This window comes from Kribbella sp. NPDC050281, assembly GCF_040655855.1.
GTDB lineage: Bacteria > Actinomycetota > Actinomycetes > Propionibacteriales > Kribbellaceae > Kribbella.
Map to the genome: position 1 here is coordinate 164,973 of NZ_JBFAKS010000006.1, position 55,665 is coordinate 220,637.

Annotated in this window: 58 protein-coding genes and 2 tRNA genes (2 of these 60 running past the window's edge); 24 read left to right on the top strand and 36 right to left on the bottom strand. The window is 68.1% G+C overall.

Annotated elements, in window-relative coordinates; all coding sequences use genetic code 11:
• Both AB0I34_RS09185 and AB0I34_RS09190 read left to right on the top strand, forming a co-directional pair.
• Positions 1-174, top strand: partial view of an excisionase family DNA-binding protein gene (locus AB0I34_RS09185; RefSeq protein WP_360441993.1) — the 3' portion only. 12 nt of this gene lie to the left of the window's left edge; the window shows 174 of its 186 coding nt (coding positions 13-186); its start codon lies off the left edge, out of view; it ends in the stop codon at positions 172-174.
• A 350-nt stretch (positions 175-524) separates the two neighbouring features.
• Entirely contained in the window at positions 525-1,427 is a 903-nt protein-coding gene (locus AB0I34_RS09190) for a site-specific integrase (protein WP_360441996.1), read from the top strand.
• Positions 1,428-1,520: 93 nt separating this feature from the next.
• Here AB0I34_RS09190 and AB0I34_RS09195 read toward each other — a convergent pair.
• The 3 genes from AB0I34_RS09195 to AB0I34_RS09205 form a co-directional block, all read right to left on the bottom strand.
• Positions 1,521-1,603: transfer RNA gene (locus tag AB0I34_RS09195), tRNA-Leu, on the bottom strand.
• A 24-nt stretch (positions 1,604-1,627) separates the two neighbouring features.
• Positions 1,628-2,194 (bottom strand): peptide deformylase, encoded by a 567-nt coding sequence (locus AB0I34_RS09200; RefSeq protein WP_360441999.1) that lies wholly within the window; start codon positions 2,192-2,194, stop codon positions 1,628-1,630.
• Complete coding sequence (locus tag AB0I34_RS09205) at positions 2,191-2,697, bottom strand: ACT domain-containing protein (protein ID WP_360442002.1); 507 nt, start codon at positions 2,695-2,697, stop codon at positions 2,191-2,193. The genes AB0I34_RS09200 and AB0I34_RS09205 overlap by 4 nt, the downstream gene beginning before the upstream one ends.
• Positions 2,698-2,801: 104 nt before the next feature.
• On the opposite strand from AB0I34_RS09205, the gene AB0I34_RS09210 reads away from it, so the two are divergent.
• Together AB0I34_RS09210 and AB0I34_RS09215 are read left to right on the top strand one after the other, a co-directional pair.
• A complete protein-coding gene (locus tag AB0I34_RS09210) occupies positions 2,802-3,923 on the top strand; it encodes a histidine kinase (protein WP_360442005.1) in 1,122 nt (373 codons plus the stop codon).
• Entirely contained in the window at positions 3,920-4,579 is a 660-nt protein-coding gene (locus tag AB0I34_RS09215; RefSeq protein ID WP_360442008.1) for a response regulator transcription factor, read from the top strand. Before AB0I34_RS09210 ends, AB0I34_RS09215 begins: the two co-directional genes overlap by 4 nt.
• Here AB0I34_RS09215 and AB0I34_RS09220 read toward each other — a convergent pair whose 3' ends face one another.
• On the bottom strand, positions 4,580-5,887 hold the full coding sequence (locus AB0I34_RS09220; RefSeq protein ID WP_360442011.1) for an NAD(P)/FAD-dependent oxidoreductase: 1,308 nt from the start codon (positions 5,885-5,887) through the stop codon (positions 4,580-4,582).
• A 297-nt stretch (positions 5,888-6,184) separates the two neighbouring features.
• Here AB0I34_RS09220 and AB0I34_RS09225 point away from each other — a divergent pair, with 297 nt between their 5' ends.
• Complete coding sequence (locus tag AB0I34_RS09225; protein ID WP_360442014.1) at positions 6,185-6,574, top strand: ester cyclase; 390 nt, start codon at positions 6,185-6,187, stop codon at positions 6,572-6,574.
• A gap of 103 nt (positions 6,575-6,677) precedes the next feature.
• Positions 6,678-7,796: a serine hydrolase domain-containing protein gene (locus AB0I34_RS09230; RefSeq protein ID WP_360442017.1), complete on the top strand. Its 1,119-nt coding sequence runs from the start codon at positions 6,678-6,680 to the stop codon at positions 7,794-7,796.
• On the opposite strand, the gene AB0I34_RS09235 is transcribed toward AB0I34_RS09230, so the two are convergent.
• From AB0I34_RS09235 to AB0I34_RS09250, 4 genes are all read right to left on the bottom strand, one after another.
• Positions 7,797-8,099, bottom strand: coding sequence for an antibiotic biosynthesis monooxygenase family protein (locus tag AB0I34_RS09235; RefSeq protein WP_360442020.1), 303 nt, complete (start codon positions 8,097-8,099; stop codon positions 7,797-7,799). It lies immediately after the preceding gene.
• A gap of 19 nt (positions 8,100-8,118) precedes the next feature.
• Positions 8,119-8,448, bottom strand: coding sequence for a nucleoside triphosphate pyrophosphohydrolase family protein (locus AB0I34_RS09240; RefSeq protein ID WP_360442023.1), 330 nt, complete (start codon positions 8,446-8,448; stop codon positions 8,119-8,121).
• A 19-nt stretch (positions 8,449-8,467) separates the two neighbouring features.
• Positions 8,468-9,298 (bottom strand): uracil-DNA glycosylase, encoded by an 831-nt coding sequence (locus AB0I34_RS09245; RefSeq protein ID WP_360442026.1) that lies wholly within the window; start codon positions 9,296-9,298, stop codon positions 8,468-8,470.
• Between the two features lie 105 nt (positions 9,299-9,403).
• Positions 9,404-10,825 (bottom strand): MFS transporter, encoded by a 1,422-nt coding sequence (locus AB0I34_RS09250; protein ID WP_360442029.1) that lies wholly within the window; start codon positions 10,823-10,825, stop codon positions 9,404-9,406.
• Between the two features lie 145 nt (positions 10,826-10,970).
• Between AB0I34_RS09250 and AB0I34_RS09255 the strand changes: the two genes are divergently transcribed.
• Positions 10,971-11,552: a helix-turn-helix domain-containing protein gene (locus AB0I34_RS09255; protein WP_360442032.1), complete on the top strand. Its 582-nt coding sequence runs from the start codon at positions 10,971-10,973 to the stop codon at positions 11,550-11,552.
• Here AB0I34_RS09255 and AB0I34_RS09260 read toward each other — a convergent pair.
• The 6 genes from AB0I34_RS09260 to AB0I34_RS09285 are packed head-to-tail and all read right to left on the bottom strand — an operon-like array spanning position 11,549 to position 16,269.
• Positions 11,549-12,466: a Ppx/GppA phosphatase family protein gene (locus AB0I34_RS09260; protein ID WP_360442035.1), complete on the bottom strand. Its 918-nt coding sequence runs from the start codon at positions 12,464-12,466 to the stop codon at positions 11,549-11,551. The two genes, AB0I34_RS09255 and AB0I34_RS09260, sit on opposite strands and share 4 nt — an antisense overlap.
• Positions 12,459-12,941, bottom strand: a complete 483-nt coding sequence (locus AB0I34_RS09265) for a DUF501 domain-containing protein (protein WP_360442038.1) — start codon at positions 12,939-12,941, stop codon at positions 12,459-12,461. Before AB0I34_RS09265 ends, AB0I34_RS09260 begins: the two co-directional genes overlap by 8 nt.
• Entirely contained in the window at positions 12,938-13,543 is a 606-nt protein-coding gene (locus AB0I34_RS09270; protein ID WP_360442041.1) for a septum formation initiator family protein, read from the bottom strand. Before AB0I34_RS09270 ends, AB0I34_RS09265 begins: the two co-directional genes overlap by 4 nt.
• A 21-nt stretch (positions 13,544-13,564) precedes the next feature.
• Positions 13,565-14,845, bottom strand: a complete 1,281-nt coding sequence (gene eno / locus AB0I34_RS09275) for a phosphopyruvate hydratase (RefSeq protein WP_360442043.1) — start codon at positions 14,843-14,845, stop codon at positions 13,565-13,567.
• A gap of 39 nt (positions 14,846-14,884) precedes the next feature.
• Positions 14,885-15,430, bottom strand: coding sequence for a tRNA 2'-phosphotransferase (locus tag AB0I34_RS09280; protein WP_360442046.1), 546 nt, complete (start codon positions 15,428-15,430; stop codon positions 14,885-14,887).
• Positions 15,427-16,269: a LysR family transcriptional regulator gene (locus tag AB0I34_RS09285; RefSeq protein ID WP_360442049.1), complete on the bottom strand. Its 843-nt coding sequence runs from the start codon at positions 16,267-16,269 to the stop codon at positions 15,427-15,429. Before AB0I34_RS09285 ends, AB0I34_RS09280 begins: the two co-directional genes overlap by 4 nt.
• Positions 16,270-16,339: 70 nt before the next feature.
• Here AB0I34_RS09285 and AB0I34_RS09290 point away from each other — a divergent pair, with 70 nt between their 5' ends.
• Positions 16,340-16,786: a hypothetical protein gene (locus tag AB0I34_RS09290; protein ID WP_360442052.1), complete on the top strand. Its 447-nt coding sequence runs from the start codon at positions 16,340-16,342 to the stop codon at positions 16,784-16,786.
• Here AB0I34_RS09290 and AB0I34_RS09295 read toward each other — a convergent pair.
• The 10 genes from AB0I34_RS09295 to AB0I34_RS09340 form a co-directional block, all read right to left on the bottom strand.
• Positions 16,772-17,281, bottom strand: coding sequence for an NUDIX domain-containing protein (locus tag AB0I34_RS09295; protein ID WP_360442055.1), 510 nt, complete (start codon positions 17,279-17,281; stop codon positions 16,772-16,774). The two genes, AB0I34_RS09290 and AB0I34_RS09295, sit on opposite strands and share 15 nt — an antisense overlap.
• Positions 17,282-17,283: 2 nt before the next feature.
• Entirely contained in the window at positions 17,284-18,138 is an 855-nt protein-coding gene (locus AB0I34_RS09300; RefSeq protein WP_360442058.1) for a phosphotransferase, read from the bottom strand.
• Positions 18,139-18,180: 42 nt separating this feature from the next.
• On the bottom strand, positions 18,181-19,164 hold the full coding sequence (locus AB0I34_RS09305; protein ID WP_360442061.1) for a MazG family protein: 984 nt from the start codon (positions 19,162-19,164) through the stop codon (positions 18,181-18,183).
• A 9-nt stretch (positions 19,165-19,173) separates the two neighbouring features.
• Positions 19,174-19,803, bottom strand: a complete 630-nt coding sequence (locus AB0I34_RS09310; RefSeq protein WP_360442064.1) for a hypothetical protein — start codon at positions 19,801-19,803, stop codon at positions 19,174-19,176.
• A 28-nt stretch (positions 19,804-19,831) separates the two neighbouring features.
• Positions 19,832-23,470, bottom strand: coding sequence for a transcription-repair coupling factor (gene mfd, locus AB0I34_RS09315; RefSeq protein WP_360442067.1), 3,639 nt, complete (start codon positions 23,468-23,470; stop codon positions 19,832-19,834).
• On the bottom strand, positions 23,467-24,042 hold the full coding sequence (gene pth / locus AB0I34_RS09320; protein WP_360442070.1) for an aminoacyl-tRNA hydrolase: 576 nt from the start codon (positions 24,040-24,042) through the stop codon (positions 23,467-23,469). The genes mfd and pth overlap by 4 nt, the downstream gene beginning before the upstream one ends.
• Positions 24,043-24,084: 42 nt before the next feature.
• Entirely contained in the window at positions 24,085-24,732 is a 648-nt protein-coding gene (locus AB0I34_RS09325) for a 50S ribosomal protein L25/general stress protein Ctc (RefSeq protein ID WP_360442073.1), read from the bottom strand.
• A gap of 268 nt (positions 24,733-25,000) precedes the next feature.
• Positions 25,001-25,762, bottom strand: coding sequence for an NAD(P)-binding domain-containing protein (locus tag AB0I34_RS09330; protein ID WP_360442076.1), 762 nt, complete (start codon positions 25,760-25,762; stop codon positions 25,001-25,003).
• 23 nt (positions 25,763-25,785) lie between these two features.
• A complete protein-coding gene (locus AB0I34_RS09335) occupies positions 25,786-26,427 on the bottom strand; it encodes a response regulator transcription factor (protein ID WP_131363012.1) in 642 nt (213 codons plus the stop codon).
• A complete protein-coding gene (locus AB0I34_RS09340) occupies positions 26,415-28,382 on the bottom strand; it encodes a histidine kinase (RefSeq protein ID WP_360442079.1) in 1,968 nt (655 codons plus the stop codon). The genes AB0I34_RS09335 and AB0I34_RS09340 overlap by 13 nt, the downstream gene beginning before the upstream one ends.
• A 136-nt stretch (positions 28,383-28,518) precedes the next feature.
• Here AB0I34_RS09340 and AB0I34_RS09345 point away from each other — a divergent pair, with 136 nt between their 5' ends.
• Together AB0I34_RS09345 and AB0I34_RS09350 are read left to right on the top strand one after the other, a co-directional pair.
• Positions 28,519-29,178, top strand: coding sequence for a hypothetical protein (locus tag AB0I34_RS09345; protein WP_360442082.1), 660 nt, complete (start codon positions 28,519-28,521; stop codon positions 29,176-29,178).
• Between the two features lie 112 nt (positions 29,179-29,290).
• The gene (locus tag AB0I34_RS09350; protein WP_360442085.1) at positions 29,291-29,767 is read left to right on the top strand and encodes a hypothetical protein; all 477 of its coding nucleotides are present in this window, start codon (positions 29,291-29,293) and stop codon (positions 29,765-29,767) included.
• 3 nt (positions 29,768-29,770) lie between these two features.
• Here AB0I34_RS09350 and AB0I34_RS09355 read toward each other — a convergent pair whose 3' ends face one another.
• The 3 genes from AB0I34_RS09355 to AB0I34_RS09365 form a co-directional block, all read right to left on the bottom strand.
• On the bottom strand, positions 29,771-30,751 hold the full coding sequence (locus AB0I34_RS09355) for a ribose-phosphate diphosphokinase (protein WP_360442088.1): 981 nt from the start codon (positions 30,749-30,751) through the stop codon (positions 29,771-29,773).
• Positions 30,752-30,765: 14 nt separating this feature from the next.
• Complete coding sequence (glmU, locus tag AB0I34_RS09360) at positions 30,766-32,253, bottom strand: bifunctional UDP-N-acetylglucosamine diphosphorylase/glucosamine-1-phosphate N-acetyltransferase GlmU (RefSeq protein ID WP_360442091.1); 1,488 nt, start codon at positions 32,251-32,253, stop codon at positions 30,766-30,768.
• 253 nt (positions 32,254-32,506) lie between these two features.
• A complete protein-coding gene (locus AB0I34_RS09365; protein WP_360442094.1) occupies positions 32,507-33,460 on the bottom strand; it encodes a hypothetical protein in 954 nt (317 codons plus the stop codon).
• Positions 33,461-33,861: 401 nt separating this feature from the next.
• Between AB0I34_RS09365 and AB0I34_RS09370 the strand changes: the two genes are divergently transcribed.
• From AB0I34_RS09370 to AB0I34_RS09390, 5 genes are all read left to right on the top strand, one after another.
• The gene (locus tag AB0I34_RS09370; protein ID WP_360442097.1) at positions 33,862-34,302 is read left to right on the top strand and encodes a DUF664 domain-containing protein; all 441 of its coding nucleotides are present in this window, start codon (positions 33,862-33,864) and stop codon (positions 34,300-34,302) included.
• Positions 34,303-34,315: 13 nt separating this feature from the next.
• On the top strand, positions 34,316-34,648 hold the full coding sequence (locus AB0I34_RS09375; RefSeq protein ID WP_360442100.1) for a VOC family protein: 333 nt from the start codon (positions 34,316-34,318) through the stop codon (positions 34,646-34,648).
• A 349-nt stretch (positions 34,649-34,997) separates the two neighbouring features.
• The gene (locus tag AB0I34_RS09380; RefSeq protein ID WP_360442103.1) at positions 34,998-35,363 is read left to right on the top strand and encodes a YciI family protein; all 366 of its coding nucleotides are present in this window, start codon (positions 34,998-35,000) and stop codon (positions 35,361-35,363) included.
• The gene (locus AB0I34_RS09385; protein ID WP_360442106.1) at positions 35,360-36,583 is read left to right on the top strand and encodes a DUF6596 domain-containing protein; all 1,224 of its coding nucleotides are present in this window, start codon (positions 35,360-35,362) and stop codon (positions 36,581-36,583) included. The genes AB0I34_RS09380 and AB0I34_RS09385 overlap by 4 nt, the downstream gene beginning before the upstream one ends.
• 20 nt (positions 36,584-36,603) lie before the next feature.
• Complete coding sequence (locus AB0I34_RS09390; protein ID WP_360442109.1) at positions 36,604-37,443, top strand: alpha/beta hydrolase; 840 nt, start codon at positions 36,604-36,606, stop codon at positions 37,441-37,443.
• Between the two features lie 6 nt (positions 37,444-37,449).
• Here AB0I34_RS09390 and AB0I34_RS09395 read toward each other — a convergent pair whose 3' ends face one another.
• The 5 genes from AB0I34_RS09395 to AB0I34_RS09415 all read right to left on the bottom strand — a co-directional run bounded on the left by AB0I34_RS09395 (position 37,450) and on the right by AB0I34_RS09415 (position 41,079).
• Positions 37,450-38,124, bottom strand: coding sequence for a hypothetical protein (locus tag AB0I34_RS09395; protein ID WP_360442112.1), 675 nt, complete (start codon positions 38,122-38,124; stop codon positions 37,450-37,452).
• On the bottom strand, positions 38,121-38,525 hold the full coding sequence (locus AB0I34_RS09400) for a GNAT family N-acetyltransferase (protein ID WP_360442115.1): 405 nt from the start codon (positions 38,523-38,525) through the stop codon (positions 38,121-38,123). The genes AB0I34_RS09395 and AB0I34_RS09400 overlap by 4 nt, the downstream gene beginning before the upstream one ends.
• A 469-nt stretch (positions 38,526-38,994) precedes the next feature.
• Positions 38,995-39,924 carry a phosphotransferase gene (locus AB0I34_RS09405; RefSeq protein WP_360442118.1) on the bottom strand — a complete coding sequence of 310 codons (930 nt, stop codon included), beginning with the start codon at positions 39,922-39,924 and terminating at the stop codon, positions 38,995-38,997.
• A 229-nt stretch (positions 39,925-40,153) separates the two neighbouring features.
• Positions 40,154-40,591, bottom strand: a complete 438-nt coding sequence (locus AB0I34_RS09410; RefSeq protein WP_360442121.1) for a hypothetical protein — start codon at positions 40,589-40,591, stop codon at positions 40,154-40,156.
• Between the two features lie 416 nt (positions 40,592-41,007).
• A tRNA-Gln gene (locus AB0I34_RS09415) sits at positions 41,008-41,079 on the bottom strand.
• Positions 41,080-41,202: 123 nt separating this feature from the next.
• Between AB0I34_RS09415 and AB0I34_RS09420 the strand changes: the two genes are divergently transcribed.
• The 6 genes from AB0I34_RS09420 to AB0I34_RS09445 all read left to right on the top strand — a co-directional run bounded on the left by AB0I34_RS09420 (position 41,203) and on the right by AB0I34_RS09445 (position 48,185).
• Complete coding sequence (locus tag AB0I34_RS09420; protein ID WP_360442124.1) at positions 41,203-42,210, top strand: acyl-CoA desaturase; 1,008 nt, start codon at positions 41,203-41,205, stop codon at positions 42,208-42,210.
• Between the two features lie 65 nt (positions 42,211-42,275).
• Positions 42,276-42,917, top strand: a complete 642-nt coding sequence (locus tag AB0I34_RS09425) for a TetR/AcrR family transcriptional regulator (RefSeq protein WP_131362973.1) — start codon at positions 42,276-42,278, stop codon at positions 42,915-42,917.
• A 74-nt stretch (positions 42,918-42,991) separates the two neighbouring features.
• Positions 42,992-44,176, top strand: a complete 1,185-nt coding sequence (locus tag AB0I34_RS09430; protein ID WP_360442127.1) for a sensor histidine kinase — start codon at positions 42,992-42,994, stop codon at positions 44,174-44,176.
• On the top strand, positions 44,173-44,841 hold the full coding sequence (locus AB0I34_RS09435; RefSeq protein WP_360442130.1) for a response regulator transcription factor: 669 nt from the start codon (positions 44,173-44,175) through the stop codon (positions 44,839-44,841). Before AB0I34_RS09430 ends, AB0I34_RS09435 begins: the two co-directional genes overlap by 4 nt.
• Before the next feature lie 103 nt (positions 44,842-44,944).
• Positions 44,945-45,724, top strand: coding sequence for an ABC transporter ATP-binding protein (locus AB0I34_RS09440; protein ID WP_360442133.1), 780 nt, complete (start codon positions 44,945-44,947; stop codon positions 45,722-45,724).
• A gap of 1 nt (position 45,725) precedes the next feature.
• Positions 45,726-48,185 carry an FtsX-like permease family protein gene (locus tag AB0I34_RS09445; RefSeq protein WP_360442136.1) on the top strand — a complete coding sequence of 820 codons (2,460 nt, stop codon included), beginning with the start codon at positions 45,726-45,728 and terminating at the stop codon, positions 48,183-48,185.
• Here AB0I34_RS09445 and AB0I34_RS09450 read toward each other — a convergent pair whose 3' ends face one another.
• The gene (locus AB0I34_RS09450) at positions 48,186-48,533 is read right to left on the bottom strand and encodes a VOC family protein (protein ID WP_360442139.1); all 348 of its coding nucleotides are present in this window, start codon (positions 48,531-48,533) and stop codon (positions 48,186-48,188) included.
• A gap of 2 nt (positions 48,534-48,535) precedes the next feature.
• Entirely contained in the window at positions 48,536-49,324 is a 789-nt protein-coding gene (locus tag AB0I34_RS09455) for a methyltransferase domain-containing protein (protein WP_360442142.1), read from the bottom strand.
• Positions 49,325-49,421: 97 nt separating this feature from the next.
• Between AB0I34_RS09455 and AB0I34_RS09460 the strand changes: the two genes are divergently transcribed.
• On the top strand, positions 49,422-49,919 hold the full coding sequence (locus AB0I34_RS09460) for a MarR family transcriptional regulator (protein ID WP_131519133.1): 498 nt from the start codon (positions 49,422-49,424) through the stop codon (positions 49,917-49,919).
• Between the two features lie 442 nt (positions 49,920-50,361).
• On the opposite strand, the gene AB0I34_RS09465 is transcribed toward AB0I34_RS09460, so the two are convergent.
• Positions 50,362-52,164: an ABC-F family ATP-binding cassette domain-containing protein gene (locus AB0I34_RS09465; protein ID WP_360442147.1), complete on the bottom strand. Its 1,803-nt coding sequence runs from the start codon at positions 52,162-52,164 to the stop codon at positions 50,362-50,364.
• Between the two features lie 49 nt (positions 52,165-52,213).
• Between AB0I34_RS09465 and AB0I34_RS09470 the strand changes: the two genes are divergently transcribed.
• Positions 52,214-53,056, top strand: coding sequence for a fructosamine kinase family protein (locus AB0I34_RS09470; RefSeq protein WP_360442150.1), 843 nt, complete (start codon positions 52,214-52,216; stop codon positions 53,054-53,056).
• Positions 53,057-53,058: 2 nt separating this feature from the next.
• Here AB0I34_RS09470 and AB0I34_RS09475 read toward each other — a convergent pair whose 3' ends face one another.
• Positions 53,059-54,957, bottom strand: coding sequence for a translation factor GTPase family protein (locus AB0I34_RS09475; protein ID WP_360442153.1), 1,899 nt, complete (start codon positions 54,955-54,957; stop codon positions 53,059-53,061).
• A 295-nt stretch (positions 54,958-55,252) separates the two neighbouring features.
• On the opposite strand from AB0I34_RS09475, the gene AB0I34_RS09480 reads away from it, so the two are divergent.
• Positions 55,253-55,665: the beginning of a hypothetical protein gene (locus tag AB0I34_RS09480; RefSeq protein WP_360442156.1), read on the top strand. The gene runs 913 nt beyond the window's last position; 413 of the gene's 1,326 nt are visible here — the first part of the coding sequence; the start codon lies at positions 55,253-55,255; its stop codon lies beyond the right edge, outside the window.

Consider the following 55,665-nt stretch of genomic DNA (forward strand, 5'->3'; position numbering starts at 1 on the left):
CAGATCCTGATGACTGTCGAGGAAGCCGCGAACACCCTGCGGATTGGTCGAACTCGCATGTTCGCGCTGATCGCGAGCGGCGATATCAAATCGGTGTTGATCGGGCGATCTCGCCGAATCTCGATTGATGCTCTACACGAGTACGCCCGGCGATTGCCACAAGACGCTGCCTGAAAGGAGCTCCTGCATGTCTAAGTCTGCAAACCAGCGATCGTCGATCTACGAGGGCACTGACGGATACTGGCACGGCTGGTAACCGTCGGAGTCAAGGCGAACGGGAAGCCTGATCGTCGTCACCGAATGGCGAAGACCCAAGCCGCGGTCACTGAGAAGGTCCAGGAGCTTGAGCGCAAGCGCGATGCCGGCCAACTCAGCAAGGCATCCCGTAAGAAGATGACCGTCGCTGGATGGGCCGAGATCTGGCTGACTGAGGTCGCGCCACGTACCGCAAGTGAGTCAACGATCGAGTCCGTCTACAGGCCTCGCCTGTCAACTGGGTGCTGCCACGTATTGAGCGTCACAAGTTGGAGAGACTCGATCCCGAACACCTAGACGCGCTGTACCTTGAGATTGCGCGTGAGGGCCTGTCTGAGAAGTCGGTCTTGATGATTCACCAGATCATCAAGCAAATGCTGAAGATGGCGCTTCGTCGTGGCCTCGTCGGAAGGAACGTCGCGGACCTGGTCGATTCACCGAGCCATGATGAGTCGGACTTCGACGCGTTGGAGCAAGTCGAGGCGAAGGCGATCCTCGATCGGGCTGTGAACACACGTAATGGCGCTCGATGGTCCGTTGCGTTCGCACTGGGGCTGCGACAGGCTGAGGCACTCGGCATGCGTTGGAGATGCGTCGACCTGGATTCCGGGAGGGTTCAAGTGTGGCAGTTGAACCGCACGCGGTTCAGGCATGGCTGTGATGATGTGGAGGCGTGCACGAAGAACCGTCATCATGATGGCTGCCAGTCGGAATACATCAAGCACGCAAGGTACTGCCCGGAGCGCGCCGGTGGCGACTGGGTGTTCCGAAAGCCCAAGGGCAAGAAGGTGCGTTGGGTTCCCATCCCTGCTCAACTGGTCGAGCAACTTCGCTCCCAACGCGCCACTCAGGCTGCCGAGCGGCTCGCGGCCGGCAGTTCCTGGGACGACTGGGACCTCGTCTTCGCAGATCAGCGCGGCAGGCCGATCAACCCACGACGTGACTGGGCTGAGTTCAAATCCATGCTCTCACTGAGCGGCATCCGAGACGCGCGGCCTCACGATGCCCGGCACACCGCCGCGACCCTGCTCCCCGAGCAGGGCGTTGACATCCGAGTCGTTCAGGAGATCCTCGGGCACTTTTCGCTTGCGGTGACGAAGCCGTATACCCATGTACGGGACAAGCTGATTCGAGACGCGGCTGAGCGGTTGGGGAAAGCGCTGTGGTCCTGATGGTGGTTGCAACTAGGGGGTGCAACTGTCGCGGCTGTAGCTAAGTCGCCGCTTATATCACAGTCTGTGATATCCGCTGGTCAGAACGAGAAGTGCCCGGGACGGGATTTGAACCCGTATGCCTGTGAAGGCCGCGAGGTTTAAGCTCGCTGCGTCTGCCGTTCCGCCACCCGGGCAGGGCGTGGGACTGAGGTTACAAGTTACTGGTAGACCTTTCGCGGGTAGACGGCGTGGGCGCCGGCGACCCGGTCGAGGAAGAGTTGGCCGTTGCAGTGGTCGATCTCGTGCTGGAGGGCGCGGGCCTCGAAGGCGTCGGTGGAGATCGTGACGTGGTCCGTCGTACCGGGGAGGACGCCGGTGACGGTCAGCCTGGTGGCGCGTTTGACGTCGCCGGTGAAGTCGGGGACGGACATGCAGCCCTCGCGGCCCTTCTCCTGGCGGCTGGACTCGACCACGACCGCGTTGCACAGCACAAAGACACCGTGACACGTCCGCGTCTTGGGATGCCCGATCACGTCCAGCGCGAACATCTGCGCCGCGATCCCGACCTGCTGAGCCGCCAGCCCGACACAGCCGGGCGAGACCCGCATGGTTGCGACCAGATCGGCAGCAAGAGCGACCATCACGGGGTCGAGCGGGTCCACGGTCGCGCCTTCGGTGGCGAGGACCGGGTGAGGCGCCCGTATCACCTCCAGAGTGTCGCCGATGATCCCGAGCTGGGCGGGGCTCCAGCTGGCGAGGGTCTGGTTCAGGTGTGCCACGCTCACAGGTCGTCGCTCTCCGTGGGCCGTAGCGTGACGCCGACCCCGAGCTCCTCCGCGGTGATCTCCAGCGCCCGGTCCAGCCAGGCCAGCTCGGCGGTCGGCGGGATCTCGACCTCGGCGGTCAGCACGTACAGCTCCCCGCTGAGCCGCGTCGCCAGGTCCGTGATCGTCCCACCGGCGGACGCGATCATCCGGGTGACCGCCGCGACGATCCCCGGCCGGTCCGCGCCGTGCACGCTCAGCAGGTACGACGGCCCGATCGGTGCGTGCTCGTGTTCGGGTCCCATGATGCGCACCGTGATCACCAGCTCGCCTCGCAGCGGCTCGAGCGCGGTCTTGACCTCGTCGAACGGCCCCGAGCACACGATCATCATGGCGAAGTGGCCGCGCAGCAGCGTCATCGTGGAGTCCTCGAGGTTGACCCCGGTACCGACGAGGGCCTCGGTGACGTCCGCGATGATGCCCGGGCGGTCCGGGCCGATGACGGTGACGGCGAGCTGACTCATGCCCGGCAACCTACCGTCGACCTAAGTAGGCGATCACACCGACTTCGGTATCCGGACAGCCGTCATCGGCCCGGAGAACGCTTACGCACCGCTACATTCGTGTCATGCCCGCGTCCGCGAACCATCGCCGCAGTACGCGCGACTGGATCGTGGACAGCATCGTCTTCGTCATCGCGGTCCTGCTCGGCCTGGTCCTGTTCGACCAGAGTCAGAAGGAAGGGGTCAGCTCCACCCTGCTGGCGGTGGACTTCTGTGCGGGGATGGCGCTGTGCCTGACCCTGTGGTTCCGCAGGCGCTGGCCGGTTCAGCTGGCGCTTATCGCGGCGGTGGTCTCGATCTTCTCCGACACAGCCAGCGCGGCGACGCTGATCCTGATCCTGTCGGTCGCCGTGTACAAGCCGTGGCGAGCCACGCTGCTGGTGTTCGCGGTGAACTCGATCTCCCTGTTCGCCTACATCCAGGTCAAGAACCAGAACGACGACGCCGCGATCGTCATCGCGGCGACGTCGATCTACGTCGCCGTCGCCGGCTGGGGTCTCTACATCCGGTCCCGCCGCCAGTTGCTCCAGACGCTCCGCGACCGGGCCGATCGCGCCGAGACCGTCGCCAAGCTGCAGGCCGAGCAGGGCCAGATGCGTGCCCGGGAAGAGATCGCCCGCGAGATGCACGACGTACTGGGCCACCGTCTCTCGCTTCTGAGCGTGCACGCCGGTGCCCTCGCGTATCGCCCCGACGCGTCCACCGAGGAGGTCGCAGGCGCCGCCGAGATCATCCGGGCCAGTGCTCATCAGGCATTGCAGGACCTCCGCGAGGTGATCGGCGTACTGCGGGCGCCCGTCGGAGAGCTCCCGCAGCCGACGTTCACCGATCTCCCCCAACTGGTCGAAGCGTCCCGTACGGCGGGAGTCCCCATCGACCTCACCCTGGATGCTCCCGGCGCGTTGCCTGACCACGTCGGACGGACGGCGTACCGGATCGTCCAGGAAGGTCTCACCAACGCGATGAAGCACGCGCCAGGTGAGAAGCTGACCATCACCGTGACCGGTGCCCCAGGCAACGGTCTGTCGGTGGAGGTGCGCAACCCCGCGCCGCACCGCAGACGAGGAGATGGGCAGGGTTTGATCGGACTGACCGAACGGGCGGCACTGGTCGAGGGACGGCTCGAGCACGGTCGCACCCCCGATGGCGAGTTCCGCCTCTTCGCCTGGTTACCGTGGCCGGCATGAGTATCCGGGTCCTCATTGTCGACGATGACCCGCTGCTGCGTGCCGGGCTGAAGCTGATGCTCGGCGGCGCTCCCGACATCCGTGTGGTCGGTGAGGCCAGCGACGGCAGCGGTGTACAGGGCCTGATCGATCGGCTGGCTCCGGACGTCGTACTGATGGACATCCGGATGCCAGGCACCGACGGTCTGACCGCGACGGAAGCGGTACGACGCCGCCCGGGTGCGCCCGAGATCGTCATCCTGACCACGTTCGACGCCGACGAGCACGTACTGCGCGCGCTCCGCGCCGGGGCGGCCGGGTTCGTACTCAAGGACACCCCGCCGGCCGAGATCGTCGATTCGGTACGCCGGGTGGCCGGTGGGCAACCGGTGTTGTCACCGGCCGTCACGAAACGCCTGATCACCCGGGTGGCCGCGTCCGGCCAGGACCAGCGCAAGGCCAAGGCGATGGACCGCCTCGCCGACCTGAACGACCGCGAACGCGAGATCGCCGTTGCGGTCGGCGAGGGCAAGTCCAACGCCGAGATCAGCGCGACGCTCTATCTGAGCGTGCCGACCGTGAAGACCCACGTCTCGCGGATCCTGACCAAGCTCGACCTGAACAACCGGGTCCAGATCGCGCTCCTGGTCCACGACGCCGGTCTACTGCACGACTGATCAGGACCGGGTCGCGCGGCGGAACTCCTCGTTGGGCATCTGGAGGCTGCCGAGCGAGATCACCTCGCGGCGGAAGAACAGCGCCAGCGTCCAGTCGAGGACGACGCGGGCCTTCCGGTTGAAGGTGGGGACGCGCGACACGTGGTAGGTCCGGTGCAGGAACCAGGCCGGCCAGCCCTTGACCTTGATACCGTACAGCTGCGCGACGCCCTTGTGCAGGCCGAGGCTCGCGACCGAACCGACGTACTTGTGCTTGTAGTCCTGCGGCGGCTGACCGTCGACCACCCGCAGGATGTTCGCGGCGAGCCGGTTCGCCTGGCGGACCGCGTGCTGCGCGTTCGGTGCGCAGTACGCCCCGGTCTCCGAGGTCAAGTCAGGTACGGCGGCGTTGTCGCCGGCCGACCAGGCGTCGTCCACGCCCTCGATCCGCAGGTTGGGCAGGCACTTGACCCGGCCCTTGTCGTCCAGCGGGAAGTCGGTGCCGGCCAGTGCCGGGTTCGCCTTCACGCCGGCGGTCCAGACGATCGTGTCGGCGTCGAACTCGTCGCCGTCGCTGAGGATCACGTGACCCTTCTCGCAGGACTCCAGCCGGGTCTCCAGCTTGATGTCCATCTTGCGCTTGCGCAGCTGGTCGACCGTGTACTTGCCCAGCTCCGGGCCTACCTCGGGCAGGATCCGCCCGGTCGCCTCGACCAGCACCCAGCGCATGTCCTCGGGCTTGATGTTGTCGTAGTACCGGGTGGCGTAGCGGGCCATGTCCTCCAGCTCCGCGAACGCCTCGACACCGGCGTACCCACCCCCGACGAAGACGAAGGTCAGCGCGGACTTGCGCAGCGCCGGGTCGGGCTGCGACGACGCGACGTCCAGCCGGTCCAGCACCTTGTTGCGCAGCGCGATCGCTTCCTCGACGTTCTTGAACCCGGTCGCCTCCTCGGCCAGTCCGGGGATCGGCAGCGTCCGGGCGATCGAGCCGAGTGCGACCACGACCTGGTCGTAGGCCAGCTCGTACTCCGGTCCCTCCTCGGGCATCACCTTGGCGACCTTGTTCGCGTGGTCGATCCCGGTCACCCGGCCGGTCACCACCCGGCAGCCCTTGAGGGTCTTGCGCAGCGGCACCACCACGTGCCGCGGTTCCACCGAGCCGGCTGCCGCCTCCGGCAGGAACGGCTGGTACGTCATCACCGACCGCGGGTCCACGACCGTGACCCGGATCCGGCCTTTCCTGGCCGCGCGGCGCAGGCCGTACGCGGTGTACATCCCGACGTAACCGCCTCCGACGACGAGGATGTGCGGCACCTGGGCTGTCATGCGGCTCACTCTCCCTGAGTGGTCGTCCGACTTAATGTCTACTTCAGGTTATCGGCTCGTGAAAACTTTCACAAACCCTCTGGGGAGTGATCTCACGCACCGGAACATCCCCCGTCCGAGCGACCTCTCACCCCCTCATGGTGACGCCATCCGGGCCGTACGCCGAGCCCTCACGCCACCCGTCACAGAACCGCAAGAGCTCTGCGTCTGTCAGTACCCGGTGGTGTTCGGCCTTGCCGGGGTGCGGGATGCGTCCTAGCTTCGCAGCAGATGAATCGCGGCAGGGTGGGAGCAGGCATGGATCGCGAAGAGATGGTGCGGATCGACGATGCGATCACCGACGCGATCGGGGCCGGTGATCTCGGTGCCTTCGACACCCTGATGGGGCCGGCGCTGGCGGCGGACTTCCGCGTGGGCATCGGCGAGATCCGCAGCGCCTTCCCCGACTATGCGGGCATCGTGGTGAGCCGGGTGGTCGAGGGCGACCGGATGGCGAGCCATTTCGTCTATCACGGCACGCACCAGGGCGAGTGGCTCGGCGTACCCGCGACCGGTCGGCGGGTGCGGTTCGTCGGGACCAGCATGAATCGGTTCGCGAACGGCGTGATGGTAGAGGCCGACGTCGTTGTGGACATGCTGGAGGTCCTCAAGCAACTAGGTGGGTTCCCGGACGACGAGCCTGCCTAGAACCAGGGCCGACCCGCAGGGATTCGGGGGCGTTCCCGGGTACTTCGGCGTGCGCTGCTCCGGAAGGGTGGCGGGCACGGATTGCTGAACCGGGAGGCTGGGGATGAGGCGCGCACTTCGGGCGTTGGTGGCTGTGACGACTATGTCGGCGATGGTTGCGGTGCCCGCCGCTGCTGTTGCCGCGCCGGCGAAACAGGATCGGGCTGAGCTGCAGAAGCAGCTGGACAACGTTGTGGATGCTGTCGCGGTGGGGGCGGTCGCGGAGGTGCGCGACGGGCACCACGTGTGGCGTGGGAGCAGCGGCGTGGCCGAGCTGGGTAAGACACGGGCGGTTCCGGTCAGCAGCCGGTTCCGGGCCGGGAGCATCACGAAGACGTTCCTGGCGACCGTCGTACTGCAGCTGGTCGATGAGGGGTCATTGCGGCTGGACGACAAGGTCGAGTCGTGGCTGCCTGGCGTCGTACCGGGTGGTGACGGGATCACCGTGCGGCAACTGCTCAACCACACCAGCGGGGTGTTCGACTACCGGCTGACCTTGACGCTGCCGCCGAGTCCGGAGTTCCTGAACTATCGGTGGCGGACCTGGAGCGCGAGCGAGCTGATCCGGCGCGCCGTCGCGCAGCCGTCGCAGGTCGACCCGCCGGGCTCGGCCTTCTCGTACTCGAACACCAACTACACGCTGCTCGGCGAGATCGTCCGCAAGGCGACGGGCCACTCGTATGCCGACGAGATCGAACGCCGGATCATCAAGCCGCTGCGGTTGAGGGATACCGAGATGCCGGGTACGTCGCCCCGGATCCGCGGGCCGCACCCGCACGGCTATCTCCCGGTGCAGCGCAGCGAGAACGACGTGGAGCTCGTCGACTTCACCGAGATGAACCCGTCACTGTTCGGCGCCGGCGGCGAACTGATCTCGACGACAGCCGACCTCAACCGCTTCTTCACCGCACTCCTCGACGGTCAGCTGCTGCCACGCCACCTCTTCGACGAGATGAAGACCGCAGGCACCGAGACCAGGAACTACGGCCTCGGCCTGTCCTGGCGAGACACCACCTGCGGCATCCGCCTCTACGGCAACGACGGCGACGCCCTGTCCTACCAGTCCTGGTCCTTCTCAAGCCGCGACGGCCGCCACCAGGTCACCATCGCCGTCACCCCCACCTTCAAAACCGACCCCGATGCCGCAGTCGACAACTTCCTCAACAAAGCCATCTGCGGCTGACTACGCGGTGCCGCCGTTGTGCAGGTATGCGACCTGGCCGTAGGCACCTTCTGGCGTTCCGGCCACCAGCGACATGATGCGTTTGGTGGCCGACACGACGCGGTCGGAGCGAGTCCCGGCGTCGTGTGCCGCCTTGTCGGTCCAGAGCTGCGTCAACCAGATGGTGTCCGGATCATCGAGGGCCGCATTGACGCTGCACAACTCAAGGCCGGGTATGCCGCCCTCCAGCATGTCCTTGAATCCCTGGACGAGTGCCTCCCGCTGTCCCGGTTGCGCGGTCATCTTCCCGTAAACACTGAACACGTTCGTCCTCCAGGTAAGTTCAGCGGTTGTCGCCGCTGCCGCCTAGCACGGAGCGCTTCTGGCGACTGGCGAGTTTCTCGATGTTCTTCTCGCCGACTTCACTCAGTGGAATGTCGAAGTAATCGGCGAGCACAGCGACGTACCACATGACATCGCCGAGTTCCTTGGTCAGATCCTCGACGTCCACCGTCGACAGGTCGCTGTCGTGGTCACGGATGATCTTCTTGACCTTCTCGGCGATTTCACCAGATTCCCCGACCAAGCCGAGCACGAGATGCAGGAACTCGTTCTTCTTGTCACGGGGAGCAGCCGTACGGAGCGCAGCCTTCTGGTAATCGTCCAAGTCCACGTCGCGAGTGTAGAACTGGTCAGATGTCGGCGATGGTGCGGGCGCGGTCGAGTACGGCGTCGAGCATGGCTTCGGTCAGGCGGCCGGTGAAGGTGTTCTGCTGGCTGGGGTGGAAGCAGCCCAGGACGGTGACCTCGCCCTGAGGGGTTCGTAGCCGGTGTTCTACGCCGTGGCCGAACTTGGGGCGAGGTTTGGGGATGGTGGCGCCGAGGGCGGCCAGGCCGTTGAGGAGGGCGTCGTACCCGAACTTGCCCAAGCAGACGATGGCCTGGGTGGTCGGGAGGACGAACTCGAGCTCCCGGCGGTACCAGGGTGCGCAGTTGTCGCGTTCTTCCGGCGTTGGTTTGTTGGCGGGTGGCGCGCAGCGGACGGCGGCGATCATGCGGGTGCCGATCAGGTGGAGGCCGTCGCCGGCGTGTTCGCTGGTCGCCTGGTTGGCGAGGCCGACTCGGTGAAGCGCGGCGAACAGCCAGTCGCCGGAGCGGTCGCCGGTGAAGACACGACCGGTGCGGTTGCCGCCGTTCGCCGCGGGCGCGAGGCCGACGATCAGGATCCGCGGCTCGGCCACACCCCAACCGGGGATCGGCCGGCCCCAGTACGGCTGGCCGGCAAAGGATTTTCGCTTGCCGATAGCAACTTCTTCCCGCCACTCCACGAGTCGCGGGCAAGCCCGGCACATCGAGACCCGTGCCTCCAACTCCCCCAGGTCCTGCGTCTCGGTCAGTGCGACCACCTCGTCCGCATCCCGCGCAACCGGAGTACGACGTGCGGCGGAATCCTCCGGCCACCCGGTTCCCGGCGGAACCGGGCTGTCGAACAACTCCCCCGTCAACGGGTGCGGAAGCTTCATCCGCACAGGCTAGCCCCCGTCTGAATCCGCCCACGTGGCATGCCTTTCCGGAAAGAAGTCGTCTCCTGGTGACGACTTCTTTCCGGAAACCGAGGACTGCCGAGGTTAGCGAACCAGTTCTTCGAGGAGCGGGTCTGGTGCCGCGTGCTGGGTTCGGCGGTGGGTGGGGATGGCCAGGGCCAGGAGGACGGCGGCTGCGGCGAAGGCGGCCAGGAGGAGGAAGGTGTCGGTGAAGCCTGCTTCGGTGGGGAGGCCGGACGGTTGGGTGTGGCCGGTGATGATGGAGCTGGCCAGGGCCGTTCCGATCGAGCCGCCGATGGTGCGGATGTTGGCGTTCATGCCGGTCGCCGCTCCCGTCTGCTCGCGCGGCGCGTTCTGCACGATCAGGCTCGTCATCGACGCATAGGCCATCCCGAGGCCGATGCCGAACACCGCCGTCCAGAGCGCGACCTGCCAAGGCTCGTCGTGGAGCTCGGCGAACGCGAGCGAGGCCACCAGGATCAGCGCCGATCCCCAGACCACCTGGGACTTCACACCGCAGTACGGCGTGATGGGACCACTGAGGGACCCGGTGACGGCCATCGTGACCAGCATCGGCAGCATCAACAGACCCGCCTGCGTCACGCTCGAGCCGAACCCGAAGCCCGCGGCCTTCGGGATCTGCATGAACTGCGGCACGAACGCGTACACCGCGAACATCGCCGCACCGAACAGCAGCGCGACCAGGTTGGTCGTCCAGACCGCCGGCAGCCGCATCATCCGCATGTCGATCAGCGGGTTCCGCGACCGAAGCTCAACGGTGATCCAGCCGGCCAGCAGTACGACGGCAGCCGCGAACAGCACGATCGTCCGCGCCGAACCCCAGCCCCACGACCGCCCAGCACTCAACGGCAGCAGGAGAGCGATCAGCCAACCGGACAGGAACGCGGCCGCCAGCCAATCGATCCGACCGGGCACACGAACAGGCGACTCGGGGAGATAGCGGCGTACAAGCACCGACGCGAGGGCGATCACGATCAGCGGGATCCAGAACAGCCAGCGCCAACCGAGCGCCTCCACGATCGGGCCGGCCAGCACGATTCCGAGTCCGCCGCCGGCCGCGATGATCGCGGAGACCACTCCGACCACTGACGGCACGCGCTCGCTCGGGAACTCGTCCCGGATGATGCCGAACGACAGCGGGAACACCGCGCCGCCGACGCCCTGGATGACCCGGGCCGCGATCAGTACGCCGATGTTCGGAGCGAGCGCGGCGATCAGACAGCCGACCGCCAGCGCGATCAGCGCGCCGAGCAGAGTGCGCTCTTTGCCGGTCATGTCGCCGATCCGGCCGAGCAGCGGCGTCGCGACGGAGACGGACAGCAGGAGCGCGGTGAAGACCCAGGTGACCGTGCTCGGGGTGGTGTGCAGGTCGTGCTGGATGACGGGCAGTGCCGGGCTCACCAGCGACTGCAGCATCGAGAAAGCGGCCACGACCGACGCCAGCACCGCCAGCGTCACTCGCGGTGAGGACATATTTCCGGGCATGCAGAAGTCCTTCGAAAGGGTGTGAGCGCGCCGCACCCGCGGCGCGGGAATTCCCCGGCCTGGTAAAGTCGAGGTATGCCTCCACTATAGCGGAGGGATGCCTCCGCTTGCAACGCGGATGGCACACGATGGATAGGGTGATCGGATGGTGAGTGAGACCAGGCCGGCCCTGCGGGTCGACGTACGACGGCCGCAGCGGGCCGACGCGCGACGGAACTTCGACGCGCTGCTCGCCGCCGCCCGGGACGCGTTCTCCACCAAGGGCACCGAAGCGTCGCTGGAGGACATCGCGCGGCAGGCCGGTGTCGGGATCGGCACGCTGTACCGCAACTTTCCGACCCGCCAGGATCTGGTGCGGGCGGTGTACCTGGGCGAGATCGAAGAGTTGTGCCTCGCCGCCGAGGACGCCGCCGACCTCCCGCCGTGGGAGGCGCTGTTCACCTGGCTGCGCCGGTTCGTCGCTTACGCCGCGACCAAGCGCGCGATCTACGAGTCACTGAATCGGGAGGCTGCCGAGTTCAGCGAGGCGCGGGAGGCGATGTACGCCGCCGGGACGCCGCTGTTCGAGCGCGCCCAGGAGGCCGGCGAAGCGCGCAAAGACGTGTCCTTCGACGACATGCTCCGGATGGTCAGCGGCCTGACCGCCGCGGGATTCGTCGACGACGAGCAGCGCGAACGCGTGCTCCGGATCGCGCTCGACGGCGTCCGCGCCCGCGCGGCCGACTAACCGATCGAGAGGGCGACGCCGTCGAGGATGTCGTGCTCGGAGACGATCACCTCGCCGACGGCCATCCGGTCGTACAGGCGCTGCAGGATGAGCGCGCCGGCGCCGATCACGTCCACCCGCCCCGGGTGGATCACGGGGACGCTGCTCCGCTCGGCCCGTGTCGACCGCATCAGCCAGTGCGTCGTCTCGCGCAGCAGTGAACCCGGGATCCGCGAGTGATGGATCCGCTCGGCGTCGTACTCGGTCAGCTTGGATGCGACCGCGGCGACGGTGGTGACCGTGCCGGCGGTCCCGATCAGGGCGCGTGCCGCAGTGATCGGGACAGTGGTCGAGGCCAGGAGGGCGTCGACGTCTTTCGTGGCGGCGGCCAGTTCGGCGGCTGTCGCGGGGTCGGAGGCGAGGTGCCGCTCGGTCATCCGGACCGAGCCCATGTCGAGCGACTCGGCGGCGATCACGCCGTTCGCGTCGCCCAGGACGAGCTCCGTGGATCCGCCGCCGATGTCCGCGACGAGGTACGGCCCGGGTACGGCGAGAGCAGTCAGACCACCGGTCGCTCCGCGGAAGCTGAGCTCGGCCTCCTCGGCACCTGAGATAATCTCCGGCTCGACGCCGAAGCGTTCCGCGATCCCGGCGAAGAACTTGTCCCGGTTGCTCACATCCCGCGCAGCCGACGTCGCCACGAACCGCGTCCGCGTCGCTCCGGCTGCTCGAATCACAGCGGCGTATTCGTCGGATGCCTTGAACACCCGCTCCAAGGCCTCCGGCGCGAACGCCCCGGTCGCATCCACACCCTGCCCGAGCCGCACGATCGTCATCCGACGATCGATCTGCTTCAGCTCACCATCCACCACATCCGCAATCAGCAGACGGAGAGAGTTGGTCCCGCAGTCAACCGCGGCGACCCGGTCACACACAGGGACCTCGGCGGCCCCAGTCGTCCAGGGCGGCGAGGGCCTCGTCGCCGAGGGGGTTCACACCGGGGCCGGCTGCCAGGGAGTGGCCGACGAGAACGTGGAGGCATTTGACGCGCGTCGGCATGCCGCCGGCGGTGATGCCGGCGATCTCCTCGACATGCTCGATGGACTCGCGATGGGCGAGGTAGGACTCATGAGCCGCCTGGTACTTCGCCGCCAGGTCCGCGTCGGTGCCGAGCCGGTCGGTCATTTCCTTCATCATGCCCTCGGCCTCGAGCGTGCCGATCGCCGATGCCAGTCGCGGGCAGGTGACGTAGTACGTGGTCGGGAACGGCGTACCGTCCGGCAGCCGTGGCTCTGTCTCAACGACGTCGGGCAGGCCGCAACTGCAGCGGTGGGCGATCGAGCGGATGCCACGGGCGGTCCGGCCCAACTGCTTGCTGACCGCTTCGGTGTCCTCGGGGCTGACGCTCACCGGGTCGCCTTGGGAGAGGGTGTGATGATCGGCTTCGGGGTGGGTTTGGCCGGGATGGCGGACGGCGGCGCGGGGGGTTCACCGGCGCCTTCGACACTCCCCCAGAGCTTTGTGTACCAGGTCGGCTTCTGCGCGTCCGCCGTACCGTCCGACGGCGTGTTGGGCTCCGGCGGCGCACCGACCGGCTTCCCGTCCGCGCCGATCACCCGGTAGCCGACCTCGCCCGGCATCACCCAGCCGAGCCGCTGCCGCGCCTGCGCCTTCACGTAGGCGTCGTCGTTCCAGCGGGCGATCTCGTCGTTCAGCTCGCCGACCCGCTTCTCCCGGTCCCGGATCTCCTGCTGCAGCGCGGTGATCTGCTGGTGCTGGTCGAACCACACCCGCAGGCTCTGCGCGTACGACACGATCAGCGCACCCAGCACCAGCAGTACGACGGCCGCCCGCCCGGTCAGGTTGCGGGAACCCCGGGTCCGGGCCGGTCCGGCGGCCGTTCCCGTCGTACGACGTTTGGGCTGGTCGCCCCGCCGGGCCGGTGGACGCGACTGGGTACGGCTCGACGGACGCGAGCCGGGTCGTGCACCGGATTCCCGACGGGACGGCATGCTGTCTCGACTCCTCCTGGGTCAGCCCTGGTACCGCGGGAAGGCGGAGCGACCGGCGTACGCCGCGGCGTCGTCCAGCTCCTCCTCGATCCGCAGCAGCTGGTTGTACTTCGCGGTGCGGTCGGACCGAGCCGGGGCACCGGACTTGATCTGGCCACAGTTCGTTGCGACCGCGAGGTCGGCGATCGTGGTGTCCTCGGTCTCGCCGGAGCGGTGGCTCATCATGCAGGTGAAGCCGCTGCGGTGGGCCAGGTCGACCGCGTCCAGGGTCTCGGTCAGCGAACCGATCTGGTTCACCTTGACCAGCAGGCTGTTCGCCGCCTTCTCCGTGATACCGCGCTGCAGCCGCTCAACGTTGGTGACGAACAGGTCGTCGCCGACCAGCTGGGTCTTGGTGCCGAGCTCGGTGGTGATGGCCTTCCAGCCGTCCCAGTCCTCCTCGTTCAGCGGGTCCTCGATCGACACGATCGGGTACGACGCGACCAGGTCGGCGTAGTACGCGATCATCTCGTCGGCCGACTTCTTGCCACCCTCGAACGCGTACACGCCGTCGGTGTGGAACTCGCTCGCGGCCACGTCCATTGCCAGCGCGATGTCCTTGCCCGCCTGTAGGCCGGCCTTCTCGATCGCGACCAGGATCAGGTCCAGCGCGTCGCGGTTGCTCGGTAGGTTCGGCGCGAAGCCGCCCTCGTCGCCGAGGCCGGTGGACAGGCCGCGCTCCTTCAGCACCGCCTTCAGCGCGTGGTAGACGGTCGCGCCCTGCATCAGCGCCTCGCCGTAGGTGGCCGCGCCGATCGGGGCGATCATGAACTCCTGGACGTCGACGTTGCTGTCCGCGTGCGCGCCGCCGTTCAGGATGTTCATCATCGGCACCGGCAGGACGTGCGCGTTCGGGCCGCCGACGTAGCGGAACAGCGGCAGGCCGGCGCTGTCCGCGGCCGCCTTGGCCACCGCGAGGCTGACGCCGAGGATGGCGTTCGCGCCCAGCTTGGCCTTGTTCGGGGTGCCGTCGAGGTCCAGCAGCGCGTGGTCGATCAGCCGCTGCTCGTGGACGTCGTACCCGACGATCTCCTTGTCGATGTCCTCCAGGATGGCCGTGACGGCCTTCAGGACGCCCTTGCCGCCGTACCGGGCCTTGTCGCCGTCACGCAGTTCGACGGCCTCGAACTGGCCGGTGGACGCGCCCGACGGGACGGCCGCCCGGGCGACTGTGTCGTCGTCGAGCAGAACCTCGACCTCGACAGTGGGGTTGCCGCGCGAGTCGAGGATCTCGCGGGCGCCGACGGCCTCGATGGTGGCCACATTGACTCCCAAGTTCTCGATGACGAATCGGTCCCGAGCCTAGCCGTCAGACCACCGAGCCCGGTGGACCGCGTCGACCCTAACGATCGCATCCGGCGGTACCTCCCGCGTCAATAACACTCCGTTGGGCGCCCGATAGACCGCCAGATTGCCTGGATCCACGCCCAGCAAGACATCCACGGCCGATCGCCGTCCGACCTGGCTGTCCTTGGACGGCGCGAGATGGACGTGCGTACGTCGCCCCGGCTTGAGGCCCTCGCGCTGGATCGCGGGCAGTGCCTGGCGATTGGTCCCGTGCCAGAGCAGGTGGCCGGGGTGCACCCGTACCCAACTGTTCTCCAAGGCTTCACGTGTCACCGGCATCCCTGCGCGTGAGTGCCCCTGACACGCCCGGATCCGGTCTCCGTCGACCTGCAACCGCTGTTTGTCGTTGTCCCGGACTGCGGCGTCCAGCCGCTCGCGGGTCAAGTGCAGCAGTTCGAGTACGTCGCTGATCGCCACCCAGCCGTCCGCACTCATCGTGAGGCCGCGCTCACCCGCCGTGTGCCTGAGCAGCCGCGAGACCGTCCGGCTGTCCCTGCTCACGACAGCATCCGCTTCAGTTCGTCCACCCTCTCGCTCCGGTCGGGTCGCGTGACGACGTAGTACCGCACCGGTGGCAGATCCTTGACCGGGATCCTCCGGACGGCACCCGTCGTACGGACCGAACCGTTGACGACGGCCGGTCCTATCCCGAGACGCACGAAGTGGACCAGCAGTTCCCACCCTTCTGCCTCGACCGCCACGGACCACCGCAACCCCTGGTCCAGCATGCTCCGCTCCAACTGCTGCCGATGGGGCCGATCTTTCGGCGGTACGACGAGCGCCTCGTCCTGCAGGTCCTTCAACCGGACGCTCCTCCGGCCGGCCAGGCGGTGGTCGGACCGGGTGATCAGGGTCTGTGGGAACTGCTGGAGCAGGTCGCAGTCGAGGTCATCGGGCGGGATCGTGAGCGCGGTGACTCCCACATCGGCGGACCCCTCCCGCACCGCAGCCAAGGTGGCGGCCGCATCGCCGGTGCGCAGTTGCAGCTCGTGGCCTTTGGCAAGGATCCGCCGGATCGGATCGCCGAGCAGGTAGAGGTACGCGCCTGAGCCGGCCATCAGCACGAGTGGGCGCGGAGGTAGGGCGTCGAGCGTCCGCAGGAAGTCGGCGGCCCGGTCGTTCGCCTCGTTCGCGAACGCGGCCAGCCGCTCTCCGGTGTCCGTCAGGTGCAACTGCCGTCCTTGCTTGACGTACAGGGATTTTCCGAGGCGCTGCTCGAGTTTGCGGATGCGGGTGTGGAGCGCCGGCTGGCTGACGTGCAGCTCTTCCGCTGCGCGGGTGAAGTTGCGGTGTCGCGCGAACACCGCGAACGCTGCGAGATCCTCCGCCACCAGAGTCATTGACAAGAACTATAGCTGCTGTGCCGATTGCTAGTTCTGTTGAAGTGCTGCGATGGGCGAGCCTTGAGGCATGAAGAGATTGGGGATTGATATCGGACGGGTGATCATCGATGGATCGTCGGGGTCCGGGGACACATCGTTCTTCTCCGGCGACACCGCGGCGATGCTGCGGACGCCCGCCGTACCGGGTGCGTTCGAGGCGATCGCACGGCTGGTGCCGCTGTTCGACGAGGCCTGGCTGGTCTCGAAGTGCGGGCCGCGGGTGCAGCAGCGGTCGCTGGAATGGTTGCGTCATCACCGCTTCTTCGAGCGGACCGGGATTGCCGACGGCAACGTTCGCTTCTGCCTGCGCCGACCACAGAAGGCGATCCACTGCGCCGACCTCGCCATCACCCACTTCGTCGACGACAAGCGTGACGTGATCGCGGCCATCAAGCCCGTGGTGGCTCACCGCTATCTGTTCAAGAACTGGGTTGCGACCGAGACGGCGATCCGGCGAGACCTAGCCGGCGTCTGAGCTCCTGCGATCGATGGCCAGGTGGCGGAGCTCGGTCGCGTCCTCCATCAGGCAGTCCCGGATCTGTGGCGGCAGGAGATCCACGCCGCCCAGGTCGGCGCGGCGAACCCAGCGGAAACTGTGCGCGAGCTCCACGGTGTCCTGCGGCGCGTCTGCCGAGAGGCCGTCGGGCCAGGCGAACTCGTAGTAGAAGCAGACCTCCTGATGCAGCGTGCCGTTCAGGGTCAGCATGTCCTCGGTGACCAGTCGGAGCTCACCGACGGTCAGCTCGAGCTGCATCTCCTCGCGGAGTTCACGGACCGCCGCGGCCGCCGCAGTCTCGCCGTACGCGACCTTCCCACCGGGCAGGAACCAGCCGTCCAGGTCATCGACTGCGCACAACAGGATCCGGTCGCGATTCCGCACGATCGCCCCGGCCCGCAGCTTGAAGTTGCCGTCCGGACCCACGCAAGCGATGTCCTCCGGCTGCCCTGCCCAGCCAACCTCGTGTTCCACAGTCAGTGCTCCTCGGAGGCGAAGGCGCGGCGGGCGTCGGCGAGACCCTTGCGGTTCTCGGCTGGCTCGGCGATGCCGGTACGGACGTCGGTCGAACACCGCCAGGCGAAGTACCCGGCCTGGACGGCCCATCGGAGCCGGAGGAACGCTGTGAGGCCGGTCTCGACCTCGTCGGCAGACTCCGGCCGCTGCTCGAGATACGCGGGTACGACGTGGTCCGGGGTACCGGAGTACATGACCGCCGACGCCACGTCGTACAGCACTGGCCCATGCATCGCGCCACCCCAGTCGATCAACGCGACCTCACCATCGGGCTGCCGCAGGAACGCCTCAGCCGCCGGATCCCCGTGCAACCCGGCCCAGGACAGGCCGTCGAGCGCCTGCACACCCTCAATCGCGCCCTGAACCGCCGGCCGGATCCACGCTTCCAAATCCAAGTACTCATCGAACTGCGTCAGCAGGTGAAGCCAATCCACCAACTCCCCAGGCGGCGTCGCCGACACACCATGCACCCGCCCGAGCAACTCGCCGACCGCACGCTGATCCTCAACACTCCCCGCCAGCGGCCGGCCGTCAACAAACTCCAGCACCCCCACCAGCCGGTCCCCCACGCGCTCGGCCACCCGGCCCGCCTGACTAGCCACTGGCCGCCCAGTCACCACTCCCGCATCCCCAAGCCGCGCCGCCAACTCCAGCCCAGGCACGAACGCGCCATCCCCCACGTCCACGGACTTCACCACCACCCGCCAGCCGTCCGCAGCAGCCAGCCACACAGCGGAGTTCATCCCGCCGGTCAGTTCCTCCACCTGTGTGGGCTTGAGATCCCACCGCTCCAGCAACACCCCGGCGACATCCACCGGCCCACCCTGTCAGCCCACGCACTGGGCCGCACCGGGTTTTCAGTCGGTGGATTCGGCCGCGCGGATCTCGCCGGCCAGGTCGTGAGCGGTGCCGCGCAGTGCCTGTTCCGCGTCGATCCCCAGGCTGCGAGCTTCACGGACTAGCTCCAGAAGCTCTTGTCCGATGCGATCCGCCTCATCAGCGGGCTCAGCCGTCGTCACGTCCGGAAGGACCTTGGCGGCGCGGCCGAGGATTTTGTCGGCCAGGGCCAGGGCCGGGAGGGCGAGTGGGATTCCTTCCAGGACGGAGGAGCGCTGCTTCTCTGCGGCTTTGATGGTTTCCCAGTTGGCCTCGACAGCGGCGGCGTCGGCCGCGTCCACCGTGCCGAAGACGTGGGGGTGCCGGCGGACGAGTTTCTCGACGATGTCCCCGGAGACGTCGTCGATCGAGAATCCGTCGTCGGAACTGTCTTCCTCGGCGATGCGGGAGTGGAAGGCTACCTGTAGCAACAGGTCGCCCAGTTCTTCGCGGAGGTGGGGGCGGTTGCCGGTGTCGATGGCTTCGAGGGTTTCGTAGGTTTCCTCGAGGAGGTACTTCGCCAAGGTCTCGTGGGTTTGCTCCTGGTCCCACGGGCAGTTGCGGCGGAGGCGGTCCATGACGCGGACGAGGTCGATGAGTCGCGCGCCGGGTACGTCGTACGAGCCGTGCAGGATCTCCACGTCGTACGGCGGCCGCGGCTCCCGGCTGACCTGGTCGGCTACCACGCGGAGCAGCCCGGGTTCGCCGTCCTCACCGACGAGCCAGGCGACCTGACGGCCTGAGGCGGCCGCGGCTGACAGCCAGGTCCAGGCCTCGGTGAACCCGCTTTCGACCTGGGTGACGACCAGTCCGGAGCCGACCACTGCCTGGACATCAGGGCGTGACGGACCACCCGAGGCGCCGATCTCGTCGGCGTCGCCCAGCACCTGCCAGGCGGCACGAGTCAGCAGGCCCGGCGCCACCCGAGGGCTGGTGAGGACCACCTTGATCCCACCAGTGCTCATGCGGGAGCCTCAGCCCTGGCCCTGCTGCTGTTGCTGCTGCTGTTCCTGGGCCTGGCGCTTGGCCTTGGCCTGGTCGGACTCCTCGGACAGCGAGCCGGAGACCTTGCCGTCGATGGCGCCGTCGGTCCACTGGCCGAACCGCGGCGCGATGCTGACGTCGATGTTCTTCGACGCGTCCTTGACGACCGCGATGCCGTTCTGCTGCTTCTGCTGCGCCTGCGGGTCGTTCACGCCGGAGCCGCCGCCGAGCTTGATGGTCGCGACCGCCGCCTCCGCGACACCGTTCAGGAAGTCGCGCGACACCGGATTCGCCTGGAACTTCTGGAACGCCGCCTCGTCGCCGACCACGAGCTTCGCGGCCTCGGCGGTCTCCGCGTCGCTGACCGAGATCGACTTCTCTTCGCTGACCTTGGACACCAGCACCGAGTTGACCATCTCGCTCAGCGTGACACCGGCAGTGAAGTCCTGACCGAGAGCATTGGTGACCGCGCGCGAGGTCTCGTCGACGTCGCCGATGCTGATCTCGGTCCCGCCGACCACGGCCGCCGCGCCCGGGTGCGTTCCCGCCGCGCAGCCGCCGGCCAGCAGCACCATGGCCGCTGCCACACCGATCGCCCCAAGCCGTCGAGATGTGCTCACCGAATCTCCTCGTGTCTTCCGTCCAGGTTCACGCCGGCACCCCGATCGGTTCGGCGATCACGTCATCGATCAACCGGGTGCACCACTGCAGCAACTCCTGGTCACGGAGCGGCTGACCGGCGACCGGCCGGGTGGCAGGTCTCGGCACCAGGATCGTACGCAGTTGCGGCTTCACCAGACTCTTCGGGTACAGCCTGTTCAGCCGCAGCACCTTCGAATCGGGCAGCTCGACGGGTCCGAACCGGATCAGATTCCCCTGCAGGGTGACGTCGTGCAGCCCCGCCCGGCGGGCATGGTTGCGGAACTTCGCCACCTCGACCAGGTTCAGCACCGGCTGCGGGATGTCGCCGTACCGGTCGTGCAACTCCTCGACCAGCTCGGCGATGCCCTCGTCGTCGCGGACCGCGGCCAGCCGCTGGTACATCTCCAGGCGCAGCCGCTGCGACGGGATGTAGTCGTGCGGCAGATGCGCGTCGATCGGCAGCTCGATCTTGACCTCGGGCTCCTCGACCTGGGTGTCGCCGCGGTACTCCGCGACCGCCTCGCCGACCAGCCGGACGTAGAGATCGAAGCCGACGTCGGCGATGTGCCCGGACTGCTCGCCGCCGAGCAGGTTGCCGGCGCCGCGGATCTCCAGGTCCTTCATCGCGACCGCCATCCCACCGCCCAGATCGGCGTGCTGCGCGATCGTGGCCAGCCGGTCGTGCGCGGTCTCGGTCAGCGGCTTCTCCGGCGGGAAGAAGAAGTACGCGTAGGCGCGTTCCCGGCCACGGCCGACCCGGCCGCGGAGCTGGTGCAGCTGGGACAGGCCGAGCAGATCGGACCGCTCCACGATCATCGTGTTCGCGTTCGAGATGTCGATCCCGGACTCGACGATCGTCGTACAGACGATCACGTCGGACTGCTTCTCCCAGAAGCCCTGGATCACGTTCTCGAGCGTGTGCTCGTTCATCTGGCCGTGGGCCACCGAAACCCGGGCCTCAGGGACCAGCTGGCGGATCCGGGCGGCCGCCTTCTCGATCGTGTTGACCCGGTTGTGGACGACGAAGACCTGGCCCTCGCGGAGCAGCTCGCGCCGGATCGCGGCGGTCACCTGGCCCTCTTCGTACGCGCCGACGAAGGTCAGCACCGGGTGCCGCTCCTCCGGCGGCGTCGCGATCGTGGACATCTCGCGGATACCGGTGATCGACATCTCCAGGGTCCGCGGGATCGGCGTCGCGGACATCGTCAGTACGTCGACCGCGGTCCGCAGCCGCTTCAGCTGTTCCTTGTGCTCGACGCCGAAGCGCTGCTCCTCGTCGACGACGACGAGCCCGAGGTCCTTGAACTGCACCTCGCCGGACAGCAGCCGGTGTGTACCGATCACGACGTCGATGGTCCCGTCGGCCAGCCCGTCGATCGCGGCCTTGGCCTCCTTGTCGGTCTGGAACCGCGACAGCGGCGCCACATTGACCGGGAAGGCGGCGTACCGCTCGGCGAAAGTCGCATAGTGTTGCTGCACCAGCAGCGTCGTCGGAACCAATATGGCGACCTGCTTGCCGTCCTGCACCGCCTTGAAGGCAGCGCGTACGGCGATCTCGGTCTTGCCGTAACCGACGTCGCCACACACGATCCGGTCCATCGGCGTGATGCGTTCCATGTCGTGCTTCACGTCGTCGATCGTGGCCAGCTGATCCGGCGTCTCCACGAACGGGAACGCGTCCTCGAGCTCGCGCTGCCACGGGGTGTCCTTGGCGAACGCGTGGCCCTTGGTCGCCTGGCGGGCGGCGTACAGCTTGATCAGCTCGCCGGCGATCTGCCGGACCGCCTTGCGCGCACGGCCCTTGCGCTTGGCCCAGTCGCCGCCGCCCATCTTGTCCAGCGACGGCTGCTCGCCGCCGACGTACCGGGTGACCTGGTCGAGCTGGTCGGTCGGCACGTACAGCCGGTCGCCGGGCTGGCCGCGCTTGCTCGGCGCGAACTCGATCACGACGTACTCGCGGGTGGCCCGCTGGGCACCGGTGCCGACGGTCCGCTGCATCATCTCGACGTACCGGCCGACGCCGTGCTGCTCGTGCACGACATAGTCGCCGGGCTGCAGCTCCAGCGGATCGATCGTCTTCTTCCGGCGCGAAGGCATCCGTTGCTGCGAACGCCGTTCGGCCGCCGAGCGCTGACCGGCCAGGTCGTTCTCGGTGAGTACGGCGAACTTGATGCCCTCGGCGATGAATCCGTGGTCCAGCTGGCCCTGCGAGATCAGGACGACGCCCGGCGCCGGGATCTCGTCGATGCCCTCGACCGCGCGAGCCGGCAGCTCGGCCTCGGAGAAGACCTCGGCCAGGCGCTGCGCGGGGCCGTGGCCCTCGGTGACGCAGACGACGCGCCAGCCGTCGCGCAACCAGCCACGGACGTCCTCGACCGCGGCCGCCGTCTCACCGCGGTACGGGTCGACCTCGTGCGCCGCGATCACCCGGCTCCGGACCGCGCCGGCGTTCGGGTCGATGTCGAACGAGATCCGCTCGCCCATCGAGTCGCGCAGCTCCGGCGCGTCGGTCGGGGCCGCTGCGAACGGCGACAGGCTCCACCAGGCCAGGCCCTTGCCCAGCGCGTGCTCCCGGACGTCGCCGAGCGCCATGTACGCCGCCGCGCCCAGGTCGATCGGGGCCTCGCCACCGCCGGCAGCGGCCGCCCACGACGCCTCCAAGAACTCCTGGCTGGTCGCGACCAGGTCGTGCGCCCGAGCCCGCACGCGCTCCGGGTCGCTGACCACGACGTGCGTCCCGGCCGGCATCAGGTCGACCAGCAACTCCATGTCGTCGACCAGTACGGGCGCCAGTGACTCCATGCCCTCGACGGCATGCCCTTCGGCCAGCTTCTCGAACAGCTCGGCCAGCTCCGGGTGCTCCTTCGCCAGTACGGCGGCCCGGGCGCGGACCTCGTCGGTCAGCAGCAACTCACGGCACGGAGGAGCCCACAGGCCGTGCTCGGCGATCTCCAGCGACCGCTGGTCGGCGACCGCGAAGTACCGGATCTCCTCGATGTCGTCGCCGAAGAAGTCGACCCGCAGCGGGTGCTCCTCCGTCGGCGGGAAGACGTCGATGATGCCGCCGCGGACCGCGAACTCGCCACGCCGCTCGACCAGGTCCACCCGGTGGTACGCCGCCCCGGCCAGCTGCTCGACGACATCCTCGAGCTCGACCGAGTCGCCGACGTGCAACTGCACCGGCTTCAGGTCGGCCAGACCGGCCACCTGCGGCTGCAGCACCGACCGCACCGGCGCGACCAGGATCTTGATCGGCCCGGTCGTCTCGTCCGACGGGTCCGGGTGCGCCAGCCGGCGCAGAACGGCCAGCCGACGGCCGACCGTGTCCGACCGGGGCGAGAGCCGTTCGTGCGGGAGGGTCTCCCAGGCCGGGTAGTAGGCGACCGTGCCGGGCTCGACCAGGCACTGCAGTGCCTCGGTGAGCTCTTCCGCCTCGCGGAACGTCGCGGTGACCGCGAGCACCGGGCGATCGGCGCCCTTCTGCTCGGATGCGATCGCGGCCAGCAGGACCGGGCGGATCGGCCCCGGTGCGCTCAGGTCAAGAGTCGTGACGCCGTCCGGCTGGGTGGAACTCCGGGCATCACGAACGGCCTGGGCCACCACCGGATCGGTGATCAGGGTGTCAACCAGACCGCTCAGCTTCACGAGTTGTACTTCCCTTGAGTGACATCGAGGCCGTCGGTGAGCAGCGACTCGACCGCGTCCGCGGTCCGGTCGACCGCGAAGGGGAGGTCCTTGCGTTCGGTCGAGGAGAACTCGTTCAGGACGAAGTCGGCGGGGTTCTGCCGGCCCGGCGGACGACCCACACCGAACCGGACTCGATAGTACTCACCGGTGCCAAGCGATTTCCGGATCGACTTCAGCCCGTTGTGCCCGTTGTCCCCGCCGCCGAACTTGCAGCGCAGTACGCCGAAGTCGATGTCCAGCTCGTCGTGGACCACGACCAGGTTGGCGGGCTCGACCTTGAAGAACTTCAGCAGCCCGGACACCGGCCCACCGGACTCGTTCATGTACGAGCGGGGCCTGGCCAGCACTGTCCGGATCCCGCTGATCCGGGTCTCGATCACCTCGGACTTGACCTGCTTGTGCTGCTTCCACTTGCCGCCGGTCCGGGCGGCCAGCTCATCGGCCACCAGATGACCGATGTTGTGCCGGGTGCGCGCATAGGAAGGGCCGGGATTCCCCAGTCCGACGACCAACCACACGTCGTCCGCCACGGATCCCGGCCCTCCTGATGTCGCTGTGTGCTGTGCTGGAGATTACTCCGCGGCAGCGGCGACCGGCTCTTCGGCCGGGGCCTCCGGCTCGTCCCGCTCGATGCCGGCCTCGGCCTCGGCGTCGGCCAGCTCGGCGTCGACCTGCTCGGCGGTCTGCGCCTGGGTGATGTTCACGATCAGGGTGTCGGGCTCGATCGCCAGCGTCGTACCGGCCGGCAGCGGCAGGTCGGAGGCGTGGATCTGGGCGCCGACGTCGAGGCCCTCGATCGAGACGGTGACCCCGTCGGGGATGTGGGTCGCCTCGGCCTCGACCAGCACGCTCGGCTGCTCCAGCACGACCAGCGTGTCGCTGACGGCCTCGCCCTCGAGGTGGACGGCGATGTCGACCTGGACCTTCTCACCGCGCCGGACCATGACCAGGTCGACGTGCTCGATGAAGCCCTTGATCGGGTCGCGCTGAACCTGCTTCGGCAGCGCCAGGTGGCTCTCGCCACCGGCGACCTCGATCAGCAGCAGGGCGTTGGCGGTCTTCAGGGCCAGCATGGTGTCGTGACCGGGCAGCGTGATGTGCACCGGGTCACTGCCGTGGCCGTACAGGACGGCGGGAACCTTGTTGTCCCGGCGGATTCGGCGGGCAGCACCCTTGCCGAACTCCGTGCGCGCTTCGGCTTGGATCTTGACCTCGGCCACGAGATGAACTCCTCAGATGCGTTGCGGTGATCAGTTGACTAGGTGGAACTCGGCTGCGGCCTCAGCGGGCGCTTTGTGACCCCGGAGAAGGCGTCAGGCAACGAACCACCGCGTCGATCACGGAGCCGCGCCCAACAGTTCTCGGGGGGCGTCCCTCGCCGAGGCAACCAAAACAGTCTACCCACCACTCCGCCCAGACGGGAAATCCGTTCCCCCAGGCACTTTGCTCCCGCTCCGCCACCACTCCCCGTGACCCTTTTCCGAACGCTCAGGTGAGCTTGGTCCAGACCTGACGGAGCGCTCGGGCCGCATCGCCTTCGAGGCCGGCGGCGTCCAGCGTGGCAGCGAGTTCGTCGAACTCCGGTCCCCAGCGCCAGGCGACGCTCCGCAACTGCTCCGGCAGCCCGGGATCCTTCAGTGATCCCGCGTCCGCGCGGACCTGCTGCGCAGTCAACGCCTCCGTGACACCGTGCTTCTCGGCCAACTGGAAGGCCAGCACCGCGAGCGCCGCCTTGCCCTTGTTGTAGAGGGCGTACGACGACTTGGCCGCGCTGGCCGCGCCCGGCTCCGCACCGACCACCATCGCGCTGACCGCAGTGCCGGCCCACAGCCCGGCCGCTTGATCAGCAGCAGCACCGGACAGCATCAGATGTGTCGGACTCGGTCCACCGGTCGGCGGTGGGCCAACCACACCGGCGTCCACGAACGTCGCCTCCGGTACGGCGGACTGCGCCTCACGCAGTGACATCGGGGACAGCGGGTTCGCCTCGATGTACAGGCCGCCGAAGCCCGCGCTGCCGACCTGCTTGGCGATGTCCACCGCGCCTTGAGGAGCGCACGAGCACAGCACCGCTTCGGCCTCACGCACCGCATCGGCGAACGGCGTACCGATCAGGCCGGCCTCCGCGGCGCGCGCAGCGGAGGCCTCGCTCCGTCCCTCCGGCACCCAGTGCACCTCGTGCCCGGCGGCGACCAGTTGGGCCGCGAGCTTCGAGCCCATCGCACCGGGATGGAAGACAGCGATTCGCATGGGCCAGTCCTCTGGGAGAGCGGTCAGTGCCCACCAAGATAGGCCAGTACGGCGAGCACCCGGCGGTGCTGTTCGTCGTTCGTGATCAGCCCGAGCTTCGCCATGATGCTGCCGATGTGCGTCTCGACGGTCCGCTCGGTCAGGAACAGGCGGCGACCGATACCGACGTTGGTGCACCCCTCGGCCATCAACGCGAGCACCTCACGCTCACGCGGGGTCAACGGCGCCAGCCGATCGTCGGCGCGCTGGCGCCCGATCAACCGGGCAACCACCTCGGGGTCGAGCGCCGATCCGCCTGACGCGACCCGATCCAGCGCGTCGAGGAACTGGTCCACCGCGAGCACACGGTCCTTCAGCAGGTAGCCGAAGCGGCCCGTCGCGACGAGCTCGACCGAGTGCCGGGTCTCGACATGCTGGGACAGCAGGACGATGCCCAGCTCGGGGTTCTGCATCCGGAGCCGGCGGGCGGCGCGGGCGCCGTCGTCGGTGTGGTCCGGCGGCATCCGGATGTCGATCACCGCGAGGTCCGGCGTCGTCTCGGCGACTGTGGTCAGCAGACTGGGCGCGTCCACGGCCAGACCGGCGATCTCGTGCCCGGCGTCGGCCAGCAACCGTGCCAGCCCCTCGCGGAACAACGCCGAGTCCTCCCCGATCACGATCCGCATGGCAGCACCGCTTCAACCGTCGTGCCGCTGCCGACCGGACTCCGCAGCTCCAGCGACCCACCCACGGCCGCGACCCGATCGAGTAGCCCACTCAGGCCCGACCCCGGCCGAGGCGCCGCTCCGCCACACCCGTTGTCCTCGATCCGCACCCGCACCTCACCCGTCGACCGCGCCACCCGGACCGCGATCGACGTCGCGTTCGCGTACTTCGCGGCGTTCGTCACCGCTTCCGCCGCCACGAAGTACGCCGTGGTAGCCAACTCCTCGGGCAGATCGGGCGGGATCTGCAGACGGACCGGGATCGGGAGCGATTGCGTGATCGCGCTCAACGCCGCGTGCAATCCGTCGTCGAGGCTCCCCGGACGCAGCCCGTGCGCGATCTGCCGCAGCTCGGCGACCGCAGTGGTCAGCTCCGCGACTCCCTGATCGAGTAGCCCGTCGACATCGACGGATCCGTCGTCCAAATGCCGCTGCGCCAGCCGCAGCGCCATACCCAGCGACACCAGCCGCTGCTGCGCCCCGTCGTGCAGATCCCGCTCGAGCCGCCGCCGCTCAGCATCCCCCGCCTGCACCAGACGCGCCCGGCTCGCCGCGACCTCACGCAACGCACCAGCCAGCTCGGCCCGCAACCGCGTCACCTCGACCAGGCTGGCCGCCCCAGCCGCCACAGCCTTCAGTACGGCGGGACTGGTCGCGTTGGACGCCAGTACGCCGATCTGCTCACCACCCAGCGTCACCGGTACCAGCTGTGGTCCGCTGACCGGCGTACCGGCCGCATCGACGAAGCCGGACGCGCCCGGGACGAGCAAACCCACCCGCAGCGCCGGATCGCGCAGCGCGGTGCGCAGTGCGGACTCCAGCTCCTCCGGTTGCGCTTGCTCGGTGTGAATCCGCCGCTGCAGATCCTCGATCGCCAGCAGGGCAGCACGACGCGGCGGGTAGAGCCGCCGGTCCACCGAGCGCTGCAGGCGAGAGCGCAGCGGAGCCAGCACCAACGCACACAGCGCTGTGGCAGCTGCCGCCACGACGGCCGAGTCCCGACCAAGCACGAGCCCAAGGGACACGGCGGCGACGGCATAGGTGCCCAGCAGGACCACCATGACGATCCCGTACGTGACGGTGTCGGCCAGCACCCGGTCGACGTCGTACAGGTCGTGGCGGAGCATCGCCACCGCGACCGACGCCGGGAGGCTCACCAGCGCGATCAGGCCGAAGACGGTCGCGACGATGCCGGTGTGTCCGGTGACGACGATCTCGGCTCCGCAGACCACCGGGTAGAGCACAGCGGCCAGTCCGGCGAGTGACAGCCACTTGAGCTGCGCACGCTCCTTGCCGGTCGACCGGCGGGCTCGGATCAGCACCGCGACCGCCGCGGCCAGGCACACGGCCAGGAAGCCGAAGAACACCACGTCGCTGACGATCCGCAGTACTCCGGACAACGGTTCGTACGGCCGGGGCAGGTCCTGAAGAGGTGGCAGGAAGGGCTCTGGGGCGAAGACACCGAAAGCCTGTTGTGCCACACCGAGCAGCAGCAGAGCCGGCGCGACCGGTCTCCACCGGCGACTCACCATCTGACCGGTCGGGAAGTAGAGCAACAGGCACGCAACCGCGACCAGCAGCCACCAGCCGCTCTCCTCGAGCCAGGCCACGACCCGACTGTCCAACGGCAGCCGACCGGGATCGTGGACCACGGCGTTGTAGTAGACATCGCGTCCCGTCAGGAAGACCGCGATCACACCCATCCAGCCGAGGATCGCCCCGACCGAGTTGACCGGCTCACGCCGGCTGACGACGAGCCCGAGTACGGCGATCGCGGTACCGATCGCGGCCAGGCCGACGAAGTTCCGGACCGTGTGCGGACCGGTGCGGTACGCGATCAGCAGCCAGAAGCTCCCCGCGACCATCGCCAGGACGAGCAGGAAGGTACCGAGCGCGACCCATCGCGGCCACCGCATGTCGTCAGAGTAAGGCCGCAATCCGCCGTCCGGACTCCGCGCCAGCACGGAGATGCGCCTCCGTACCCGCTCCGATGTGTCACCGCGCCCGCCCGGCGTTTCCTGAGGTCGTCAGCTCACCTCACGAAGGAACACCATGACGACCCGAACCGCACCACCTCCCACCGTTGCCGATCTCGTACGCCGGCGCCGGGTCGGAATCGTTGCCTTCCTCCTGGCGATCACCGCCGTGGCAGCGGTTCCGGGCGGACTGCTCTGGCCGGAACCGGCCGCGGGCGGCGAGACGTACGCCTACGGCGACATCCAGCCGGTCCGCGACCTGTGGTGGGGCCTGCTGGTGGTTCTCAGCGGTGCACTGGTGATCAACGTGCCCGCTCAAGCACTGCTGACGACGCTGCTCGTGCGCCGCCGCGGAGCCGCCTGGGCGACCACCGGTGCCGTGGTGATGTGGATCGGCACCGCTCTGTACGCCGTCGGAGGCGCCGGCTGGGCAGCGGCGTACTACTTCGCTACCGCACCCGGTGTCGACGCCAGTGTCATCGAGCGGATCAATGACGACTCCGCCCACCTGTTCGGCGTGATGATCCCCGGCGCCCTACTCGTTGCTGTCGGCACCGTCATCCAGGCGGTCGGCCTCTGGCGCTCCCACGCCGTACCCCGCTGGATCCCCGTGCTGTGGCTGACGATCATCGCAACGTTCGTCGTACCCGGCAACGGCATCGCCGGTCTGCTCACCGCGCTGCCGATGACCGCCGCATCACTCGGTACGGCGTACTACGCCTGGCGCCAGGCCTGACCGTCTGGAGACGGGAGGCTACCCCTCGTCGTCGTTCGGTCCGAGCCGTTGCCCAGGGCTGCGACAAGGTGCAGCGTGGAAGGAACAGCGGATCTCTGGGGAGGGGACTCCAATGAGCGAGAACGCAATGGGGCGCCGCCAGGCGCTGAGGGGTGCAGGCATCGCCGCGGGTGGCGTGGCGATTGCGGGGCTGGCGACTGCCACGCCGGCCATGGCAGACGACAACGGACTGTCCGGCAGCTGGATGTGCCGCCGGCAGGACGACGGCTCGACCGACAAGGTACGGCTGATCCTGAGCTTCGCCGCGGGTGGTGTGATCGTGTCGCACGACATCAGCCCGGCCGGACCGCCGTTCACCGGCACGTGGTCGAAGCACGGCAAGTGGTTCCAGGCGACCTTCTGGACCGGGTTCCCCGGCGAGCAGGGTCCGGAGTCGGTCGGTCCGACGGTCCGGGTGCAGCTCCGCGGATCGGTGTCCCACGGCAAGCTGTCGGCGACGTACCGCTTCACCGTGTACGCGCCGAACAGCGAGACGCAGGTGGTGGAGACCGGTACCGGGAAGCTGACGGGTCGCCGGATCAGCGCCTGACGGTCAGGCGCGGCCCTCGAACAGGCTGGTCACCGAGCCGTCCTCGAAGACCTCGCGGATGGCTCGGCTGATCAGCGGCGCGATCGACAGTTCGGTCAGCTTGTCGAACCGGCGGTCCTCGGCGATCGGCAGCGTGTTGGTGACGATCACCTCGCTGGCCTGGCAGTTCTTCAGCCGGTCCACCGCCGGGCCGGACAGGATCGCGTGCGTCGCGGCGATCACCACGCCGACGGCGCCCTCGGCGTACAGCGCGTCGGCCGCCTTGGTGATGGTGCCGGCGGTGTCGATCATGTCGTCGACCAGGATGCAGACCCGGCCCTTCACCTCACCGACGACCCGGTTCGCGACCGTCTCGTTCGGCCGCTCGATGTCGCGGGTCTTGTGGATGAACGCCAGCGGCGCGTTGTTCAGGCGCGCCGACCACTGCTCGGCCACCTTGATCCGGCCGGCGTCCGGCGACACCACGGCCAGCTGCTGGTCGCCGTACTTGGTCCGGACGTACTCGCTCAGGATCGGCAGCGCCATCAGGTGGTCCACCGGGCCGTCGAAGAAGCCCTGGATCTGCGAGGTGTGCAGGTCGACGCAGATCAGCCGGTCCGCGCCGGCGGTCCTGAACAGGTCGGCCATCAGCCGGGCCGAGATCGGTTCGCGGCCGCGGTGCTTCTTGTCCTGCCGGGCGTACCCGTAGAACGGCAGCACCACGGTGATCCGCTTGGCCGACGCCCGCTTCAGCGCGTCGACCATGATCAGCTGCTCCATGATCCACTCGTTGATCGGCGAGGTGTGGCTCTGGATCACGAACGCGTCGCTGCCCCGGACCGACTCCTCGAACCGGACGTAGATCTCGCCGTTGGCGAAGTCGTACGCCGCGGTCGGGACCAGGCCGGTGCCGAGCTGCTCGACGACCTCCTCGGCCAGACCGGGATGGGCCCGGCCGGAGAACACCATCAGGTTCTTCTCGGTGGTTCGCTTCATCCCGCTCATGGCCCGGCCTCCCGTTACTTCTTCTCGCCAGTGTCGCCCAACGCCGCGTGATCCGCCGGTGCCTGTCCGGCATCGGCCGACAGGGCTTCTTCGGCCGCCTTCGCCGTCTTGGTGCCGGCCCGCTTGCGCGCGACCCAGCCCTTGATGTTGCGCTGCCGCCCGCGCGCGACCGCGATCTCGCCCGGGCCGACGTCCTCGGTCAGCGCCGTACCGGCGGCCAGGTAGGCGCCGTCGGCGACGGTCCGCGGCGCGACCAGCACCGAGTTGCTGCCGATGAACGAGTGCTTGCCGACAATCGTCGGGTGCTTCGCGACGCCGTCGTAGTTGGCGAAGATCGTGCCGGCGCCGATGTTCGCGCCCTCACCGATCGTCGCGTCTCCGGCGTACGACAGGTGCGGCACCTTGGCGCCGTCGCCGATGGTGCTGTTCTTGGTCTCGACGAACGTACCGATCTTGGCCTTCACGCCCAGCTTGGTGCCGGGGCGGAGGTAGGCGAACGGTCCGACGTTCGCGCCGTCGCCGATCACCGAGCTCGACCCGTGCGTCCGGATGATCGTGGCGCCTTCGCCGATCTGTACGTCGGTCAGCGTCGTGTCCGGGCCGATCGTCGTACCGGACCCGACCGTGGACGCGCCGTGCAGCTGCGTGTTCGGCAGCAGGGTGGCGTCGCGCTCGATCCGGACCGTCTGGTCGACCCAGGTCGTGTTCGGGTCGACGACCGTGACACCGGCGCGCATCAGCTTGTCGAGGTTCCGGCGGTTCAGCTCGGCTCGCAGCGTGGCCAGCTGGACGCGGTCGTTCACGCCCTCGGTCTGCATCGCATCCTCGGTCGCGTACGCGCCGACCCGCTTGCCGTCACTCTTCGCGATGGCCAGTACGTCGGTCAGGTACAGCTCGCCCTGCACGTTGTCGGTGGTCAGCCGGCTCAGCCCATCACGCAGCGTGGCCGCGTCGAAGGCGTAGATGCCGGCGTTGATCTCGTCGATCTGTCGCTGCTGGGGCGTCGCGTCCTTGTGCTCGACGATCCCGGCGACGGTGCCGTCGTCTCCCGGGATGATCCGTCCGTACCCGGTCGGGTCGGGCACCCGCGCGGTCAGCACGGTGATCGCGTTCCCCTGCTTGTCGTGCTCGGCGATCAGCTCCTGGAGCGTCTCGGCCTCCAGCAGCGGTACGTCGCCTGACGTGACGACGACCGAGCCCTCGAAGTCGGCCGGTACGGCGGTCAGCCCGGCGCGAACCGCGTCACCGGTGCCGAGCTGCCGCTCCTGGACGGCGGTCCGGGCTCCGGGGTCGATCTCCTCCAGATGAGCCTCGACCAGCTCCCGGCCGTTGCCGACCACGACCACCAGGTGTTCGGGGTCGAGTGCACGGGCGGTGACCACCGCGTGCCCGACGAGACTGCGCCCGCCGATCTCGTGCAACACCTTCGGGATCGCCGATTTCATCCTGGTTCCCAGACCGGCGGCCATGATGACGACCGCCGCGGGACGATGGGAAGTCACGCGGTCTTCTCCTCGAGTTCCCTGCGAGTTTCTGGAACAAGTATCGGCACGGACACTCGAAACTGTGCCCGCGCAAGCCTACTTGCTCCTCAGACCGGATCCCGCACGGCCTCCGCGCGGCCGTGCGGGATCACGTGACTCGTCTCACGGCATTGTCAGCGGGCGAAGGCGGTGAAGGCCGAGAACGGAGCGTCCGGAGTGGCGCTGGTGAGGCCGGCCGTCCACAGCCGCCCGTCGGCAGCGGCGGCTCCGGTCAGGGTGCCGTACTCGGCGCCCGGGCTCGGTGCTTCGACGAACTTCGAACCGCGGTACTCCAGCACGTAGGGCTTCGCGAAGATGCTGTTGCCGGATTCCTCGAATCGCTCCCCCACCGCGACCGGGCGGTTGTCACGCAGTGCGACGTCGTACAGCTGTGACCATCCGGTCGGGGCCGGCACCCGGGTCCAGGAGACGCCGTCGTAGTGCAGGACCAGCGGACGGTCCTGGGCGACATGCTCCACACCGACAAGCAGATGTTCTTCGGCCCGGCCACCGCGATGCCGGTGGGGATCTGGGAACCATCGGCCGGTACGTCGTCCACCAGCGTCCATCGCTTGCCGTCGAAGTGCGCCAGTCCGCCGTTCAGCCCGAGCCAAGCGTCCTTCGCGGAGATGACGGCCAGGGTATTGCCGTTGATGGATCCCTCGAGTCCCGCCGTGAGTGGCTGCCACGATCCACCGGCGTACCGGTAGACGACCGCGTGCTCCTGCCCATCGACGTTGGCCCAGCCAGCCGCCCAGACGGCGCCGTTCGGACCGATGGCGACGCTGCCGAACGACCCGGTCGGCACTGACGGCCCCGGTACGACGCGCCAGCGGGCGCCGTTCCAGTGCATCACCAACGGCTTGGGGGTCGCGGGATCGGCACGGTCCTCGCCGACCGCCCAGACGTTCTCGGCGCCGGCCACTGCCACGCTCTGAAGCGTCGCGTTCGTGCGCACCGGCTGTGCGGTGGCCTTCCAGCGCTTGCCGTCCCAACGCAGCGCGAGCGGCCGCTGGTCCTGGAATCCGTCGATCTGGTCACCACCTACGGCCCAGGTCTCCCCCGCCCGGCTGTCGATGTCGTCCAGGTTCGCCGGCTGCCGCCCGGTCGGAGTCACCGTCCACTGCAACGCCGCCTGCGCGGCGCCCGGCTGTGCTTCCGCGGTGATCGAGCTGCCTGTGAACACGCACGCAACGGCCCCGAGAACCGCCACAAGCCTGCGTGTCCCCCGATTGTTCTCCCGCACTGAAGGCCTCCACATCACTGTCCGGTCCCACGCGAATCGCAGGCACCACACCTCTAGACGCATTCACCCCCACATCCCGTCACGCCTGACCTGCGCATGGCGCGGCCTGACGCCGGGTACGCCGTACCCGGTGGATGTTCTGGTCGGCTGTGAGTGCTCGACCCACCTGGAGACGACGGGCGGGTGCTGATCACGACCGATCGCCCGGAGGACCGTGGTGAGTTTGTTGTGATGGTTGGGCAGCTGGTGTGGGAGTGACCTCTGCAGGGGGAGGATGGGGTGGTATGGAGCGGGTTTGGCAGCCGAGGGATGGGGATGAGCGGGGGATCTTGCTGGGGTGGTTGGGGTTTCATCGGGATGCGTTGCGGGCCAAGTGTGACGGGCTGGACGCGCAGCAGTTGGTCACGCGGGCGGTGGTGCCGTCGGCGTTGTCGTTGCTCGGGATCGTCCGGCACATGACGGAGATGGAGCGCGCGTACGGCGTCTGGGCACTCGGACCGAAGACCGAGTTGGAATGGGTCTGGGGGCAGTACACCGACGACGGACCCGAGTGGGACTTCGACGTCGACGCCTCGATGGTGGACGCGTCGATGGCTGCCTGGGCACGCGAACGTACGGCCCACGACGAGCTGATCGCGCGGCACACCTCACTCGACGACGTCGGACCCGGCAGCGGCATGAGCCTGCGCTGGAACCTGCAGAAACTGGTCGGCGAGTACGCCCGCCACAACGGCCACGCCGACCTGATCCGCGAAGCACTCGACGGCCGAACCGGCGAATGACCAGGAGCGAACCATGGGACTCACTCTCGGAGCAATCGTTCTCAACGTGAAGGACATCGGCCCCGCGGCCGAGTTCTGGCGCCAGGCCCTCGGGTACGGCGCCGCGCCTGACAACCCCGACTTCCTCGTCCCGCCAGGCGGCCGGCCCACCGAACTCCACCTCGACGAAACCGACCGCACCCACCTGGACCTCTGGGTCGACCGCAGCACGTCCACCGTCGAGGCCGAGATCGACCGCCTGATCGCCCTCGGCGCCCGCCGCGTCGAGGACTGGACCTACCCACCCAACGCGGACTTCGTCGTACTCGCCGCCCCCGACGACACCATCTTCTGCATCATCGGGTGAGCGGTCCCACCCACTCCGACGACAACGAACTCGGCTTCGTCCAGGCCAAGCCGGCGGAGGTCGAAGTTGTGGCCTTCGAGGTGCCACAGCGGAGCCAGGTTTCGGTCGGGTGACGCGAGGCGGTGGAGTGCGTCGATCTCCAGCAACTCGTGCAGCGGCCCGAGGTCGCCGGACACGTCCCACGTGCGGCAGTCGTGCCAGCCCATCACCTCGAAGTCCGCGTCGCCTTCTCCAGCCCCGACGCTGCATGCACCAGCTCAGTATTCACAGGAAGCGGCTGTCGATTTCGAAGGGTGGCGGGGGTCATCGTGGTGACAGAGTTGTTCGGCAGTCGACGGAAGGTGGGCTGATGGCGCGGTTCTTGATCCTGATGGCCGAGGAGGATCACTTCGCCCGGTGGGATGCGGCCGAGGACGCGACACGGGAGCAGGTGTTCGCCGACTTCCGGGCGTTCACGGCCGCGGTTCGCGCGCGGGGACGGTTTCGGGGCGGAGAGGCGCTGGTCCATCCGAAGGACGCGCGCACGCTGCGGCCCGACGGCGAAGGGAGGCGGGTGACCGAGGGCCCGTACGCCGAGACCGTCGAGCAACTCGGCGGCTTCTACCTCGTGGAACTGCCGGACCTCGCCACCGCCATCGAGGTGGCGTCGTTGCTCCCCCGCGACTACGACGTCGAGGTGCGCGAGTGTCTCGACGTGGGAGTACCGGACGAATGACCCCGCTGGAAACGGCGCTGCGTGACGAGTGGGGCCGGCTGCTGGCTCTGCTCGTCGCGCAGTTCCGGCGCCTCGATCTGGCCGAGGACTCATTGGCCGAGGCGTTCGAGTCGGCGGCACGAACTTGGCCTGACCAAGGCGCGCCGGCCAACCCACCAGCCTGGCTGCTGACCGCGGCCCGCCGCCGAGCCCTCAACCGGTTGCGTGCCGAGGCAGTCGCCGCCAAGTCCCTCCCGCTCCTGGCCGTCGAGGCCGGCCTCACCGAGAACGCACGACGGGTGATCGCCGACGGTTCGGCTCCCGAAGAGATCGGTGCAGTGGACGAACGCCTGCGGCTGATCCTGCTCTGCGCTCATCCGTCGCTCGCACCTGAGGCCGCAGCCGCGCTCACGGTGCGGCTCGTACTCGGCGTTCCGACCAGCGACATCGCGCGCCTGTTCCTCGTCCCGACCACCACGATGGCCGCGAGGCTCACCCGGGCCCGGAAGAGCCTCGCGGGCGCGGCGTTCGAGGTGCCGACAGGATCGGTGCTAGAGGCAAGGATCTCGACAGTCGCCGACATCGCCTACCTCGCGTTCACCGCGGCGTACGCGCCCGGCTCCGGTCAAGACGTCGTACGCGCGACTGAAGCAGGCGAGGCGATCCGGTTGGTCCAGGTACTGCGCGAGGTCGGCCCGGAAAGCGGTGATCTCGACGCCCTTCTGGCATTGATGATGCTCCAGCACTCTCGCCGTGACGCGCGCGTCGACAACGGCAAGCTCGTGCTCCTCCCCGATCAGGACCGCAGCCGCTGGCACACAACCGAGATCGCCGAAGCGCTTGCCCTGCTGACCCCGATGGCCCAGCAAGCACCCTCCACGCCGTACTTGCTGCAGGCACTGATCGCGGCCGAACACTCGATCGCGCCGACCGCAGCCGACACCGACTGGACACGCATCGCCGAGTGGTACGAAGAGCTCGAGAGCATGACGGGATCTCCGGTCGTTCGGATCAACCGCGCCGTCGCCCTAGCGGAAGCCGAAGGTCCGGCCGCCGGGCTGTGCCTGCTTGACGGACTGCAGGTGCCCGGCCACCGCCTCCCCGCGGTGCGTGCCGAACTCCTGGCACGCGCCGGCCGTCCCGAGGAAGCTGTGACGGCGTACGACGCCGCCCTCGCAGCCTGCGACAACGCGGCTGAACGGGACCATCTGACGCACCGACGAGCAACACTCCGGCCCTGAGCTTTGGCATGCTCGGTCGCATGGGTGATGGGGCGCTGGTCGACGTCGGGGATGTCACGTTGTTCGTGCGGGAGCTCGGCGAGCGTGGTGACAAGCCGTCGTTGGTGGTGATGCACGGCGGGCCGGATGTCGGGCACGGCTATCTGGTGCCCGGGTTCGAACCGCTGGCTCGCGACCATCACGTCGTACTGTTCGACTTCCGTGGCTGCGGCCGGAGCGCGCGGGGTCTTCCCGACGAGGACCTTCAACCGGAGTACGTCGTGCAGGACACACATCGGCTGATCGACAAGCTTGGCCTCGGGCAGGTGGACCTGCTGGGGTTCTCCACCGGTGGCAGGGCGGCGATGCAGTTCGTGGACAAGCATCCTGAGCAGGTACGGCGGCTCGTCCTCGCGTCGACCACGGCTTACACCGATGCGGAGCAGTACCTGGCGGGCTGGGAGGAATACCAGCGGCGCCAGCGAGCGGAGGACGCCGCCGGCGGGAAGCTGCGGAACTCCACCGTTTTCGTTTGGGACCTCGACCTCGCACCGGCGTACCTGGAACTGCTGGAAAGCCTGGGTTCCGACACAGGCGACTGGAGCGAGGAACGCGCCATCAACGGCGACATGCACCCGTGGTGCCCCGGCGACCCCGAACGCATCCTCCGCGACTCCGGCAAGCCCATCCTCATCCTCCACGGCGAACATGACATGGGTTTCCCCGTCCAACTTGCCCGCCGCCTCCACGCCGCCCTCCCCACCAGCCACCTGGCCGTCATCCCCAACACCGCCCACATGTGCCACTTCGAAAACCCAACCACCTGGTCCAACCACATCCGCGAGTTCCTCCAGTCCCCTGAGCAGACCGCCGACCGCTGAGGCCGGTTAGCGGGTGAGTTGCTGCAGCCAGGGGTGGCTGTTGTCAGTACGACGGATCATGTGGCGGAGCCAGAGCTGCTTGGCCTCACTCAGCAGCGGCCAGACGCACACGAGATCGCGCTCGTCTTTCGTACGCCGCTTTCGGGCCTTGAACAGCAGAACGATCTCAGGGTTGAGGTACCGAATCCCGTCGCCCGCAACCCACGTGACCTCATCGAGCGGCGCAACGTGATCAGCGATGAACTTGTTCGTCCACAGACCATCGCGATCCGGCGTCAACGGCAGGTCGATCACCCACGGCGCATCACCATGCTCGCGCACCCAGATCTGACTCGCCGGATGAAACACCTCCGGATGCCGATCAGTCAGCGGCCGCATGTCCTCTCCGGCAAGACACCACAGATGCCACCGATCCCCGACGTACGCCCGAAGCGCAGGCACATCAGAAGCAAAGATCGAGACATCCACATCGTCATGCCGGCGGGCCACCCCCGTGAACGCATCGACGGCCCACCCACCAACTACCCACCACGGCCGCCCGAACCCCTCCATGAACCCGGCAACCCCAGCCAGATCCATCGCCTCCCAGCGTCCATACAGCCGAGCCCAGTACGCCGCCTCAGCCAACTCATCGACCGTCGGCCCCAACCACTCGGGCCGCTGGTTCATCCAGCCGCTCACAGACTTCGGCGTACGACGACGTTGCGTTTCGCCTTGGTGCGTTCCTCGCCGTACACCGTGAACCCGGCGGCGAGAAAGGTACTCAGCATCCCGCGCCCAGGATCCCCGGGCAGGGCCTTGACCGGATAGGCCTCCACCATCCGCGCGCCCGAACTGCGAGCGTATTCGACTGCCGCCTCGACCATCGGCAGCGTCGTGCCACGCCCGCGATACCCACTCTTCACGAACAGACAGTTGATCGCCCAGATCGACTCATCGTCCGGCTCGTCGATAGGCAACGCCCGCGAGTGGACGATCGCGTAGTACTCCGTCCGCGGCGCAACCGCGCACCAGGCAGCCGGCCGCTCATCGACATACCCGATCAGCCCAACCGGCTCCCCTGCCCGTACAAACCCCTCCATGGCGGCCCGATTCTCCGCACTGCCATTCCCAGCAACCACCGAACTCGGCAACCGCCGAGCCATACACCAACACCCCCGCGTCCCCCCACTAGGCCCGAACAACTCAACCAGGTCCCCCCACCGCCCCTGATCAACCGCCCGAACCATCAAGTCCATCCCCGCATTCAACCACCGCCCCCGGCCAGAAACCCGCCCCCAGAACGCACCACCAGGCGCCGCAGGAGCCCGCACCCACGGGCGGGTACGAGCACGCGAATGCACCGCTCACCGGAAACTGTTCGTCCCTGGGAGCCCCTTTGTTTCCGAAGATCGCGGCGGCTGCCGATCCGCTGAACGTGGAGCTAGCGTCCGTGACCTGCCGTCTGGCCAAGGCAGTCCTGCGCGTCCGCTGAGATGCAGGTTGGTGGATTGCCGGGGCCGGCCTCGGCTGAGAGCGCGCGTTACGCCGCGCATCCGGCGTGGAAGGGGGTCACTGTTGCAGGAGTAGGGTCTCGAGGTCTGGAAGTCGGGCGAACATGTCGGGGAGGCCGCGTACGCCGTTGCGCACGGCCTCGTGCGATAGCGCGAGGTCAGGGCCTGTGCTCGCCTCGACGCCGGCCAGGCAGCGCAGGATGTTCCACCGTGTGTGCCCCAGCCAGCCACCGATCATGAAAACGAACCAGCTTGGACCCGCCGGCGGCAGCGCTCCGCCCCCGGCGACGTAGCCGTCGAGGACCGAGCGGAAAATGGCCGGCTCGATGGTGTCGAAGCCAGGTCCCTTCGCGAGGCTCAGCGCGGTCGAGCCGAGCTCACCGGACAGGTCGAGCATCCCCGAGAGCTCCCAGTCGAGCACTACCGGCCGACCGTCTCGAGCGAGCAGGTTCCAGGGTTGAATGTCCTTGTGGGTCAGCACAACAGGGCCTGGCCGTTCGCAGGTGTCGACGAAGTCGGCAATCGCGAGCAGCGTCTCGACGTGGGAGGCGAGTTCGTCGGCCCACGGCTGCCCGGTCGCCGCCGCCCGCTCGGCGAGCTCGGGCCAGTCCCGTGGCGTCGGGTCCTCGATCGAAACGTCGGTCCACTCGACGTCCAGCGCGTGGATGCGCGCGAGAATCTCACCGATCTCGAACGCGTACGCCGCCGACACCGGTGCCTCGGGCACCTTCTCGCCCTCCACCCACCGGTGGACGAGCGCGTGACGGCTGACCGAGATCGGCTCAGGCATCGGTACGCCGGCTGCGAACGCCGCCCGCTCGAACCTGAACACGTCCTCGAAGCGGTAGGTCCAGCGGCGGTCGACGAGGTTCAACTCCTTCACCGCGAACGACCCCTGGTCGGTGTCGAGCCGGAACGTCCGGTTGGCGAACCCGCCATGGACCCGGATCATCGGCCCGATCGGCGTACCGAGATGCGAAAGATCCACCCCACGCACTCTAGGACCCGCACTTCATCGACGCACCAGAATTGCCCGGGCCGCACGCATCCAGGTCAAATGGCTGCCCGACCTCAGCGAGGCGGTCGACTTCTGCGGTGTGCTGGTGGGCTGGGACGGCTCGTGCCGCCTGCTCGGCTGCACGACGTTCGGCATGTGTACGCCGCCCTGCTCCTGATCGCCGGTCTCGAAGACCAGGATCGAAACCTGGCGGAAGTGCCTAGAGCCAGGGCGGGTCGTAGCGGCCCACATAGGCGCGTGCGCGTTCTGTCGGATCTGCCCAGTACTGGTGCGGTTGGCGATGCACGTGCTCTTCACAGAACTCCCGAAGGTCACTGCTGATCGTCTCCACCTGACGGACGGGGAGACCCTCGAAGTCGCTGTTGACCTGCAGAAGTTCGGACTCAAGGTTCCAACCCGACGCATCGAACGCCCACGTGCCCCGCCTCGCGTACGTGTGAAGTGGATGCTCGAAGTCACCCAAGTACACCGCCGCCAAGGCGATCCCCTGATCGGGATAGAAATCCCTGCACGTCCAGGCCAGCACGTGGCATGCCCCACTCGAGAAGAAGGCCCGATCCGTTCGCTCCCAGGAGACTCGTTGATCCGCCCGCTCGATCGCGGTTCGTCGGAACACCCCAGACGCTGTCACTGCCATGGTGGCGATGCTAGCGAGGCGGTCCCCTCCGCGATGAGGCTCCAAGCACCCCGAACGGCCGGAGGCCGCATCCACACGTCCACGCCGTGATCCATAAGAGCCAAACTGTGCTGGGCCTGTCTGCCCTAGTCCACAGTTGTTGTTAGCAAAAGCGTTGGCAAGAACGACCCTGAAGGAGCAGATCCTGCCCTCTGCAGGCGACGATGGTGAATTCCGCGTCGCCGACCCGGACGGACATGTGCTCCGGGTGTTCTCAGGTTCCCCAGAGGAGTAGCCGGTCTGATTCCGACGTGCAGAGCAGCAGACCCTCCGGTCTACGCGCACGTCCTCCGCACGCACACCGACGAGTAGCGGCGTGTTAGCAGATCCGTGAGCAAACCCCGGCTCGGAGGGCTCCGGACCGGGGTTTCACGCTGCTCCCCCGCCAGGTTTCGATCCTGGTCTTCGAGATTCAAAGTCTCGCGGGCTGCCGATTACCCCACGGGGGATCGTGGTCGCCGGGACAGTTTGCCATGGAGTGGGGTGGACGACACGCTGAGGGGTTCCTTACCTACGGGTCCGTAGGTTACGGTAGCGTAGGTAAGCCGTCCTCCATCCGAGGGATCGAACACATGACTCCACCCGCCGTTGCCGCACCGGAGGCGCCCACCCGCGCCCAGCAGGCCGACGATTTCGACGTCGACACCGGAACGCTCGGGGGTGAGCAGAAGCGCCCATGGGAACAGGTCGCGCTGGCGTTGTTCATCGGGATCCCGTTCCTGGCCGTGCTGGCCGCCGTACCGATCGCGTGGGGCGGATTCCTGGGCTGGCGCGACGTGGTCCTGGCGGTGGTCTTCTACACGGTCGCCGGGCACGGCATCTCGATCGGTTTCCACCGGCTGTTCACGCACAAGTCGTTCAAGCCGAACCGCCCGATGAAGTACGCGCTCGCCATCGCCGGCTCGCTGGCGATCGAGGGCCCGGTGGTCCGCTGGGTGGCCGATCACCGCAAGCACCACAAGTTCTCCGACCGTGACGGCGACCCGCACAGCCCGTGGAAGTACGGCAACACCGTGCGCGCACTCACCAAGGGCTTCATGCACGCCCACGTCGGCTGGCTGTTCGACACCGAGCAGACTCCGCAGCGGCAGTACGCGCCGGATCTGCTGAAGGACAAGGACGTCGTCCACGTGTCCCGGATGTTCCCGATGCTCGTCGCCGTCTCGCTGCTCGCGCCGGCCGTCATCGGCGGCCTGTGGTCCTGGTCGATCGAGGGCGCGCTGACCGCGTTCTTCTGGGCCAGCCTGGTCCGGATCGCGCTGCTGCACCACGTCACCTGGTCGATCAACTCGATCTGCCACACGATCGGCGACCGGCCGTTCAAGAGCCGGGACAAGTCCGGCAACGTGTGGTGGCTGGCGATCCTGAGCCAGGGCGAGTCGTGGCACAACCTGCACCACTCGGACCCGACCTGCGCGCGGCACGGAGTGCTGAAGGGACAGCTCGACACGTCCGCCCGGTGCATCTGGTTCTTCGAGAAGATGGGCTGGGTCAGCGACGTCCGCTGGCCGGTGCGCGAGCGCCTGGAGGCCCGCCGTGTCGACGCCGACGCCAAGACCCCGCTGAAAGCGGCTGCCTGAGGCGCCACCGGTAAATCTCCCGCTGGCAACACCGAAGTACGGCATGATGCTGACGTGATCTTGACGTGACGGAACCCAAACCGCGGCGGTCCGGCCGGATCCGGATGACGAGTGCCGAGCGTCGCGAACAACTCATCACCATCGCCCGTGGCCTGTTCGCCCAGAAGGGGTACGAGGCGACGTCGGTGGAGGAGATCGCGGCGCGCGCCGAGGTCTCCAAGCCGGTCGTCTACGAACACTTCGGCGGCAAGGAAGGCTTGTACGCCGTGGTCGTGGACCGCGAGGTACGGGCGCTGCTCGACGGTGTCACCCAGTCGCTGACGGCCGGCCGCGCGCACGAACTGGTCGAGCAGGCGGCGCTCGCGCTGCTGGACTACATCGAGAACAACTCCGACGGCTTCCGGATCCTGGTCCGTGACTCGCCGGTCGGGTCGTCCACGGGCTCGTTCATCTCGATCCTCAGCGACGTCGCCACCAGGGTCGAGCACATCCTGGCCGAGGAGTTCAAGCGCCGCGGCCTGGACCCGAAGAACGCCCCGATGTACGCCCAGATGCTGGTCGGCATGGTCGCGCTCACCGGCCAGTGGTGGCTGGACGCCCGCCGCCCGAAGAAGCCGGACGTCGCCGCCCACCTGGTCAACCTCGCCTGGAACGGCCTGTCCGGCCTCGAAGCCAAGCCGACCCTGTCGACCCGACCGCACAAGTAACAACCTCTGGTCGTACGCCGACATCCGCCCGTGGCATGACCCCTCGGCGGTGACCGCGCCGTACCCTGGCCCGCATGACGGGGATCCTGACCGCGCGGCCCGTGCCTGCCCGCAGCAAGGCGTTCGACCTGCTGCTGACCGGCGGCCTGTGCATGGTCTTCGGACTCCTGTCGATCGCGCAGTCCGGGTTCGAAGGCATCCTCGGCTTCGGCATGCTGGTGCCGCTGATCTGGCGCCGGACCCATCCCGAGCTCGTCTTCTTCGGCGTCTCCGCGGTCGCCTCGGTGCAGTGGCTGTTCGGCGCCCAGCTGATGCCGGCCAACGTCGGCCTGCTCGTCGCCCTCTACACGATCTCGGTGTACGGCGAGGTCCGCTACAGCCGGATCGCGCTCGGAATCGGCGGCCTCGGCGTCCTGATGGCGACGTCGCGGTACTGGACGAACTCCGACTGGCGCCAGCAGGTGACCATGATGGTTGCCCTCGGCGCGCTGGTGTTCGGCGTCTGGGCGTTCGGCGAACGGCGCCGTACCCGCGGCCTGTACGTCGCCCAGCTCGAGGAACGCGCGGAGCAACTGGAACGCGACCGCGACCGTGAGGCCAAGCTGGCCGTGTCCAATGAGCGGACCCGGATCGCGCGCGAGATCCACGACGTGGTCGCGCATGGTCTGTCGATCATGATCGTCCAGGCCGACGGCGGACTGTACGCCGCGGACAAGTCACCGGAGCAGGCGAAGAAGGCGCTGGCCACGATCGGCGACACCGGACGCGCGAGTCTGACCGAGATGCGCAAGATGCTCGGCCTGCTCAAGCAGGACGAGCAGCCCGAGCTCGACCCGAACCAGCCTCGCCCGCAACCGGGCGTCTCGTCCCTGCCCGAGCTGATCGACAACGTCCGCGACGCCGGGCTCACCGTGGACTACCAGGTGACCGGCGAACCGCGCGACCTGGAGGCGTTGCTGGGCCTGACGGCGTACCGGATCGTGCAGGAGGGCCTGACCAACACGCTGAAACACGCCGGGCCGGGAGCGCGGACCTCCGTCCTGCTGGACTTCGGGCGCGAGATGCTGACCGTGGTGGTCACCGACGACGGCCGGGGTGCCGGGGTGGCGCCGAGTGCCGATCCGGGGCACGGTCTGGTCGGGATGCGGCAGCGCGCCTCGATCTCGGGCGGTACGGTGAGCGCCGGACCGAAGGCGGGTGGCGGTTACGAGGTGATCGCCAAACTCCCGTACCACCTTCCCACTGGAGGCGAGCAGTGAGCGATGACGTGATCAGGGTCTTCCTCGTGGACGACCAGGAGCTCGTCAGGGCCGGGTTCACCATGCTGGTGGACTCGCAGCCGGACATGCGGGTGGTCGGCCAGGCCGGCGACGGTGGCGAGGCGGTGGAGAAGATCCAGGTGACCGCGTGCGACGTCGTACTCATGGACGTCCGGATGCCGCGCCTGGACGGCGTGGAGGCCACCCAGCGGCTCCAGTCGTTGCCGCAGGCACCGAAGGTGATCGTACTGACCACGTTCGACCTGGACGAGTACGCGTTCGCCGCGATCAAGGCCGGCGCGGCCGGCTTCCTGCTCAAGAACACGCCGCCGGCCGACCTGCTGTCGGCGATCCGCCAGGTGTACTCCGGTGACGCAGTGGTCTCCCCCAGTACGACGAAGCGGCTGCTGGAGCACTTCGCCGGCGCACTGCCCGACACCGGGACCGAACGGCCGGATCTGGCCGAGCTGACCGCCCGGGAACGCGAGGTTCTGCTCGAGGTCGCCCGTGGCCTGTCGAACACCGAGATCGCCCAGCTGTTCACGTTGTCCGAGGCAACGGTCAAGACGCATATCGGCCGGATCCTGGCCAAGACCGGGCTGCGTGACCGGGTCGCCCTGGTGGTGCTGGGCTACGAAACGGGACTGGTCCGGCCGACCAAGTAATACCCAGGTAGTACTCCGACTCCAGTCTGCGGTCCGACGAGATCCGGTGGCGGAATCACTAACTTCTTGACCAACGTCAGGTTCAGTTGAATCAAGGAGTGACATGAGTTTGCAGACCGGTGAGCTTGCGGTCGGGCGGTTGCCGCAGGACGGGACGCCGCGGACCGCGATCCGGGCGCACGAGTTGCGCAAGGTGTACGGACAGGGCGACACCGCGGTCGCCGCGCTCGACGGCGTGTCGGTCGACTTCGGCGTCGGCCGGTTCACCGCGATCATGGGTCCCTCCGGCTCGGGCAAGTCGACGCTGATGCACTGCTTGGCCGGGCTCGACACCCCGACCAGCGGCCAGGTCCTGCTCGGCGAGACCGAGCTGACCCAGCTGCCGGACGCCGAGCTGACCAAGATCCGCCGGGACCGCGTCGGCTTCGTGTTCCAGTCGTTCAACCTGCTGCCGATGCTGTCGGCGAAGGACAACATCCTGCTCCCGCTCGAACTGGGCAACCGCAAGCCCGACCAGCAGTGGCTCAGCACGCTGATCGACGTACTCGGACTGCAGGACCGGCTCACGCACCGCCCGTCGGAGCTGTCCGGCGGTCAGCAGCAGCGCGTCGCCGTCGCTCGCGCGCTGGTCGGACGGCCGGAGGTCGTGTTCGCCGACGAGCCGACCGGCAACCTCGACTCGCGCTCCGGCGCCGAGGTGCTCGGGTTCCTGCGCCGCTCGGTCCGCGAGTTCGGCCAGACCGTGGTGATGGTCACCCACGACCCGCTCGCCGCGTCGTACGCCGACCGCGTCGTGATGCTTGCCGACGGCAAGCTCGCGGGCGAACTGCACAACCCGAAGCCGGAGACCGTACTGGACGCGCTGCGGCAGCTGGGGGCCTGACGTGCGACGTTCGATTCTCTCCTCGCTGCGCGCCCACCTGGGCCGCTTGGTCGCCGCCTGTCTGGCGATCGTGCTGGGGGTCGGTTTCGGCACCCTGGCGATGACCGCGCACGGGTCCGCGGCGCACGGTGTCGACACGACGATCGGAGCGAAGTACCGCGGTGTCGACGCCCTGGTCTACCCGGAGAACGCCGAGATCACCGCGGCGGATGTCGCGAAGGTCCAGAAGGTGCCGCAGGCCGCGTCGGTGGTGACCATGACGACGGCGTACCTCGAGGCGTCGTACCCCGGGCTGGTCCGGGACGAGGCCCTCGAGGTCGACGCGCTCTACGACACCACCAAGATCGCCGGCCCCGGTACGTCGTCGGGCCGGTTGCCCACCGCAACGAACGAGATCGCGCTCCCGGCCAAGCCGGCGGACAAGCACAAGGTCTCGGTCGGCCAGAAGCTCCGCCTCAACTCGTGGAACAACAAGTCGTGGGACGTCACCGTGGTCGGCCTGCTGGACGACTCGAACTCGGTCGGCCAGGCGCATGCCGTCGCCACCCCGGCGGCGGTGAAGATCTTCGAACCGGACGGCTTCACCCGGGCGGTCGCGATCGCGGCGAAGCCCGGCGTGGACCAGGAGGCGCTCGCCGTCGCAGTTCAGAACGTCGTCCCACAGGACCTGAAGGTCTACACCGGTGAGGAGTGGATCGACCACGAGGTGAAGGGCTTCACGAACGGCATCGACGTTCTCGGCGGTGTGTTCGGCATGTTCGCGGTGATCGCGCTGTTCGTCGCCTGCCTGGTGATCGGCAACACCTTCACGATCGTGATCGCCCAGCGCACCCGGGAGATGGCGCTGCTGCGCTGCGTCGGCGCGTCTCGCCGGCAGGTGTTCTCCTCCGTGCTCGCGGAGGCGAGCGTGGTCGGCGTAGTCGCGTCCGCGATCGGCGTCGTGTTCGGGGTCGCGCTCTCCGCTCTGGCGCTGGCGCTCGCCCGCGAGTTCGACTGGGGCATCCCGCCGGTACCGCTGCACCTGGACGTGTGGTCGGTGCTCCTGCCGCTGCTGCTGGGGACCGTGGCGACCATCGTGGCCGCCGTCGTACCGGCTCGCCGGGCGACCCGGGTCGCGCCGCTGGCAGCGCTTCGTCCCGAGGCCGCTCCGGCCGCCGGGTCGAAGGCCGGTGTAGTGCGGCTGGTTCTCGGCTTCCTGTTGCTCGCGGGTGGTGGCCTGCTGCTGGCCGTGGGTGCGGGCAGTAGCCAGGTGATCGTCGGCGTGGCCGGCGGTGTGCTGTCGTTCCTCGGCGTTCTCGCGGTCGGTTCGCTCCTGGTACCGGCGCTGATCCGGGTGATCGGCGCGTTGCCGGCCCGTACCGGCGTACCGTCGCGGATCGCCGTCGCCAACGCGGTCCGGAACCCGAAGCGTACGGCGGCCACCACCTCGGCACTGCTGATCGGTGTGACCCTGATCAGCCTGACCTGTGTCGGGATCGCGTCGGTGCGCAAGACGTTCGACGTGTCGATGGACAGTCAGTACCCGGTCGACCTGGTGGTGCGGGCGTACAACGACAAGATGCCGGCCAGTGCCGAGCAGCAACTGCGTGACGTCAAGGGCATCACGCAGGTGGTCCCGGTGAGCCAGGTGACGCTCAAGGCCGGCAACCAGCAGGTGCCGGTCACCGGGATCGACCAGGCCGGGGCCGGATCGGTCATCCACGACCCGACGCTGGCCGGTCAGCTGAAGCCGGGTACGGCGCTGCTCGACTACCAGACCATGAACGGGTTGGACATCAAGAGCGGCACACCGATCACGCTCGTCTCCGGTCAGCACAAGTTGACGGTCACGGCGCAGGGCGCGACCGGGCTGGACCCGATGACGATCACAGCCGCCGACCTCGCGAAGCTCGTCCCGAACGCCTCGGTGAACGGGTTCTGGGTGGCGTCCGACCCGAAGGCGGACGGGTCGCAGGTGATCGACTCGGTGGAGCAGTCGATCCCGACGGTCAAGGATCTGTCTGTCAGCGGCGGTCTGGCCGAACGGACCAGCTACACGAAGATCTTCGACGTCCTGCTGCTCGTCGGCATCGGTCTGCTCGGGGTCTCGGTCCTGATCGCCCTGGTCGGTGTGGGCAATACGCTCAGCCTGTCGGTGCTGGAACGGACCCGCGAGAACGCGCTGCTCCGGGCCATGGGGCTGACCCGGCGCCAGCTCCGAGGGATGCTCGCAGTCGAGTCGTTGCTGATGGCACTGGTCGCGGCCGCGCTCGGCATCGTCCTCGGCCTGATCTACGGCTGGACCGGGACCAGCGCCCTGATGGGTGGCCAGACCGTCGACGGCGGCGTGGAGTACGCCGTACCCGTCACGCTGCTGGTCGCGATCGCCGCGGTCGCTGCGGTCGCCGGCCTGCTCGCGTCGGTCCTGCCGGCGCGGCGCGCCGCCAAGGTCGCTCCTGCCGGCGCCTTGGCCACCGAGTAGTCAGACGATCTCGACCCGATTCCCGTGGCCGTCGGCGGTGTGGAACCGCCGGCGGCCGGGGATCGTCTCGTTGTCCCAGGTCACCGGATATCCGAGCTCGGTGAGCTTGGCAGCCAGCGCGTCCAGGTCGTCGACGGCCAGCGCAGGGTGCGCCTTCTTCGCCGGCCGGAAGTCCTGCTCCACGCCGACGTGCACCTCCGCGGCACCTTCCTTGAACCAGCAGCCGCCCCGAGCCTTCAGCAACTCCGGCTTCTCCACCTCGGTCATCCCGAGCGCGTCCCGGTAGAAGGCCCGCGCGACGTCCTCCCCGCCTGGCGGACAGGACACCTGCACGTGATCGAGCCGCATCCTCAGCTCTCCTTCTTCTGAGCCACGGCAAAGATCCGCCGGAACGGCAGCAGAGTCCCGTAGTCCCGCTGCGGGTACGCCTCCGCCAACCGAGCGCCGTACTCCGCCTCGAACCGCACCCGCAGGTCGTCCGGCAGCGACTGCAGCACCGGTCGCGCGCCGGTCCCCTTCACCCATTCGAGTACGGCGTTGTCGCCCTGCAGCACGTGGAAGTACGTCGTCTCCCACGCGTCGACGACACACCCTTCAGCACTGAGCACGTCGATGTACTCCGCCGGACCGGGGACATCGGGCCGCAGCGACGTGTCCTTCGCGTACTTCGCGTACGGCTCGGTGGCAGCGAGTTCACGCAGGATCGCGTGCGACGGGGCGTTGCCATTGCCGGGGATCTGGATCGCCAGCCACCCACCCGGCCGCAGCGCGTTGACGAAGCCGGGCAGCAGGTCCACCTGCTCCGGGACCCACTGCAGCGTCGCGTTGGTCACGATCACATCGATCGAACCTGCCGGCGCAGACCATTCGCGTACGTCGCCGAGCTCGAACGTCAGCCGGTCGTCGGTGTACTGCTGTGCCGCCTCGAGCATCTGCGGCGAGTTGTCGACGCCGACGATGGTTGCCTCCGGCCACACCTCCCGCAGCGTGACGGTCAGGCCGCCGGGACCACAGCCGAGATCGACGACCGTGCGGACGTCCTCGGCCCGGACCCGGCCGACCAGATCCGCGTACGGCCGGCCGCGTTCGTCGGCGTACGTGCCGTACTGCACTGGGTTCCACACCGGTGACGTGCGCATGGCGAGCACCTCTCTGACGCATTTATCTTGATGTCGAGATACTCTAGCCCTCCCACTTGTCTTGATGTCAAGACTCTTGATGACGTAATCTCGAAGCATGGATGACGAGGTCGACCGGCTGATCGAGGCCTGGCGCAGGGAACGCCCCGACCTCGACGTCGCGCCGATGGAGGTGCTGTCGCGGGTCAGCCGGCTGGCCCGACACCTGGACCGCGCCCGCAGCCAGGCCTTCGAGACCCACGGTCTGGAGTCATGGGAGTTCGACGTACTCGCCGCCCTTCGTCGCGCGGGAGCGCCGTACCAGCTGTCGCCGGGCCGGCTGCTCAAGGAGACCCTGGTCACCTCCGGCACCATGACGAACCGGGTCGACCGGCTAGCAGCCCGCGGACTGGTCGAGCGGCTTCCGGACCCGGGCGACCGGCGTGGCGTGCTCGTCCAGCTCACCACCACCGGCCGCGACGCGGTGGACGCCGCGATGGCCGATCTGCTCGCACACGAACGCTCGCTGCTCGGCACGATCAGCGAGCGCGACCAGGCCAAGATCGCCCGCGTACTACGCGAACTCGTCCGGCCGTTCGACCTGGAAAAGCATTGACGGGTGCCGTTCTGTATACATTCACGGGTGACTTTTTCCGGCCGCGGAGAAACCCCGGGAATTGTGCCGGAATAATCCGAAAAGACGACCCGTCACTTCACCGGGGTTCCGATCGTTGCTAGTTGCAACGAGATCGAGAGGCTGCTGTAGCGGACGGCTATCGACACTGAGTGAGCACGCGCACTATGGTCCTCACTGTCGGTGTCCAATCGACCACGAAACGTCAAGAATACGGTGACTTCGGCGGCAAGAGGTGATCCGCCGAAAGTGGCCGCGCGGTGTCCGGGGCTCGGGGCCCGAACAACGCCGGCCGGCACGGGGCCCGCTCACCCGGTAGGCGCGGCGCGCCCTCCGAAGAACAGGGGATCGGAGGACGCGCCGCGACTCGGTGGGATTTGATCACGCCGCGATTTCGCGGTGGAAAATCACCCGGGATTCGCGCTCATTCGGCGCGTTCGGCCGCCTCGAACCACGCGGTTTCCAGTTCGCCGCGTTCCTCGGCCAGCTTGCGCAACTCCGTGTCCAGCTCGGCCAGCCGCTCGTAGTCGCTCGCGTGCGTGGCGATCTGGTCGTGCAGCTTGGCCTCCGCCTCGGTGAGCTTCGCGAGCTGGCGTTCGATCCGGTTGAGTTCCTTCTTCGCCGCCCGGGCCACTGCCGCGTCAACGACCGGCTCGTCCGTAGGCGTCGATTCGTCGGACACCACGGGCTCGGAGGTCGAGGACGTGTACGTCGTACGGCGAGGGCCTCGGCCGGCGAGTTCCTCGATGTACTGGTCGACGCCACGAGGCAGATGCCGGACCCGGGCGTCGCCCATGATCGCGTAGACCATGTCGCTGACGCGCTCGAGGAAGTACCGGTCGTGGGTGACGGTGACGACGACGCCCGGCCAGCTGTCGAGGAAGTCCTCGAGCACGGTGAGGGTCTCGACATCGAGGTCGTTGGTCGGCTCGTCGAGGATCAGTACGTTCGGTTCGTCGAGGAGGATGCGCAGCAGCTGCATGCGGCGCCGTTCACCACCGGACAGGTCCGAGATCCGGGTCGTCAGCTTGTCGCCGGTGAACCCGAATCGCTCCAGCAGTTGTGACGACGTGAGCTCGCCGCCCCGGCCCGCGAGGGCCGCCGTACGCCGGATCGCCGTGATGTGGTCGAGGACGGTCGCCGTACCGTCGACCTCGTCGAGGTTCTGCGACAGGTTGGCGGTCCGGACTGTCTTGCCCTGCTTGACCCGGCCGTGGTCCGGGGCGAGCTGACCGGTCAGCAGCCTCAGGAACGTCGTCTTGCCGGCGCCGTTCGGTCCGAGCAGTCCGATCCGGTCGGCCGGCCCCAGGCGAAACGTGACGTGGTCGAACATCAGCCGGTCGCCGAAGCTGAGGCTCACGTCCTCGGCGTCGAACACGTCCTTGCCGAGGCGCGCGGTCGCCAACTGGGACAGCGCGAGCTTGTCGCGTGGCGGCGGCTCGTTCTCGATCAGGGCGTTCGCGGCGTCGATCCGGAACTTCGGCTTGCTGGTCCGGGCCGGAGCACCACGCCGCAGCCAGGCGAGCTCCTTCTTCAGCAGGTTCTGCCGCTTCGTCTCGGAGACCTGGGCGCTCCGGGCGCGTTCCGCCTTCGCGAGCACGTAGGCGGCGTACCCACCGTCGTACGACGTGATGCGGCCGCCCTGCACCTCCCACGTGTCGGTGCAGACCGCGTCGAGGAACCAGCGGTCGTGGGTGACGACGATCAGCGCACCGGCCCGGTCGACCACGTGATCGGCCAGCCAGTTGACCGCCTCGATGTCGAGGTGGTTGGTCGGCTCGTCCAGGATCAGCAGGTCGACCTCGATCAGCAGCAACCTCGCCAGCGATGCGCGGCGGCGTTCACCACCGCTCAGGGTGCCGACGAGCGCGCCGTGGTCCACTCCGCCGAGCAAGTGCTCCATCACCGACCGCGTCCGCGGATCGGCGGCCCAGGTGTACGTCTCGACATCACCGAGCACCGCGTGCAGCACGGTCTGCTCCGGGTCGAGGTCGTCACTCTGACCGAGGTACCCGAGCCGGAGGTCGCGATTGTGAGTGATCCGGCCGCTGTCGGGCTCCTCCCGCCGGGCCAGGAGCCGCAGCAGCGTCGATTTACCGTCGCCATTGCGCCCGACCACGCCGACGCGCTCGCCCCGGCCTACGCCAAGACTTACCGAGTCGAGCAGTGTCCGGGTCCCGAAGCCCTTCGAAACAGCTTCCAGATTGACCAAGTTAGGTGCCGCCATAACGCGCCCCAGGGTAGCCGACCGGTCGGCACGTGCCAGGATCGTCCACGTGCTGAATCCCGCCTGGCTCGACGGCCTCTCCTTCGGCGACGCCGTGAGCGCCTCACCGGTGGACGGTGGGTACGCGAGCAAGACCTATCGCGTGAGTACGACGCTCGGCCGGTCGGTGATCGTGAAGACGCACGACGACGTACCGGTTGATCTGTATGCGCTCGAGGCGGATGGGCTCGAGACGCTGGGCGTGCCGGGGGCGTTCGTCGTACCGGAGGTGCTGCGGGTTACGCCGACGTTCATCGTTCTGTCCGACCTTGGGCCGTCGTCGCTGCCGGCGGACTCTGACGACTTCTGGCGTGATGCCGGCCGTCGGTTGGCCGTGCAGCACCAGCAGACCGCGGACAAGTTCGGCTATCACCAGGACAACTACCTGGGCGTGCTCCCGCAACGCAATCCGTGGAACGACGACGGTCACGCCTTCTTCGCCGAGCACCGCCTGCTCCGCTACCTCGAAGTCCCCAACTGCTACAACGCCCTCTCCCCCGACGACCGCCGCCGCCTGGAACGCCTCGCCAACCGCCTGCCCGACCTGATCCCGCCGCAGCCCGCGTCCCTCCTGCACGGCGACCTCTGGCACGGCAACCTCCTACCGGCTCCCGCCCTGATCGACCCCGCCGTCTACTACGGCTGGCCCGAAGCCGAACTCTCCATGCTCCATGGCTGCGGCAACATCCCCACCCCCTTCTACGACGCCTACCAAGAACTCCACCCCCTGAGCCCCGGCTGGCTGGACCGCCTCCCGCTCCTCCACCTCCGAGAACACCTCTGCGTCCTGGCCCACTTCGGCCCAGCCCCCGAAACCCTCACCAAACTCCACACCACCCTCCAACCCTTCTGAACCTATTGGCGGTTGAGGTGGACCAGGTATTCGTTGTGGTTCAGGGGGTTTCCGTCGGTTCGGGGGCGGGTGGGGGCTGGGGCGGGGACGGGGTGGTGGGTGTGGAAGGTCGTGGTGAGGAGGGCTTCGCCATGGGTGAGGGTGGGGAGGTGGGACTCGAAGGGGTGGGTGGTGGCGGCGGGGATGGTGCCTTCGAGGTGGGCGTGGTCGGGGTGCAGGGTGGTGTGGTCGACCAGGCCGCGGGATTCGGCGAGGTGGCCGAGGACGCGGGAGATCGAGTCAGGCGGGATGTCGAGCTCGAAATGGTTGATGGGCTCCAGCACCGTCGTCCCGGCGTCGTGAATGGCCTGCATCAGGACCGGCGGGACCAGGCGACGGAAGTCGGCGGCGACCGTGCCCACGCTGCTGTATTCGGTGTAGGTGAGGTCGATCCGGCAGCTCGGAATCTCCCAGCCCGACAAGCCCTGCTGCAGGGTCTGCCGGACCGTCTCCTCGATCGCCGTGTGGAACGCCCGCGGGAGCGCCCCCAGCTCGACCTCGAGCCGGTAATCGATGCCCTCGGCAAGCGGTGAGACGCGGAAACCGACGCCCGCCGTCCAAGGGTTGTCGGCAGCACCCATCTCCCGGTACGACGTTCCCACGCCGTCCACCCGTTCGACATAGATCGGACTGGTCTCGCTGAAGGTGACCGCCAACCCGTACTCGCTTTCCAGCAACGAGGCGATCACCTCCTTCTGCACCTCGCCGTACAGGCTCACAGTGAGGTCCTCCGCCTTGCGCACGCGGATCAGCGGATCCTGCTCGGCGAGCTGGCTGAGCGCCTGGAAGAGCCTCATCCGATCCCGGGCAGAGACGACGGTTTCGAGCGTCGGCGGCGCGAACAGTTGCCCGACGCCGGACGACCGTACGCCGAGCTGATCGCCGATCCGGATCTCCTTCAACCCGCGCAACGCCACGATCTGACCAGCCTCCGCTCGCTCGACGGACCGCCGCGACCCGTGCTCGAAGACGTCCACGGCCGTCGGGCGAGCCTGGTACGACGGCCCGTCCGCAGGGTGCACGTCGACATACGCGCGGGACGAGAGCGAACCGGCGAACACCCGGGCCGACGCGATCTTCTGCCCGGCCGCACCCCGCTCGACCTTGAACACCCGGGCCCGCAGGTCGTCCGACGGGCCAGCCGTTGCCCGCGGCAACCACGACCGAATGCCTTCGATCAGCTCCGGCACCCCGTCGCCGGTCATCGCCGACCCGAAGTACACCGGATGAACCTGCGCGGCCCCCACCTGCCGCCGCAACTCGGCCGCATAGTCGTCCACCGACAACGAGTCGTCCAGATACCTGGCCAGGAACTCGTCATTGCGCTCGGCAAGCAATTCCCCAAGTCCCTTGTTCTGCAGGGAGAACGGCGAGAACCGTGCCGTCCGCGTCCCGAGCTCGTGCACCGATCCCATCGGTACGGCGGACGTCGTCAGCAACCGCGCGATGTCCGCGAGCAACTCGTCGTAGCGGGCGCCGACCCGGTCGATCTTGTTCACGAACAGGCAGGTCGGGATGCGCAGCCGGGCCAGCGTCCGCATCAGCAGGCGGGTCTGGACCTGCACACCCTCGACCGCCGAGATCACCAGCACGGCGCCGTCCAGCACGGACAGCGCCCGCTCGACCTCGGCGATGAAGTCGGAGTGACCGGGGGTGTCGATCAGGTTGACACTCAGGTCACCCAACTCGAACGACACCACCGCCGAGCGGATGGTGATGCCACGCTTCCGCTCGAGGTCCATCGAGTCGGTCTGGGTGTCGCCCGCATCGACCCGGCCGACCCGGTCGATCACACCGGCGGCGTACAGCAGCCGCTCGGTCAGGCTCGTCTTACCGGCGTCGACATGCGCCACAATGCCCATCGTCAGAGAGTTCAAGGGTCCTCGCGAGTACGTCGAAGTGATCAGTCCTGTCGAGGTAGATCACTGCGCGGCGCATCCCGGTCTCCTGTCACTGGTCCTGGTCATTCGGACCTTCGATGGCAAACGCTTGGATGGTAACCCCGGGCCCGGTGCGTCGCGAGCGATTTTCCCGTCAGCCCTTTCAGGAGGCGATCGGCGCCGACTAACCTGCCGCCCACGCAGCCGCCCAGGTCCCGTTACATACTTCGCGGAACGGGACTTCCAGGGCGGCCGCTGGGGAGGACAAGGAGTTCTCATGTCTCTGACGGACGACTATCTCGCCGCCGCCATCACCCGGGGTCCCACGCCGAGCGCGATCCGCGCGGCCGTCGACCCGAAGCTCGACGCCACCACGTTCCTCGGCCGGTCCCTCAGCCGTCCGGCCTTCCTGGACGCGGCCGAGTACGGCCGGCTGACAACAGACCTGGATCTGCTGCACTCTGCCCTGACCCGGCTGCCGGAGCGCGTGTTCAACGGCGACCTGGGGGCGTTCGCCCGCGCGGTCGGCCTGACCGAGGCGCAGACCGAGGCCGTTGTTCGCGGTCGCGGGGCGGCCCCGAGCCGGATGGGTCGCGCGGATCTGTACAAGGACGAGCAGGGCTTCCATCTGCTCGAGATCAACATGGGCAGCACCGTCGGCGGGGTGGACAACCCGGTGCTGAACCGGGC

Bases quoted from the DNA above. Each gene is read 5' to 3' on its own strand.
- AB0I34_RS09205 (WP_360442002.1), bottom strand. From the start codon at position 2,697: ATGAGTCAGCTCGCCGTCACCGTCATCGGCCCGGACCGCCCGGGCATC.
- AB0I34_RS09210 (WP_360442005.1), top strand. From the start codon at position 2,802: ATGCCCGCGTCCGCGAACCATCGCCGCAGTACGCGCGACTGGATCGTG.
- AB0I34_RS09215 (WP_360442008.1), top strand. From the start codon at position 3,920: ATGAGTATCCGGGTCCTCATTGTCGACGATGACCCGCTGCTGCGTGCC.
- AB0I34_RS09220 (WP_360442011.1), bottom strand. From the start codon at position 5,887: ATGACAGCCCAGGTGCCGCACATCCTCGTCGTCGGAGGCGGTTACGTC.
- AB0I34_RS09225 (WP_360442014.1), top strand. From the start codon at position 6,185: ATGGATCGCGAAGAGATGGTGCGGATCGACGATGCGATCACCGACGCG.
- AB0I34_RS09230 (WP_360442017.1), top strand. From the start codon at position 6,678: ATGAGGCGCGCACTTCGGGCGTTGGTGGCTGTGACGACTATGTCGGCG.
- AB0I34_RS09245 (WP_360442026.1), bottom strand. From the start codon at position 9,298: ATGAAGCTTCCGCACCCGTTGACGGGGGAGTTGTTCGACAGCCCGGTT.
- AB0I34_RS09250 (WP_360442029.1), bottom strand. From the start codon at position 10,825: ATGCCCGGAAATATGTCCTCACCGCGAGTGACGCTGGCGGTGCTGGCG.
- AB0I34_RS09255 (WP_360442032.1), top strand. From the start codon at position 10,971: ATGGTGAGTGAGACCAGGCCGGCCCTGCGGGTCGACGTACGACGGCCG.
- AB0I34_RS09270 (WP_360442041.1), bottom strand. From the start codon at position 13,543: ATGCCGTCCCGTCGGGAATCCGGTGCACGACCCGGCTCGCGTCCGTCG.
- AB0I34_RS09285 (WP_360442049.1), bottom strand. From the start codon at position 16,269: ATGACTCTGGTGGCGGAGGATCTCGCAGCGTTCGCGGTGTTCGCGCGA.
- AB0I34_RS09290 (WP_360442052.1), top strand. From the start codon at position 16,340: ATGAAGAGATTGGGGATTGATATCGGACGGGTGATCATCGATGGATCG.
- AB0I34_RS09305 (WP_360442061.1), bottom strand. From the start codon at position 19,164: ATGAGCACTGGTGGGATCAAGGTGGTCCTCACCAGCCCTCGGGTGGCG.
- AB0I34_RS09330 (WP_360442076.1), bottom strand. From the start codon at position 25,762: ATGCGAATCGCTGTCTTCCATCCCGGTGCGATGGGCTCGAAGCTCGCG.
- AB0I34_RS09335 (WP_131363012.1), bottom strand. From the start codon at position 26,427: ATGCGGATCGTGATCGGGGAGGACTCGGCGTTGTTCCGCGAGGGGCTG.
- AB0I34_RS09340 (WP_360442079.1), bottom strand. From the start codon at position 28,382: ATGCGGTGGCCGCGATGGGTCGCGCTCGGTACCTTCCTGCTCGTCCTG.
- AB0I34_RS09345 (WP_360442082.1), top strand. From the start codon at position 28,519: ATGACGACCCGAACCGCACCACCTCCCACCGTTGCCGATCTCGTACGC.
- AB0I34_RS09350 (WP_360442085.1), top strand. From the start codon at position 29,291: ATGAGCGAGAACGCAATGGGGCGCCGCCAGGCGCTGAGGGGTGCAGGC.
- AB0I34_RS09355 (WP_360442088.1), bottom strand. From the start codon at position 30,751: ATGAGCGGGATGAAGCGAACCACCGAGAAGAACCTGATGGTGTTCTCC.
- AB0I34_RS09375 (WP_360442100.1), top strand. From the start codon at position 34,316: ATGGGACTCACTCTCGGAGCAATCGTTCTCAACGTGAAGGACATCGGC.
- AB0I34_RS09380 (WP_360442103.1), top strand. From the start codon at position 34,998: ATGGCGCGGTTCTTGATCCTGATGGCCGAGGAGGATCACTTCGCCCGG.
- AB0I34_RS09385 (WP_360442106.1), top strand. From the start codon at position 35,360: ATGACCCCGCTGGAAACGGCGCTGCGTGACGAGTGGGGCCGGCTGCTG.
- AB0I34_RS09390 (WP_360442109.1), top strand. From the start codon at position 36,604: ATGGGTGATGGGGCGCTGGTCGACGTCGGGGATGTCACGTTGTTCGTG.
- AB0I34_RS09400 (WP_360442115.1), bottom strand. From the start codon at position 38,525: ATGGAGGGGTTTGTACGGGCAGGGGAGCCGGTTGGGCTGATCGGGTAT.
- AB0I34_RS09410 (WP_360442121.1), bottom strand. From the start codon at position 40,591: ATGGCAGTGACAGCGTCTGGGGTGTTCCGACGAACCGCGATCGAGCGG.
- AB0I34_RS09420 (WP_360442124.1), top strand. From the start codon at position 41,203: ATGACTCCACCCGCCGTTGCCGCACCGGAGGCGCCCACCCGCGCCCAG.
- AB0I34_RS09430 (WP_360442127.1), top strand. From the start codon at position 42,992: ATGACGGGGATCCTGACCGCGCGGCCCGTGCCTGCCCGCAGCAAGGCG.
- AB0I34_RS09440 (WP_360442133.1), top strand. From the start codon at position 44,945: ATGAGTTTGCAGACCGGTGAGCTTGCGGTCGGGCGGTTGCCGCAGGAC.
- AB0I34_RS09450 (WP_360442139.1), bottom strand. From the start codon at position 48,533: ATGCGGCTCGATCACGTGCAGGTGTCCTGTCCGCCAGGCGGGGAGGAC.
- AB0I34_RS09455 (WP_360442142.1), bottom strand. From the start codon at position 49,324: ATGCGCACGTCACCGGTGTGGAACCCAGTGCAGTACGGCACGTACGCC.
- AB0I34_RS09460 (WP_131519133.1), top strand. From the start codon at position 49,422: ATGGATGACGAGGTCGACCGGCTGATCGAGGCCTGGCGCAGGGAACGC.
- AB0I34_RS09465 (WP_360442147.1), bottom strand. From the start codon at position 52,164: ATGGCGGCACCTAACTTGGTCAATCTGGAAGCTGTTTCGAAGGGCTTC.
- AB0I34_RS09475 (WP_360442153.1), bottom strand. From the start codon at position 54,957: ATGGGCATTGTGGCGCATGTCGACGCCGGTAAGACGAGCCTGACCGAG.